This window comes from Rhizobium sullae (assembly GCF_900169785.1).
GTDB classification, from domain to species: Bacteria; Pseudomonadota; Alphaproteobacteria; order Rhizobiales; family Rhizobiaceae; genus Rhizobium; species Rhizobium sullae.
Genome location: NZ_FWER01000038.1, coordinates 1 through 52,074, shown reverse-complemented (window position 1 = coordinate 52,074; position 52,074 = coordinate 1). Strand labels below are relative to the sequence as shown.

At 60.5% G+C, this 52,074-nt stretch carries 56 protein-coding genes and 5 pseudogenes; 43 read left to right on the top strand and 18 right to left on the bottom strand.

The annotated features are described in order from the left end of the window. Positions 1 to 888 (bottom strand): Gfo/Idh/MocA family protein (locus BN1800_RS27150; protein ID WP_087001921.1); only part of this gene is annotated, 888 nt, incomplete at its 3' end. A gap of 275 nt (positions 889 to 1,163) precedes the next feature. Here BN1800_RS27150 and BN1800_RS27145 point away from each other — a divergent pair. Further along, on the top strand, positions 1,164 to 1,982 hold the full coding sequence (locus tag BN1800_RS27145; protein ID WP_087001920.1) for a sugar phosphate isomerase/epimerase family protein: 819 nt from the start codon (positions 1,164 to 1,166) through the stop codon (positions 1,980 to 1,982). An 82-nt stretch (positions 1,983 to 2,064) separates the two neighbouring features. Here the strand turns inward: BN1800_RS27145 and BN1800_RS27140 are convergent, their stop codons facing one another. After that, positions 2,065 to 2,826, bottom strand: a complete 762-nt coding sequence (locus tag BN1800_RS27140) for a DeoR/GlpR family DNA-binding transcription regulator (RefSeq protein ID WP_027509195.1) — start codon at positions 2,824 to 2,826, stop codon at positions 2,065 to 2,067. 230 nt (positions 2,827 to 3,056) lie between these two features. Between BN1800_RS27140 and BN1800_RS27135 the strand changes: the two genes are divergently transcribed. From BN1800_RS27135 to BN1800_RS27100, 8 genes are all read left to right on the top strand, one after another. Then, positions 3,057 to 3,857 (top strand): beta/alpha barrel domain-containing protein, encoded by an 801-nt coding sequence (locus BN1800_RS27135; RefSeq protein WP_027509196.1) that lies wholly within the window; start codon positions 3,057 to 3,059, stop codon positions 3,855 to 3,857. A gap of 3 nt (positions 3,858 to 3,860) precedes the next feature. Further along, on the top strand, positions 3,861 to 4,793 hold the full coding sequence (locus BN1800_RS27130) for a PfkB family carbohydrate kinase (protein ID WP_087001919.1): 933 nt from the start codon (positions 3,861 to 3,863) through the stop codon (positions 4,791 to 4,793). A 347-nt stretch (positions 4,794 to 5,140) separates the two neighbouring features. Beyond that, entirely contained in the window at positions 5,141 to 6,286 is a 1,146-nt protein-coding gene (locus BN1800_RS27125) for an ABC transporter ATP-binding protein (RefSeq protein WP_027509198.1), read from the top strand. A gap of 94 nt (positions 6,287 to 6,380) precedes the next feature. After that, entirely contained in the window at positions 6,381 to 7,457 is a 1,077-nt protein-coding gene (locus BN1800_RS27120; RefSeq protein ID WP_087001918.1) for a Gfo/Idh/MocA family protein, read from the top strand. Next, the gene (locus tag BN1800_RS27115; RefSeq protein WP_087001917.1) at positions 7,457 to 8,302 is read left to right on the top strand and encodes a sugar phosphate isomerase/epimerase family protein; all 846 of its coding nucleotides are present in this window, start codon (positions 7,457 to 7,459) and stop codon (positions 8,300 to 8,302) included. The genes BN1800_RS27120 and BN1800_RS27115 overlap by 1 nt, the downstream gene beginning before the upstream one ends. Then, entirely contained in the window at positions 8,299 to 9,108 is an 810-nt protein-coding gene (locus tag BN1800_RS27110; RefSeq protein ID WP_087001916.1) for an alpha/beta fold hydrolase, read from the top strand. The genes BN1800_RS27115 and BN1800_RS27110 overlap by 4 nt, the downstream gene beginning before the upstream one ends. 4 nt (positions 9,109 to 9,112) lie before the next feature. Further along, positions 9,113 to 9,814 carry a ribulose-phosphate 3-epimerase gene (locus BN1800_RS27105; RefSeq protein ID WP_087001915.1) on the top strand — a complete coding sequence of 234 codons (702 nt, stop codon included), beginning with the start codon at positions 9,113 to 9,115 and terminating at the stop codon, positions 9,812 to 9,814. Between the two features lie 15 nt (positions 9,815 to 9,829). Further along, positions 9,830 to 10,810 (top strand): ROK family protein, encoded by a 981-nt coding sequence (locus BN1800_RS27100; RefSeq protein ID WP_087001914.1) that lies wholly within the window; start codon positions 9,830 to 9,832, stop codon positions 10,808 to 10,810. 580 nt (positions 10,811 to 11,390) lie between these two features. Here the strand turns inward: BN1800_RS27100 and BN1800_RS27090 are convergent. Continuing rightward, positions 11,391 to 11,600 carry a cold-shock protein gene (locus BN1800_RS27090; RefSeq protein ID WP_027509204.1) on the bottom strand — a complete coding sequence of 70 codons (210 nt, stop codon included), beginning with the start codon at positions 11,598 to 11,600 and terminating at the stop codon, positions 11,391 to 11,393. 160 nt (positions 11,601 to 11,760) lie between these two features. Here BN1800_RS27090 and BN1800_RS27085 point away from each other — a divergent pair. From BN1800_RS27085 to BN1800_RS27065, 4 genes and pseudogenes are all read left to right on the top strand, one after another. Further along, positions 11,761 to 12,503: pseudogene (locus tag BN1800_RS27085) on the top strand (carbon-nitrogen hydrolase family protein). A 121-nt stretch (positions 12,504 to 12,624) separates the two neighbouring features. Then, positions 12,625 to 13,122 (top strand): P-loop nucleotide/nucleoside kinase family protein, encoded by a 498-nt coding sequence (locus tag BN1800_RS27080; protein WP_087001913.1) that lies wholly within the window; start codon positions 12,625 to 12,627, stop codon positions 13,120 to 13,122. 55 nt (positions 13,123 to 13,177) lie between these two features. After that, the gene (locus BN1800_RS27075) at positions 13,178 to 13,750 is read left to right on the top strand and encodes a histidine phosphatase family protein (RefSeq protein ID WP_087001912.1); all 573 of its coding nucleotides are present in this window, start codon (positions 13,178 to 13,180) and stop codon (positions 13,748 to 13,750) included. 284 nt (positions 13,751 to 14,034) lie between these two features. Then, entirely contained in the window at positions 14,035 to 14,280 is a 246-nt protein-coding gene (locus BN1800_RS27065) for a type II toxin-antitoxin system prevent-host-death family antitoxin (protein ID WP_087001911.1), read from the top strand. 91 nt (positions 14,281 to 14,371) lie between these two features. On the opposite strand, the gene BN1800_RS27060 is transcribed toward BN1800_RS27065, so the two are convergent. The 3 genes and pseudogenes from BN1800_RS27060 to BN1800_RS42830 all read right to left on the bottom strand — a co-directional run. After that, positions 14,372 to 14,908 (bottom strand): OmpA family protein, encoded by a 537-nt coding sequence (locus BN1800_RS27060; RefSeq protein WP_087001910.1) that lies wholly within the window; start codon positions 14,906 to 14,908, stop codon positions 14,372 to 14,374. Positions 14,909 to 14,921: 13 nt separating this feature from the next. Then, positions 14,922 to 15,596, bottom strand: coding sequence for a L,D-transpeptidase (locus tag BN1800_RS27055; protein WP_087001925.1), 675 nt, complete (start codon positions 15,594 to 15,596; stop codon positions 14,922 to 14,924). Positions 15,597 to 15,755: 159 nt separating this feature from the next. After that, positions 15,756 to 15,902 (bottom strand): annotated as a pseudogene (locus BN1800_RS42830) (DNA polymerase IV); the annotation flags it as partial. Positions 15,903 to 16,280: 378 nt separating this feature from the next. Here BN1800_RS42830 and BN1800_RS27045 point away from each other — a divergent pair. The 5 genes and pseudogenes from BN1800_RS27045 to BN1800_RS27025 form a co-directional block, all read left to right on the top strand. After that, complete coding sequence (locus tag BN1800_RS27045; protein ID WP_087001909.1) at positions 16,281 to 17,351, top strand: NAD(P)/FAD-dependent oxidoreductase; 1,071 nt, start codon at positions 16,281 to 16,283, stop codon at positions 17,349 to 17,351. Positions 17,352 to 17,630: 279 nt separating this feature from the next. Continuing rightward, positions 17,631 to 17,821: pseudogene (locus tag BN1800_RS42825) on the top strand (AAA family ATPase); the annotation flags it as partial. A gap of 74 nt (positions 17,822 to 17,895) precedes the next feature. Continuing rightward, positions 17,896 to 18,048 (top strand): hypothetical protein, encoded by a 153-nt coding sequence (locus BN1800_RS41580; RefSeq protein ID WP_179213898.1) that lies wholly within the window; start codon positions 17,896 to 17,898, stop codon positions 18,046 to 18,048. Continuing rightward, positions 18,045 to 18,554 carry an RES family NAD+ phosphorylase gene (locus tag BN1800_RS27035; RefSeq protein ID WP_244564658.1) on the top strand — a complete coding sequence of 170 codons (510 nt, stop codon included), beginning with the start codon at positions 18,045 to 18,047 and terminating at the stop codon, positions 18,552 to 18,554. The genes BN1800_RS41580 and BN1800_RS27035 overlap by 4 nt, the downstream gene beginning before the upstream one ends. A gap of 743 nt (positions 18,555 to 19,297) precedes the next feature. Beyond that, positions 19,298 to 19,513, top strand: a pseudogene (locus tag BN1800_RS27025) (transposase); the annotation flags it as partial. A gap of 401 nt (positions 19,514 to 19,914) precedes the next feature. On the opposite strand, the gene BN1800_RS27020 reads toward BN1800_RS27025, so the two are convergent. From BN1800_RS27020 to BN1800_RS26980, 9 genes are read right to left on the bottom strand one after another with little or no spacing between them, the layout of a single operon-like run. After that, positions 19,915 to 20,775, bottom strand: coding sequence for a Pnap_2097 family protein (locus BN1800_RS27020; protein WP_087001905.1), 861 nt, complete (start codon positions 20,773 to 20,775; stop codon positions 19,915 to 19,917). A gap of 2 nt (positions 20,776 to 20,777) precedes the next feature. Beyond that, positions 20,778 to 22,052, bottom strand: a complete 1,275-nt coding sequence (locus BN1800_RS27015) for an MSMEG_0569 family flavin-dependent oxidoreductase (RefSeq protein WP_087001904.1) — start codon at positions 22,050 to 22,052, stop codon at positions 20,778 to 20,780. 12 nt (positions 22,053 to 22,064) lie between these two features. Beyond that, the gene (locus BN1800_RS27010; RefSeq protein ID WP_087001903.1) at positions 22,065 to 22,352 is read right to left on the bottom strand and encodes an MSMEG_0570 family nitrogen starvation response protein; all 288 of its coding nucleotides are present in this window, start codon (positions 22,350 to 22,352) and stop codon (positions 22,065 to 22,067) included. Continuing rightward, positions 22,345 to 23,514, bottom strand: a complete 1,170-nt coding sequence (locus BN1800_RS27005; RefSeq protein WP_087001902.1) for an MSMEG_0565 family glycosyltransferase — start codon at positions 23,512 to 23,514, stop codon at positions 22,345 to 22,347. Before BN1800_RS27005 ends, BN1800_RS27010 begins: the two co-directional genes overlap by 8 nt. Then, positions 23,511 to 24,485 (bottom strand): sll0787 family AIR synthase-like protein, encoded by a 975-nt coding sequence (locus tag BN1800_RS27000; RefSeq protein ID WP_087001901.1) that lies wholly within the window; start codon positions 24,483 to 24,485, stop codon positions 23,511 to 23,513. Before BN1800_RS27000 ends, BN1800_RS27005 begins: the two co-directional genes overlap by 4 nt. A gap of 2 nt (positions 24,486 to 24,487) precedes the next feature. Continuing rightward, positions 24,488 to 25,030 carry an MSMEG_0567/Sll0786 family nitrogen starvation N-acetyltransferase gene (locus BN1800_RS26995; protein WP_087001900.1) on the bottom strand — a complete coding sequence of 181 codons (543 nt, stop codon included), beginning with the start codon at positions 25,028 to 25,030 and terminating at the stop codon, positions 24,488 to 24,490. Beyond that, positions 25,027 to 26,145, bottom strand: a complete 1,119-nt coding sequence (locus tag BN1800_RS26990; RefSeq protein WP_087001899.1) for an MSMEG_0568 family radical SAM protein — start codon at positions 26,143 to 26,145, stop codon at positions 25,027 to 25,029. The genes BN1800_RS26995 and BN1800_RS26990 overlap by 4 nt, the downstream gene beginning before the upstream one ends. After that, positions 26,072 to 27,118, bottom strand: coding sequence for a Nit6803 family nitrilase (locus tag BN1800_RS26985; RefSeq protein ID WP_087001924.1), 1,047 nt, complete (start codon positions 27,116 to 27,118; stop codon positions 26,072 to 26,074). The genes BN1800_RS26990 and BN1800_RS26985 overlap by 74 nt, the downstream gene beginning before the upstream one ends. A 58-nt stretch (positions 27,119 to 27,176) precedes the next feature. Further along, positions 27,177 to 27,659 (bottom strand): MSMEG_0572/Sll0783 family nitrogen starvation response protein, encoded by a 483-nt coding sequence (locus BN1800_RS26980; RefSeq protein ID WP_087001898.1) that lies wholly within the window; start codon positions 27,657 to 27,659, stop codon positions 27,177 to 27,179. Positions 27,660 to 28,027: 368 nt separating this feature from the next. Between BN1800_RS26980 and BN1800_RS26975 the strand changes: the two genes are divergently transcribed. Both BN1800_RS26975 and BN1800_RS26970 read left to right on the top strand, forming a co-directional pair. Next, on the top strand, positions 28,028 to 29,431 hold the full coding sequence (locus BN1800_RS26975; protein ID WP_087001897.1) for an aminotransferase-like domain-containing protein: 1,404 nt from the start codon (positions 28,028 to 28,030) through the stop codon (positions 29,429 to 29,431). 143 nt (positions 29,432 to 29,574) lie between these two features. Next, entirely contained in the window at positions 29,575 to 29,970 is a 396-nt protein-coding gene (locus BN1800_RS26970; protein WP_087001923.1) for a DUF983 domain-containing protein, read from the top strand. A 234-nt stretch (positions 29,971 to 30,204) separates the two neighbouring features. Here BN1800_RS26970 and BN1800_RS26965 read toward each other — a convergent pair whose 3' ends face one another. Next, on the bottom strand, positions 30,205 to 30,435 hold the full coding sequence (locus BN1800_RS26965) for a hypothetical protein (protein WP_087001896.1): 231 nt from the start codon (positions 30,433 to 30,435) through the stop codon (positions 30,205 to 30,207). A gap of 225 nt (positions 30,436 to 30,660) precedes the next feature. Here BN1800_RS26965 and ccoN point away from each other — a divergent pair, with 225 nt between their 5' ends. The 9 genes from ccoN to BN1800_RS43500 are packed head-to-tail and all read left to right on the top strand — an operon-like array spanning position 30,661 to position 37,776. Further along, a complete protein-coding gene (gene ccoN / locus BN1800_RS26960; protein ID WP_087001895.1) occupies positions 30,661 to 32,301 on the top strand; it encodes a cytochrome-c oxidase, cbb3-type subunit I in 1,641 nt (546 codons plus the stop codon). 4 nt (positions 32,302 to 32,305) lie between these two features. Next, positions 32,306 to 33,058 (top strand): cytochrome-c oxidase, cbb3-type subunit II, encoded by a 753-nt coding sequence (ccoO, locus tag BN1800_RS26955; RefSeq protein WP_087001894.1) that lies wholly within the window; start codon positions 32,306 to 32,308, stop codon positions 33,056 to 33,058. Between the two features lie 17 nt (positions 33,059 to 33,075). Beyond that, on the top strand, positions 33,076 to 33,246 hold the full coding sequence (locus BN1800_RS26950) for a cbb3-type cytochrome c oxidase subunit 3 (protein ID WP_087001893.1): 171 nt from the start codon (positions 33,076 to 33,078) through the stop codon (positions 33,244 to 33,246). Beyond that, on the top strand, positions 33,237 to 34,118 hold the full coding sequence (gene ccoP / locus BN1800_RS26945) for a cytochrome-c oxidase, cbb3-type subunit III (RefSeq protein ID WP_087001892.1): 882 nt from the start codon (positions 33,237 to 33,239) through the stop codon (positions 34,116 to 34,118). Before BN1800_RS26950 ends, ccoP begins: the two co-directional genes overlap by 10 nt. Before the next feature lie 8 nt (positions 34,119 to 34,126). Further along, positions 34,127 to 34,306, top strand: a complete 180-nt coding sequence (locus tag BN1800_RS26940) for a hypothetical protein (RefSeq protein WP_244564657.1) — start codon at positions 34,127 to 34,129, stop codon at positions 34,304 to 34,306. An 11-nt stretch (positions 34,307 to 34,317) separates the two neighbouring features. Then, positions 34,318 to 35,145 (top strand): DUF2189 domain-containing protein, encoded by an 828-nt coding sequence (locus tag BN1800_RS26935; RefSeq protein WP_087001890.1) that lies wholly within the window; start codon positions 34,318 to 34,320, stop codon positions 35,143 to 35,145. Then, entirely contained in the window at positions 35,142 to 37,397 is a 2,256-nt protein-coding gene (locus tag BN1800_RS26930) for a heavy metal translocating P-type ATPase (protein ID WP_087001889.1), read from the top strand. The genes BN1800_RS26935 and BN1800_RS26930 overlap by 4 nt, the downstream gene beginning before the upstream one ends. After that, the gene (ccoS, locus tag BN1800_RS26925) at positions 37,394 to 37,648 is read left to right on the top strand and encodes a cbb3-type cytochrome oxidase assembly protein CcoS (RefSeq protein WP_087001888.1); all 255 of its coding nucleotides are present in this window, start codon (positions 37,394 to 37,396) and stop codon (positions 37,646 to 37,648) included. The genes BN1800_RS26930 and ccoS overlap by 4 nt, the downstream gene beginning before the upstream one ends. After that, positions 37,645 to 37,776 (top strand): hypothetical protein, encoded by a 132-nt coding sequence (locus BN1800_RS43500; protein WP_260308507.1) that lies wholly within the window; start codon positions 37,645 to 37,647, stop codon positions 37,774 to 37,776. The genes ccoS and BN1800_RS43500 overlap by 4 nt, the downstream gene beginning before the upstream one ends. A 411-nt stretch (positions 37,777 to 38,187) precedes the next feature. Here the strand turns inward: BN1800_RS43500 and BN1800_RS26920 are convergent, their stop codons facing one another. Then, positions 38,188 to 38,784: a VOC family protein gene (locus BN1800_RS26920; protein WP_087001887.1), complete on the bottom strand. Its 597-nt coding sequence runs from the start codon at positions 38,782 to 38,784 to the stop codon at positions 38,188 to 38,190. Positions 38,785 to 38,980: 196 nt separating this feature from the next. Between BN1800_RS26920 and BN1800_RS26915 the strand changes: the two genes are divergently transcribed. The 10 genes from BN1800_RS26915 (at position 38,981) to BN1800_RS26865 (ending at position 47,431) form a co-directional block, all read left to right on the top strand. Continuing rightward, a complete protein-coding gene (locus BN1800_RS26915) occupies positions 38,981 to 39,274 on the top strand; it encodes a hypothetical protein (RefSeq protein WP_143534101.1) in 294 nt (97 codons plus the stop codon). Positions 39,275 to 39,335: 61 nt separating this feature from the next. Beyond that, entirely contained in the window at positions 39,336 to 40,574 is a 1,239-nt protein-coding gene (locus BN1800_RS26910; RefSeq protein ID WP_244564656.1) for an ABC transporter substrate-binding protein, read from the top strand. A 22-nt stretch (positions 40,575 to 40,596) separates the two neighbouring features. Further along, the gene (locus BN1800_RS26905; protein WP_087001885.1) at positions 40,597 to 41,574 is read left to right on the top strand and encodes a YVTN family beta-propeller repeat protein; all 978 of its coding nucleotides are present in this window, start codon (positions 40,597 to 40,599) and stop codon (positions 41,572 to 41,574) included. A gap of 41 nt (positions 41,575 to 41,615) precedes the next feature. Next, the gene (locus tag BN1800_RS26900) at positions 41,616 to 42,101 is read left to right on the top strand and encodes a cupredoxin domain-containing protein (protein WP_087001884.1); all 486 of its coding nucleotides are present in this window, start codon (positions 41,616 to 41,618) and stop codon (positions 42,099 to 42,101) included. A 42-nt stretch (positions 42,102 to 42,143) separates the two neighbouring features. Beyond that, positions 42,144 to 42,923, top strand: a complete 780-nt coding sequence (locus BN1800_RS26895) for an ATP-binding cassette domain-containing protein (RefSeq protein WP_087001883.1) — start codon at positions 42,144 to 42,146, stop codon at positions 42,921 to 42,923. Next, on the top strand, positions 42,923 to 43,795 hold the full coding sequence (locus BN1800_RS26890; RefSeq protein WP_087001882.1) for an ABC transporter permease: 873 nt from the start codon (positions 42,923 to 42,925) through the stop codon (positions 43,793 to 43,795). The genes BN1800_RS26895 and BN1800_RS26890 overlap by 1 nt, the downstream gene beginning before the upstream one ends. Beyond that, entirely contained in the window at positions 43,795 to 44,427 is a 633-nt protein-coding gene (locus BN1800_RS26885) for a hypothetical protein (RefSeq protein ID WP_087001881.1), read from the top strand. Before BN1800_RS26890 ends, BN1800_RS26885 begins: the two co-directional genes overlap by 1 nt. Positions 44,428 to 44,926: 499 nt before the next feature. Then, positions 44,927 to 45,916 (top strand): ABC transporter substrate-binding protein, encoded by a 990-nt coding sequence (locus BN1800_RS26875; protein ID WP_087001880.1) that lies wholly within the window; start codon positions 44,927 to 44,929, stop codon positions 45,914 to 45,916. After that, positions 45,913 to 46,731 (top strand): ABC transporter permease, encoded by an 819-nt coding sequence (locus tag BN1800_RS26870; protein ID WP_087001879.1) that lies wholly within the window; start codon positions 45,913 to 45,915, stop codon positions 46,729 to 46,731. Before BN1800_RS26875 ends, BN1800_RS26870 begins: the two co-directional genes overlap by 4 nt. After that, positions 46,691 to 47,431, top strand: coding sequence for an ABC transporter ATP-binding protein (locus BN1800_RS26865; RefSeq protein ID WP_087001878.1), 741 nt, complete (start codon positions 46,691 to 46,693; stop codon positions 47,429 to 47,431). The genes BN1800_RS26870 and BN1800_RS26865 overlap by 41 nt, the downstream gene beginning before the upstream one ends. A 68-nt stretch (positions 47,432 to 47,499) precedes the next feature. On the opposite strand, the gene BN1800_RS26860 is transcribed toward BN1800_RS26865, so the two are convergent. Next, complete coding sequence (locus BN1800_RS26860) at positions 47,500 to 47,844, bottom strand: hypothetical protein (protein WP_425299068.1); 345 nt, start codon at positions 47,842 to 47,844, stop codon at positions 47,500 to 47,502. A gap of 447 nt (positions 47,845 to 48,291) precedes the next feature. On the opposite strand from BN1800_RS26860, the gene BN1800_RS26855 reads away from it, so the two are divergent. From BN1800_RS26855 to BN1800_RS40605, 4 genes and pseudogenes are all read left to right on the top strand, one after another. Next, positions 48,292 to 50,193, top strand: coding sequence for a methanol/ethanol family PQQ-dependent dehydrogenase (locus tag BN1800_RS26855; RefSeq protein WP_087001877.1), 1,902 nt, complete (start codon positions 48,292 to 48,294; stop codon positions 50,191 to 50,193). A 173-nt stretch (positions 50,194 to 50,366) separates the two neighbouring features. Further along, entirely contained in the window at positions 50,367 to 50,894 is a 528-nt protein-coding gene (locus BN1800_RS26850; RefSeq protein ID WP_087001876.1) for a c-type cytochrome, methanol metabolism-related, read from the top strand. A 1-nt stretch (position 50,895) separates the two neighbouring features. After that, the gene (locus BN1800_RS26845) at positions 50,896 to 51,762 is read left to right on the top strand and encodes a substrate-binding domain-containing protein (RefSeq protein WP_087001875.1); all 867 of its coding nucleotides are present in this window, start codon (positions 50,896 to 50,898) and stop codon (positions 51,760 to 51,762) included. A gap of 144 nt (positions 51,763 to 51,906) precedes the next feature. Then, positions 51,907 to 52,074, top strand: a pseudogene (locus tag BN1800_RS40605) (S-(hydroxymethyl)glutathione dehydrogenase); the annotation flags it as partial.

Below are 52,074 nucleotides of genomic sequence, written 5' to 3'. Positions count from 1 at the left end.
CGCCGTGTCCGTCTCCTGCCACGGCGCACCCTGGCTCGACAGGGCAACCACGCCGCCGAAATTATCCGGGTCTGGCAGGCGTAGGGAGCCTTCCGTGCCATGCAGTTCGATGGGGTGGTTGGAGTGACGGAACACGTCCCAGGATGCACCGAAGGTCATGGTGGCACCGCACTGGAATTCAAGGAGAGAGAGGACGCTGGTCGGCGTGCTGACCTTGAAGCGCGTGCCCTTCTTTGGCCCCTCGGCTGTGATGAGCCGTTCCTCGTGCCCGCTGGTGGCGACGGTCTGCACGCGGCGCACGGGGCCCATCAAGTTGACCATCATGGTGAGATAGTAAGGACCCATGTCCATTACCGGTCCGGCGCCGGCCTGATAGTAGAAACTCGGGTCGGGATGCCAGTGCTCCATGCCGCGCCCCATCATGAAGGCGGTGCCCGTCACCGGCTTGCCGATGGCGCCGGCGTCCATCAGGCGGCGCGCGTGGCGTCCGGCCGCGCCCAGAAACGTATCGGGGGCCGACCCCAGAGCCAATCCCTTCGCAGCGGCCGTATCGACAAGGCGGCGTCCCTCGTCGGCGGTCACGCCCAGAGGCTTTTCCGTGAAGACATGTTTTCCGGCCGACAGCGCGCGCATGGAGACGTCGAAATGCGCAGACGGAACGGTCAGGTTCAAGACGAGATCGATGCCATCGGCGGTGATCAGGGAATCGACATCGGTTGCGCGTAGGTTGAATTGGTCTGCACGGCGCCGCGCCGCTTGCCCGTCGAGGTCTGCGCAGGCCGTGATCTCGACCCCCGAAAACAGCGGAGCGTTGCGCATGTAGGCCATCGAAATGTTGCCGCATCCCACTACGCCGATCTTGAGTTTCGTGCCTTTGGCCTGTGTCATGTGAAGGGCCTGGTTCTTGTTGTTGCGTGAGGAGGAGAGGGTGGACGAGATCTTGTTATTGAACGCAAAGCAGAAAATTTATTGACGCACGATAACATTTTATCTTACGTGAAGACAAGGCATTCGGGAGGCGCCTTGGCTTCATGCACATACCGAGATAACGGTCTCCGCTTTGCCTGGCGCAGGCCCGGGCGATACGTTTACCCGTCGGATCTGTGTGCAAGCCGCCGTCTTCCGTATCGGACGCTGATCGATGAACGGGCCCAGGACCAAACATGAAGAATGCGGAACTGAAAATCGGCTGCCAGACCTTCACATGGGAAATGCTGGGCGAACGCTGGCGCGGTGACCCCGACGACCTTGTACGCGCCATTACCGATGGCGGATATTCGGGCATCGAAATCACCGACACGATGATCGGCCGGTACGCTGCGGCGCCCGACGCCTTCGCGCGCACGCTTCGAGAGGCGGGTCTGACGCTTGTCTCCTTCGCCTTCGGCTCGGGCAGCGGCTTCACGGTGCGGGAAAAGATTGACGTCGATCTCGATGCGGCCCGGCGTTGGATCGATTTCGCGGCGAACTTCTCCGGTGCGCTCGTCTCGATGGGATCGGCCACTATTGTCTCGGATGGTCCGCTTGCGGACAAATTCGCCATTGCGGCCGAATGCTACAACCGCGCGGCGGAGATAGGAAAAGCCGCAGGCGTCAGCGTTGCGGTTCATCCTTCGTCGCATCACAATACGCTCCTTTTCACGCGGGAGGACTATGACAGCCTGTTCGCCCTTCTGGACCCGCAGGTGGGCTGGGTACCGGACACGGGCCATATTCTGCGCGGCGGCCAGACGATGTTCGACACCCTGGCCGCGTTCCGGGACCGTATACGCTACGTGCACCTGAAGGATGTCGATGCGAACGGCGCCTGGGCCATGCTGGGCGAGGGCGCTTGCGACGTGCAGGCCGTGATCGCGGCAGTTTGCGGCGCGCCGGCGTTCACCGGCTGGGTGGTGGTCGAGGAGGAATCGGACCGCGCCGGCTCCGATCCTGCCGCAGCGGTGCGCGCAAACCGCGAGACACTTCATCGCTTCGGGTTCTGATGGGTGGCCGCTGGCAAGTATTGTCGGCACAACGCATGGCCGCGGTTCATCGCTCCCTTTCCTGCGGGAAGGCCCGTTTCTCTCACGCGTAGCGGACCTCCACGCCCAGCTTTTCCAAGCGGTTGCGAATGCTGTGCGGCATGTTGCTGTCGGTGATGATGAGGTCGACGCGTGATAGCGAGAACGCCTTGGATGAGGCGCCAATGTCCCATTTGCTCGAATCGGCGACCAGAACGACACGACGCGCCATGCGCACCAAGTTGCGCTTTGTGCGCGCGATATCTTCCGAGATATCCACGACGTCAAAGGCGGGATCGATCGCATGAGCGCTGACAAAGGCCTGATGTGCCACGAGGCCGCCGACCGCCTTGTCGGAATCCGAGACGATCGTGCTGACTGTGCCGGGAAATACGCGCCCGCCGATCATGTGGACGTCCAGTCCTGGCCGGTACATAAGGTGTTGGGCGATGTTCATGGCCGTCGTCGCAACCACGACGTTGCTGACTGGCGGCATCTGCATGGCGACTTGCAGGAGGGTGGAGCCGCTGTCGAATACGATCGACTGGTTGTCGATGATCTGGCGGGCGGCCATCTGGGCGATCCGCCGCTTGGCGTCGAAGTTGCGCTGCATGCGTTCTTCGAAGGCGGCCGCGGGCGAGTCCGCCGGCAGTGCGATCGCGCCGCCGTGCGTTTTGATCAGCTGCTTCTTCCCGTCCATGATTTCGAGGTCCGACCGGATCGTCACCTCGGAGACGCCGAAGAGTTCGGCGAGTTGGCGCGTGCGCGCCTGACCCACCCGCTGGAGCTCCAGCATGATCTGATGTCGTCTTTGTACTGCAAGCATGGACTGCTCCGGCATAGCCTCTGGACGGCAACTGTGACTTTCGAAATTCGAAAACATTTTGCTTCTTTCGATTGCTTTCGATCGAGAACGCGACGGCCATACGCCAAAATTTACATCAAAAATCGTACGCCAAGAATGAAATGAAAGAAATCGAAATATTGAGTTTTGCTTTATTTTCGAGCTAGGCTCCCTCAAACCTCGGCGGCACCAAACGTGAAGGAATTTTTGCCATGGGTCTCGGAACCAAAGTTCGCCTCTCTCGCCTGTTTTCCAATCCGTCGGGCAATCTGTTCGGGGGCGCGGTCGACCATTTCGTCGGCTATGGCAATGTGCGTGAAGGCGGCCTTGCGGACCTGCCGGGTGCGCTCAGGCGCGTCATGGCGGGCGGTCCCGATTACATCAGCATCCAGCCCGGCGCGGCACGCCACCTCTGGTCGGAATATGCGGGCAAGGCTGCACTCGTCGTCCAGGCTGGCTGCTTTACTGCCGACGACCGTATCCGCCAGCTCATCGCGACGCCCGAGGACGCCGTCCGCTACGGTGCGGACGCGCTGGCCGTTGCCATTCCGGTGCGCGGCAACACTGAAGGGGAGTATATCCGCTGGCTGACCGATACGGTGAACGCCGCCGCCCGGTTCGAAATGCCGGTGATCGCTCATATTTATCCGCGCGACTTTTCCAACGGCGGCAAGATCGTCTTTACGCCAGATGAAATCGCCTATGCCGTCCGCATTGGCTACGAAGCCGGCGTGGACGTCGTCAAGGTCGGCTATACCGGCGATTTTGCGTCGTTTCGCGACACGGTCGCGACCTGCCCCATTCCCGTCGTCATTGCCGGCGGCCCAAAAATGGAAACGCTGCTCGGCGCGCTTGTCCAGACGTCGGACGCGCTACGCGCAGGCGCCAGGGGCGCCGTGGTGGGCCGTAATCTCTGGGGGCACGGCGACACGACCAGGGCGGCCCGTGCCTTCAAGGCGGTCATTCACGACGGCACGGCGCCTGAAGAGGCGCTGGCGGCTGCCGGCGCTTGAGCCGTGTCCTGGCCTTTCCACGTTATGGGCTTCGGCGCCCTGGCAATTGACGACATCGTGTATGTCGATCGAGCACTGACGGCCGGCAAGGGAAAGGTCACAAAGCGCGTCACGGACCACGGCGGTAACGTCGCCACGGCGCTCGTCGCGGTCGTCCGTCTGGGCGGGCGTGCCGCCTTCGTCGGATGGCTCGGCGAACAGCCTCTGACGGATTTTGGCGGCAGCGAACTAGAAAGGGATGGCGTCGACATCTCCTTCGCGCCACGCCACGCCGATGCAGCGCCGATCCGGTCCGTCATCACGGTCGGTCCTGATGGCGACCGGTTCATCGCTTATGACGACGACGTCTTGCATGGCACATCGCAGGCGCTGCCGGACGAGGTTCTGACCCAGGCGCCGGTGCTGCTGATCGACGGCTATGCCACGCATTCCGAAGCAGTGGTTGCGCGTGCGCGGGCGCTCGGACTCATCGTGGTGGCAGATATCGAATGGACGGCCGGGCCGGCGACGGACGGGATCATCGCGCTTTCCGATCATCTCGTGCTGCCGCTCTCCTTCGGACGGACCTATGCCGGCGAAAACGATCCGGCGGCGATCCTGGACAAGCTCTGGTCGACCGAGCGCTCTGCGGTGGTGCTTACCGATGGCGATCACGGGTCCTATCTCCGGCAGAAGGACGATGCGGCTGTTTGGCATGTTCCGGCTTACAGGGTGGAGGCCGTCGATACCACCGGTGCCGGGGACTGTTTTCACGGAGCCTATGCGCTTGCGCTTGCGCGCGGTGAAGTGCCGCTTGACTGCGTCGTCTACCCCACGACCGCCGCGGCGATTTCCGTCACGGCGCGGGGCGGCCGCAAGGGCCTGCCCGACGATGCTGCATGCCGCGCCTGGATGGCGCGGGACGATGCGCCCGTGCCTGCTTCGATTGCGGGCTGATGGCAGCGACCGGGCCATTGCGCGTCCGCCGATCCCCAAAAAGACCCCTCTGCGGTCGCCCGTGCAACCCAAAACGAGATAAAGCGCTTCGCGCAGGCCCAGTTCCGGGTCTTTCCTGACCAGAAAAAATTACGCGCGTTAAAAAATAAAATGTCACGCATATAATTTTTTTATCTGTAATTAATTAACATTTACAAGGATATAGCGTACACAAGATCTCCTTTTAAATTTTCAGCGTGCGTTTTTGTGTTGACTTTGACGAGCGGCACTGCCCCTTTTATTTGAAAACCGGCAGATGGCGGAGAGGGCCGTTTGCGGCGTCGCGGCATATGGCGGGAGGAAACGACATGGCTGTAGTTGTGCTGGACAAGATCTGTAAGACCTATGGGAACAACTATCATGCGATCAAAGATTTGGACTTGACCATCAATGATGGCGAGTTCCTCATCCTAGTCGGTCCGTCCGGTTGTGGAAAATCGACGGCGCTGCGCATGATTGCCGGGCTGGAGGAGATTACCAGCGGAACATTGAGCATCGGCGGGCAGGATGTCGAGGATCTTCCTCCGAAGGATCGCGATATCGCCATGGTATTCCAGAGCTACGCGCTTTATCCGCACATGACCGTGTTCGACAATATCGCATTCTCGATGAGGCTCGCGGGCAAGAGCAAGGCAGAGCGCACCAGGCGCGTCCATGAAATCGCGAAGGTCCTGCAGCTGGAAATGCTACTCGACAGCAAGCCGGCGCAGCTTTCGGGCGGCCAGCGCCAGCGCGTGGCGATGGGGCGCGCCATGGTGCGTGAACCGGCCGCCTTTCTCATGGATGAACCGCTCTCCAACCTCGATGCGAAGCTGCGCGTCCAGATGCGGGCAGAAATCGCGAACCTCCAGCGCCAGCTTGGCGTCACGACGATCTATGTCACGCACGACCAGACCGAAGCGCTGACGATGGGCGACCGCGTGGCTGTCCTGAAGGGCGGCGTGCTTCAGCAGGTCGACACGCCCAAGGCGCTCTACAACCGGCCGGTCAACGCCTTTGTCGCGGGCTTCATCGGTTCGCCCTCCATGAACCTTTTCGAAGGGCGGGTGGAGGGCGGCAGCATCCAGTTGCCGAGCTTCTCGATCCCGCTGCCGGCCAATGTGCTCGAACGGGCGCCCGGTCTACCCGCCTTCGAAGGCAAGACGGTGGTCTTCGGCATCCGTCCGGAAGACCTCTATGACAGCCGCCCGCCGTCGGGCGGTATCTATCCCACCATTCCAGCCCTCGTGAAGTCGATCGAGGAATTGGGATCCGAGCTGATCGTGCATCTGAACCTCGATGCCGTTCGCGTCGATTCCGGCGATCCCGATGCCGTCGAAGATCTGACTGGTGCCGCCAACGCCGTCGGGCGGTTCGAAGCGGCCAGCACGGTCCGGGCGGGCGAGCGGATCGACCTGGCCGTCGATCCGGCGAAGCTGCATTTTTTCGACCCGCAGACGCATATCGCGCTGTGAGGCCAAGGTCCGGCGCGATGGTGCCGTTCCTGTACGCAAATTCCTTCGGTGCCGTGACCGGTGCCGTTCCGCAACGATGAGACCAGGGTTACCGATGCCAGCAAAACAGGAACGACGTCTTCGCGTGGGCGTGCTTGGTGCGGGCCAGATTGCCCAGGCCGCCCATTTCGAAAGCTGCACCAAGGCGGCGAATGCCGACCTCTATGCGATCTGCGACGTCGCCGACGATCTTCGCGAGCGTATGGCGATCACGCACGGGGCGCAAAAATCCTACGACGACTATGACAGGATGCTTGCCGATCCGGACCTGGATGCGGTGATCATCGCGACCGCCGATGCCTTTCACGTCCCGGCGTCCATTAGAGCCCTCGAGGCTAGCAAGCATGTGCTTTGCGAAAAGCCGGTCGGCGTCACGGTAGAGGAATGCCTTGAGCTGAAGGCCGCGGTCGAAAAATCCGGAAAAGTCCTTCAGGTCGGCCACATGAAGCGTTTCGATGCCGGCCTCCAGGCGGCGAAGTCGTTTATCCAGGATGAAATGGGCGAGATGGTAGCCCTCAAGGCTTGGTACTGCGACAGCACCCATCGCTATCCGATGACCGATGCGGTGCAGCCGCTGATCGTCAGCAGCGCCAATGCCCGCAAGCCCTCCGCCGATCCGAAGGCCGATCTCCGGCGCTACTACATGCTGGCACATGGTTGCCACCTGATCGACACGGCCCGCTATTTTGCCGGCGACATCGTGTCCGTCAATGCACGCCTCTCCGAACGGGCGGGCATCTGGTGCTGGTTCGTGGACGTGGAGTTTGGCTCCGGCGCGCTCGGTCATCTCGACCTGACGGTACAGGTCCGTATGGACTGGCACGAAGGCTTCCAGATCTACGGCAAGAACGGCAGCATTCTCGGCAAGACCTATAACCCCTGGTACTACAAGACGAGCGAGGTGGACATTTTCCGCGAGGCCGATGGTGCGACGCACCGTGTGCTCGGCGCGGACGGTCATTTCTATCGCCGGCAGGTCGAAGGCTTCGCCCGCACCGTTCTTGACGGCGCGCCGATGGAGGGAGCCGACATCGACGACGGCCTCGCCTGCGTGCAGGCCATGGTCGCCATCGCCCGCTCCGCCGAAAGCGGCAAGGCCGTTGCACTGTCCGATGTGGCAGGTGGTGTTTGATGAAGCTCGGGATATTCGCCAAGACTTTTGGGGGGACGGAGCCGGGGTCGGTTCTCAAGACCGTCGCCGATGCGGGTTTCGCCTGCGCGCAGTACAACATGGCCTGCTCAGGCTTGCCCTCCATGCCGGATGTAATTTCCGAGGCGGAGGCGCGCGAGGTCGCGGATGCGGTCAAAAACACCGGCATAGAGATCGCCGCCGTGTCCGGCACCTATAATATGATTCATCCCGATCAGGCGGTGCGCCAGGCCGGTCATCGCCGGCTGTCGACGCTGGCGGAACGGTGCGGTGCCTTGTCGACGGGCCTCATCACACTTTGTACCGGCACGCGCGATCCCTTAGACCAGTGGAAGGCGCATCCCGATAACAACACACCGGAAGCCTGGCGGGACATGCTCGAAGCCATGGAAACGGCAGTGGAGATCGCCGAACGCTACGATGTCGATCTCGGCATCGAGCCCGAACTCGCCAATGTCGTCAACTCGGCCGAAAAAGCGCAGCGGCTGATCAATGAGCTGCAGAGCCCGCGAATCAAGATCGTCTTCGATCCGGCCAACCTCTTCGAGATCGCGCCGCTCGGCGCGCAGAGATCCATCGTCTCGTCCGCCATCGACCTTCTGGCCGACCGCATCGTCATGGCGCATGCGAAGGATCGCAACCCGGACGGTAGCTTCACGACGGCCGGCAAGGGCGTTCTCGACTACGCGCATTATCTCGACGAGCTGAAGGCAAGCGGCTTTACGGGCAGCCTGATCGCGCACGGGCTCTCTGCCGTCGAAGCCAAAGGGGTCGCCGCCTTTCTCACCGAAAAACTCGCGCAGATCCCTGCCGGAGCAGGGCGATGAGCGGGGCAGGTTTCTTCGAAACAAGCGACCGCACGCGCCTGAACGTCGACGTGGCGGGAGAGGGGCCGCCGATGATCTTCCTGCACGGATTGTGCGGGGATGCAGGCCAGACCGCGGAGGCCTTCCCGGCGGAATCCGGGTTTCGCCGCATCACGATCGAGGCGCGCGGCCACGGCCACTCTGAGCCTGGCACATTGCAGCGACTGTCGATTGCCACCTTCACTAACGACGTCGTCGCCTACATCGAAAAAAACCTCGACGCACCGGTCGCCATCGGCGGGATTTCCATGGGCGCTGCGATTTCGCTTCGCCTGGCGGTCAAACGACCCGATCTCGTCAGGGCTCTGGCCATCGCAAGGCCGGCATGGCTGACCGCACCGGCGCCGGATAATATGATCCCCAATGCGGAGGTTGGACGTCTGCTGACGCAATTGCCCCTGGAAGAGGCAAAGGCAGCATTCCTGGCAGGGCCCGTCGGCGAACGCCTGGCCGTCGACGCCCCCGACAATCTGGCATCGCTTGTCGGCTTCTTCTTGCGAGAACCCATCGCGGTAACGGCTGCTCTTCTCACCGCGATTTCTAACGACGGGCCGGATGTCACAGACGCCGACGTGGCGCGCATCGCCGTCCCGACGCTCGTGATTGGCCACGAGCAAGACATCATCCATCCGATCGCCTACGCGCGCGCTCTCGCGAACTGGATCCCGGCGGCGCGCTTCGTGCAAATCACCCCGAAAGCTGAAAGCCGCACGCAATATGTTGCCGACTTCCGGCATGCCATGGGCACGTTTATGAAGGAGCTTTGAGACTATGAACGTCCATTCCAAGACCTGGATTGCCGATCTTCCCACGAATCGGCTGATCGCGGAGTTTTCCGTCTGGTCGGCCGACCTCGTGCGGCTGGCGGATGATCTCGCCCGCGTCGATGCGCATGCGGACCTCCTGCATATCGACGTCGCCGACGGGCATTTCGCGCCAGCAATGCTGTTCTTCCCCGATCTCGTCGCTGCTGTCCGCAGTATTTCCGCGCGTCCGATCCACGTCCACCTCATGGTGGCCGACAGCATCGTGCTTTCGCAGATCGAACAGTTTGCCGAGGCCGGCAGCAACCTGATCAGCCTGCACGTGGAAAATGAAAGCGTTGCCGAGGCCGCCCTCGACCTTATCGCGCGCCGGGGCGTCGCGGCCGGCATGGTCCTGAAGGTGGAGACACCTGTAGAGCGCTTGCGCAAATATGCCGCCCGCCTGGATTTCGTGACGCTGCTTGGTACGGCGATCGGCGTCAAGGGTCAGGGCTTGAACGAAAAGGCCGGAGAACGCCTGCAAGAAGCGCAAAAGATCATCGCAGAATGCGGGGCGGCGCACCGGATCGTGCTGGCCGCCGACGGGGGCATTCGCGAGTATACCGTGCCTCTGCTTCGTCAGTCCGGGGCGGAGACCGTCGTCCTCGGTTCGCTCGCGTTCAACGCGCCGTCGCTCGAGGAGCGCATGGCGTGGCTGCACGCCCTCTAGTGGTCCGGTCGCGAGATGAAGCAGATCGCCATTGGAATAGACCTGGGTGGAACGCAGGTTCGGGCCGCACTCGTCGACGAGCAGGGCAATATTCTTGCCCGCGCAGAGGACAGGACAGACGCGGCGGCCGGTCCTGAACGCGTGCTGTCTCAAATTCATGGCTTGGCCGAGGGCTTGCTTGCCGCATCTCCAACGGTGTCGGTGGTTGGTGTCGGCGTTTCCGCACCGGGCCCGATCGACACAGTCGCAGGTGTGGCAAGCGACGTGCCGACGCTTGCCGGCTTTGCCGGCTTTCCGCTAAAGGCAAAGTTGCAGGCACGCTTCCCGTTCCCCGTCAGCCTCGAAAACGATGGCATCGCGGCTGCGATCGGAGAATGGCGCTTTGGGGCGGGCAGGGCGCTCGACAATCTGGTCTATCTGACGGTCAGCACCGGCATCGGCGGCGGAATTGTCGCAGACGGCCGGGTGCTTCGCGGGCGCAAGGGCATGGCGGGCCATATCGGGCATATGTCAGTCATGCCCGACGGCGCACTTTGTCCCTGCGGCAACAGGGGATGCTTCGAAGCCTGCGGGTCGGGAACCGCCTTTACATCGCGCGCGCGCATGCGGGCTATCGAATTCGGCGAGACCGTCCTGGGACGTGACGGCGCCACGATCGACAGCCAGCATGTCTTTGCTGCCGCAAGACAGGGCGACCGCGTTGCGAACCAGTTGGTCGACGAGGAGGCGGAAATTCTGGGGCGGGGCATCATGAGCCTGATCCATATCTTCAGCCCGGACATCGTTGTAATGGGCGGGGGCCTCTCGTATGAATTCGACCGGCTTCATCCGGGAATCGAGGCCTATGTTGCCAGATGGGCCATGCCGGCCTTTAGGGACGTGAAGATCGTCCGGGCGGCAATGGGCCAGAACTCGGGCCTGGCAGGCGCGGCGGCGCTTGTTTTCCTGGCGGAGAAGTCGCCGCGGGATTATTCCCGTCAACCTCGCAAAACTTAGAGAACAAAGGACGTCGAGGACCAGCACCATCATCGCACAGGACAAGGCCTGTGGGGCCGCCGGACCCAAGCGCACCACCGAGCGCTATGGCGATGTGGATGTGAGCCAGTCAGGCAAACCGTCTTACGGGATCAACACCAGCATTGTCGGACGCCTGCTCGTCGTTGCCGGCGGCATCCCCGTCGAGAGGTGGTCGGCGCCATCGGCCTCAGTACGGGAACGCCCGTTCAGGATAGCGAATGTGCACAGGCAGGCTCGACATGTTCCTGAGCTCGCACCAGTTCGAGGATCAGCGGCAGACTAGCAACAGCGGCTGATATCTGCCCACCCCCAGGGGCGCACTCCATTTCAGTCGAAAAGTGTGCCCACCGTGAGCACAAAGAGGAAGAGCAGAGCCGCGAGTGCAGCAAGCAGTGCGATCTGACGATTTGCCTTGACGAGCACGCCGCGGCGCACACCTCGTTTCGGCCGTAAGCGATGCTTGCGAGCAGGAACAACGTTGGCGCTTGCAGCTTTCTTCTTTCCTGACGTGCCTGCCTCCCTGAGCGTTACCGGCAAATCGCCGATAACAATTTGAAATCTACAGGACCTTCAGGTTCTCGGCGGACGATTTGCCTGACCGGCGATCCTGAACGATCTCGTAGCTGACCTTCTGACCTTCGCTCAAGCTGGCAAGCCCCGAGCGCTCGACGGCGGAGATATGAACGAACGTGTCGGTCGATCCGTCGTCCGGCTGAATAAAGCCAAAGCCCTTGGCTTGGTTGAAGAACTTCACGGTTCCCGTTGGCATTTTGATCCTCGTCTATGGAAGCCTCGTGCAAATACATTGAAAGAAGGGTCGTGCGTTGGCAAGGGGCCACATCAGTGCCATCGTGTCATTTGCGTGAATATCCGCGATCGGAATGTTGATGGGCCATTTGGGTACCGGAGGTGGAGCGAGGCCTGTCATCATGAAGACTGTACGGATTGCTGCGGCCCAGACGCCTGAGTTCCGAGACCAGATTGAAGCTGCGACCCAACATGCGATTGATGCTGTGGGTCAGGCCGAGGAGAACAACACGTCTCTGATCTGCTTCCCGGAGTGCTTTCTTCAGGGCTATCTGACCGACGAACTCTCAGCCCGACGGGTCGCCGTCGATCTTCGATCAGACGTCTTCGGTTCCGTATTGCGACGGCTCTCCAACGCGCGGCCGATGATCGTGTTCGGCTTAATCGAAATAGAGGATGGGCGAATATTCAATACCGCCGTCGTTGTGAAACGCGGGTCATTGTCGGCCGCTGTCGCAAGCAGCATCTTCTGGATGACGAGCGGGCGGTGTTCGACGCAGGAGATGACACGCCTGTCTTCGAAGTCGATGGCCTGCGTTTCGGGATTAACGTCTGTCACGACACTAACTTTCCCGAGGCGGCGCGGAAGGTCGCCGAACTTGGAGTATCGCTGATTGTCTGCTGCGCAAACAACATGATGCCACGGCAAAAGGCGGAAACTTTCAAGGATTTGCACAGTGCCGTGCGAGGTGATCGCTGCCGAGAGACGGGGTTGTGGCTCGTGTCCTCAGATGTGACCGGCGAGCGTGACGGGCGTATTGCCTGGGGACCAACGGCGATCCTGAACCCGGAAGGCCAAGTTGTGGCGCAGCTTTCTCTTGGCGAACCGGGACTGCTGTTTTTCGATATCCCTTGTGGCGAGTGACGGCTCGCTAAGTCGATGAATGGCCGTCCTCATCACGTGAATTCGGTCGTTGATCGTGCGCTGGAAGTCGGTAAGCTGAGTTTTGACGGGAATTTACGGCAACCTATTCCACGGTCACCTCATGCTCATTATCTTCGGCGGTCTGCCTGGCAGTGGAAAGACGACGATTGCCCGCGCTTTGGCGCAGCGGCTGAGTGCTATCCATGTGCGCGTCGATACCATCGAGCAAGCAATCCGCGCTTCCGGAGTGGCAGATGACGTCGGACCTGCAGGCTACATCGTTGCTTACGGCATTGCTGGAGATAATCTGGCCCTCGGCAGAACGGTCATCGCGGACTCCGTCAATCCCCTCCAAATAACCCGAGTATCTTGGCTTGCAGTCGCGCAAGCTGCTGGCGTGACGGCGGTCGAGGTCGAGGTGGTATGCTCAGATGAAGCGGAGCACCGCAAGCGTGTTGAAACACGCGTCACCGACGTCGAAGGTTTCGTGAAGCCGACATGGCAAGAAGTTTCCGAAAGAGCGTATGACGAATGGCACGGCCCGATTGTCATCGATAGCGCGTCGAAAACCGTGGAGGCTGCCGTTGACGAACTGGTCGTGCGACTGAATGGCGGATGACGCGATGCGGCTAGCCTGAAAGCCAACCAAAGACGGGTCGGTATTGGAATTGCGATTGTCTCGGATTGTTCTCATTCGTCATAGCATCCCCTTCATTGAAGAGAATACGCCATCGATAGATTGGAAGCTCAGTGCAGCCGGTGAGGCAGCCGCGATTAAGCTCGCAAAATACCTCTCCGGCTTCAGCGTCAAGAAAATACTCAGCAGTCCTGAAAAGAAAGCGCATCAAACTGCGACCTTGATTGCTGATCGTTTGGGTCTCCCGATCCTTATTGATCCCGACTTGCGGGAACACGGCCGATCCAAGGTGGGATATATTGCGCGAGCTGATTTTGATGCAGGCATCACCAGGCTCTTGGAGAATCCTCACCAACTCATATTTGGTGACGAAAGCGCAGATGCCGTTTTCAATAGAATGGACCAGGCGGTCGCTCGAGCCAGAATGCCCCAAGCTGGTAGTGGCGACCTCATGGTCGTATCGCATGGCACTGCCATATCGATCTACGCTGCGCGGGTTCTCAGGGTCGATCCGCCGGCGTTCTGGCGAAGCTTATCTATGCCAACCGCCATTGTGCTGAACGGCAACGAGATGACGGCTATAAATGTGCAGGACGCGCCGGCAGAATAAAAGAATTGACACTCGCGCTTTTGGGACCGTAGCCGAATGTGGCCTCCGCAGCCACAACGAAACGGAAAGCTCTTATGCCCTTTATCAAACGCGTCTGAATCTGGAAGGGACGGACGGCGCCGCTATCATCCTTCGGACCTCATTTGACGAGCGGCTTCCGTGGTTAGCGGGCTTTCATACGCCTGCCGAAGATCTTTGATTTAGGTGGCAAACGACGGGCACCATCGCCACTCCGACTGCATAGAATACGTAGTATAGGTAATTCAATAGAGAGACGTAGGGCCATGAAGCAATTCACCTTCTCAGATATGAACCGCGCTTCGGGGGAAATCCTCGAGGCGGCTTTGGTCGAACCTGTCACCCTGACGAAGCGCGGTAAGGACAAGCTCGTCATCCTTACCGCTGAACAATACCGTAAGCTCATCGGTCGTTCCCATACCGTTGCATACGGCCTGATGGATGCTCCCGAAGACATCCACGAGGAACTTATGACCGGTCTTGAGGAAATTATTCAGGGCGACGATGCTTGAGCCTGGGCAGATCGTCCGTTTTTTTCTACCTGTGGAAACGCCAAGCGGCCGCGGGTGAAGAGTCCGGCCGCAAGGCGAGACCCGTTTGCGATCAGACTCCCTCACGCTGGCTGCGCAGATTGGAAACGACGCGCCGGTTCTGCACCTTGCACGAGCGCTCCGTGCAGTCGCGGACGTCGCGGTCTTTGCCGTAACCCTTGGCCCACATTCGCCTGGCGTCCACGCCCTTCGAGGCGAGATAGGCCATCGCCGCATCGGCGCGCTGCTGCGACAGCACCTCCATTTTAGATGCGGAACCGGAATCGTCGGCAAATCCCTGCAGCTTGAGCAGCCAAGTCGGGTTCTTGTTGAGCCAAGTGGCTTGGTTATCCAACGTTGCCATGGCGACGGAATCGAGCGCAGCAGAGTCCTGCGTGAAGTAGATCCGTCGGCCGATATTGAGGATAAAATCCTCTTCGCTGCCAGCCGTGATGTTCTCGAAACCGGGCGCTGGATCGTTGGTTTGACCGGTCATTGGTGCCGCAGCAGGTTCTTCCACGGAGGCGATATCGGTGGTGGTGCAGGCGGCGAGCGCCAGGAGCATGGCCGCGGCCACAAGGCGTCCCGCGTATCCGGTCGTAGGAGACATCAGGTGGTATTCCTCATTCGACCGGGGTTGTTACGCTGACCTGAGCGGCATTTTCAGCCTGGTCGGCAATATGCGGCAAGACTTGCACGGCGGTGCCGACGGGGCAACGCTGGTAAAGATCGATGGCGTCTTCGTTGAACATGCGGATACAGCCGCTGGAGGCATCCTTACCTATGCTTCCCGGCTCAAGCGTGCCATGGAAGCGATAGCCGGTGTCGGCGCCGTCGCGAAGCAGGTACATGGCGCGGGGGCCGAGTGGATTCTTCGGCGAGCCTCCCGCCACGAATTCGGGCAGTTCGGGATGGCGCTTGCGCATCTCCGGTGGCGGCGTCCAGCGCGGCCAAAGCGATTTACGGTCGATCGTGGCGCGGCCAAACCATTTGAAGCCCTCGCGGCCGACGCCGACGCCGTAGCGGATGGCTGTCTTGTTCTCCATGATGACGTAGAGAAAATGGTGCCTTGTATCGACAACAACGGTGCCGACCGGCTCACTGCTGAAATATTTGACAACCTGGCGGTGCCATTGCTTGTCGATCTCGGCGAAGTTGGTCTTTCGGAACGTCACCCCATTGTCGACGGCGGTGCCGGCAAAATAGGAAGAGGCCAGGGCGAGCGCCGGTTTCTGCACCGCGCCGGTGCCAAGTAACGCCAAACCACCAAGCAAAATATCCCTGCGCGTCCGCACCATCGGCAATATCCCCCTGAGAGCCAAGCAGCGAAGTGTCAGTAAATCAGATTTTTCATTTGCCACAACCGAAAATTTGTCTCCTTCCGAAAGACCGAGATCGAGTTGCAGCTGTCTTGGATCTGCATCACTCTGGTTGTTACTCAGGGAGGATATCATTACACCCAACAAACGCATGGATCGCTTGAACGGATAGACAGTTGGCAGCATTCCTGACGTTGCGTCGAACATATCTGCCGTGTTTGCGAAGGCCACCGTGCCTGTTCGATTGCGCGCCGCCTGAACAAGATCCGAGCACCTAATTTTCACGGTCACCGTCTTGCCGCTGACCCCTGCACCTCGCAGGCGCCTCAACCTTCTCTGTAAGGGGCTTCATCTCCCCCGTCGCAACGGCGATGTCGTCAATGTCCTCGACGAAGGTATCCTCGGCGCTGACTGAGTTCCACCTCCGGTTCAGTATGCCGAGCGCTTCGAATTAGGGGTCGAGGATCTATCTCCCTCAAAGACTGGCGGTCAATCGGCCATAGGGCCCGAAGCGGACGTGAGACCCGCCCAAGTTGGTGATTTTGCGCAACGATAGGTGGCGCGCGCTATTGGTTCTGCGCATCTCGCGCTCCTTGTCATGTCATCGTCACGCACGATGCGTACCAGTCCCACGGCCACTTCCGCTCACTTTGAGGTCGTTCCATGGTGTTGCACCAACCACGTATTGTCGTCATTGGTGCAGGTATACTCGGTTCCGCCATCACCTATAACCTTGCCATCCGGGGTGCGGATGTGCTGCTTCTGGATGAGGGTCCGAAGCCGGCTTCTGGCGTGACAGGTCGCGCCTTTGGTTGGATCAACGTTATCAATGGTACACCCGGCGATACCAGCTACGCTCTCTGGCGAGAGGCAATTGCCGAGTATCAGCATCTGAAAGCTGCCTTGCCGGAAGCCGTGGCCCTCGCCCGCGCTGGCTCGCTGTTATGGAGAGCGACGTCACAACAGACCGAGCAACTTGCCGATCTCCACCACCGTGCAGGTGAGGATGTCGAACTTTTGAAAGGTAGTGTCGTCGCCGAATGGGAGCCGAGACTGCGTCGGGCGCCGGAATATGCCGTCTTCTCCCGCAACGACCTCGCTCTCGACCCAGCCCAGCTGGCTGGAACCTTTGTCACCACCGCTGTTGCGGCCGGTGCCTCGGTCCGGTTTGACGGGAAGGTCGCCGCTATCGAAACCACAAACGGTCGGGTAGCCGGGATAAGGGTTTCGGATGACACCCTCAAGGCCGACGTCGTTGTAGTGGCTGCCGGAAGCGGCATCAATGTACTTGCGGGTGGGCTCGGCATTGACACCAGCGTTGCGACCTCTCCGGCGTTGCTCCTCCGCTATGCCTGTAGGGTGCCCGTCATCAACCATATCCTACGTGGCCCGCGCCTAGAAGTTCGCCAAGCCAGCGACAACACGCTCTTAGTCGCAAAATCCTTTGTCGCCGATGGCGCCGAGAATGGCCCTCATGTGATTGGAGAGCGCACCTTGGAAGTGATGAGAGACGAGCTGAATTTACCTGACGAGGTAATGCTTACAAGCGCTGAAGTCGGTGACCGTCCGATTTTCGCTGACGGCTTGCCACGCCTTGGCTTTTTGCCACAAGTTGACGGCCTCTATGTCGCGGCGGGCCATCCCGGCATCATTCTAGCCCCGCTAATCGGTCGCCTCACCGCTGAGGAAATACTCGACGGACGGAGGACTGCGCTTATACCCTGTCCGAGATGAATGAGCTGCTTTGTGAGAAGGTGCCGCGCATACTTGCGCTATTGGCGTATCTGCGACGGTGCCGCGGTTTGTCCAAGGCGAGGGGCCGCGGTTCGATTCCCGTCAATGCGGGCACCATCAATTTCGGCGCAAGGGTTGCCGCAGATTCGATGACGGCAGAGGTGGTTCGGTTGTCTGAACACTTTCGCGCGTTTTGGTAAGTGGATTTCCGCCTCGACTCTGCTGCGGCCTTCATTGGCGTCAGCGCGTTGAAGTAAACCTGATCCGGCGTTTGCCGGGCGGGGCGCGGTGCTGCCCGGCATCGTGGCGGAAAATCTCGAAAGCGGATCGGGTATTGCGTCACGCACCATCCCAGCATGGAGCATGGGTGGAGACAGGGCCGCGACATGCTCACACGCGATGTGCTGGTCATCGATAAGGCGGGCATAGTGGGCACGCGGCAGTTGGAACGCGTGCTGCCTCATGCGGCGAGGCGCCGGAATATAATCCATTGGATCATCTGTTTGATTGCGTCGACTGACTCGTTGGAGTAGTGCGCTCAGCCATGGTGAAAATGGTTCCCGTCAGCGTCGTGGAAACGCCGGAGTTTCTGTCAGCGACCCGCAAGCTCATGAGTGATGACGAGCGCGCCTTGCTGGTGGACTATCTGGCTTACAATCCCACGGCGGACAGCTTCTTCATCGCATCCACCGTTTGACGTTCTCCCCGATCTTCTTCGGACCGGGGAAAGGCATCGCTCCAACCAACCGCTTCGACAGCGTGAGCGGCCGTTTCGGGGTTCTCTATGTCGGAATGACCCGAAGCGGCGCACTGGCAGAGACGATCCTGCGCAATCCACAGCGCCTGATGGTGGCTGCAACGGAGATCACAGATCGGGCTGCAACTGAACTCAGCTCCCAAAGGGAACTTCGCATCGTGCGCATGCACGGGACGGGATTGCAGGCGCTCGGCACGGATAATGCGATTTCGACGGGTCCGTATGAGCCACGCGGGCTATGGGCCGATGCACTTTGGGATCATCCGGACAGTCCGGATGGCATCGCCTACCAATCGAGGCACGATCCCGGCGAGATCTGCATTGCCCTGTTCGAGCGTGCGGACCTCGCGATTGCGATCAGCGGAACAAAGCTACTGACGGCCATGCTCAAGGACGTCGCAGATCTGCTCGACGGCTATGGTAAGTCGATATTGCCCGGCGCATGACAAGACGGCCAAAAGCCGCGTTTGAAAAGAGGACTGAGCTTGTACCCCTGTCCGAGATGAAATGAGGTGCTTCTGGGAATTTCTCCGCAGCCTGGAAGCCGGGCGTGCCATATTCATACCGCATCAGGCTCACGGATTGAGGCGGCTCGCCGGGAGGCCTGCCTTCGCGGCGTCCTCATGCGCATCGCCGATCATCCGATCAATTGCGTCGATGTGACCTGCCATGGAATATGGCCTAGGCTGTCAAATAGACTCGGCCGGACGTGGCAGACGAGTTGGTTCAGTTGCACTTATTGCGGGCAACCAGCCGTCCGGTTGCAGGCTTGCCACATTTCGAATGCAGGCCGCTACAGCTATTTGTCAGCATCATCGCGGTTCCGGAAGGCGCGCCAGGCCGAGATCATAGCGAGCAACAAGAACAACCCTGCGAAACCAGCCCACAGAGAACCGGCTTGCGTTAGATTATCACCATCGGGAGTGAGGCAACTGGATAATGCTTGAGATATGCAATCTCGAAACGTCCAGTACCTTTCAAAGAATAACCATCCAAAGAAAATCGACATAAACGTTAAAACTATGACTGAAACGTATTTCATTTTGTTCCTGCTATCACCTTGTCTCGCCGACGAGGGAAAGGTCACCCGGTTGAATTTACTAATGTTTATGGGTGCGACCAATTTGACCTGCCACAGCGAATTTCCTCCAGAATGAATTAGCGTTCCGGCCTATTAAAGGAAGGACGAATGAAGAAGCAGATATTTACGGAAGAGCAGAGTATCGCGATGCTGAAGGAGCAGGAAGCTGGCGTGAAGGTGGCCGACCTTCGCCGGAAGCACGGATTTTCAGAAGCGACGTTTTATAATTGGAAAGCCAGATACGGCGGCATGCAAGTCTCTGAGGTGAAGCTGCTAAAGGCGCTTGAGGACGGGAACACGAGGCTGAAGAACCTGCTCGCCGAATAGATGCTTAATGCCGCCGCACTCCGCAAGCTTCGGCGGAGAGAACCGTCCGGCGGCCAAGTCCCGGCATAGCCTGCCGGGGCGGGTATCCGAGCGAGTGTGGACGGAAATTGCTATGAGGTCTTTACCGCATCGCTGATCGTCCCATCAACAGGATCGGCAACTATTGCCGTGGAATGTCCAAACCCGCGCTCAAATGGCTTGGCCGGACGGTTACGAATGAGCGGATCGTAGCTGCAATCAGCATCCGGCTTTCCTCAGGCAAGAATCGCCCAAAAACGAGGTGAGGAGGAACACCTGAAGCACGCCTCGTAGCTGCCGCCGCCAAAAACTCCAATCGACTTTCTCCCAACACGCCATCTGCCTGGCGGGAACAATGCGCTTTGGAAGCATGGAGGAAATCAGCACAAAATGTTCCACATACTGAAAATTTTGGCGATCACTTTCCCATTTTCGCGTCTTAGTTGCCCATAGGCAGCATTCTGCTTGCCAAAACAAGCAATGAGGTCAAAAAAAACGCTTTCATGTTTCTCGATATTGCCGAGGAAGAAGACCTCTCTTCGAATGACGGGACCTGAGGAGGGAAACCAATTCTCCAAGGCGCGATCGGCTACTGCTTGAAAGTCAGCAAAGTAAAATAGTCCTGCGCCATTGAACTCCTGCGAGGTGCTGGGATCAAACTTAAAGGTTTGGAGCGCTTTGTTGGCAAGGACAGGAAACCCGAAATGCGTCCCGAGCCGCCCATTCCGGATATCTGCAGCATTCTGCGCCAGAGGGCTGAACTCGAACCGCTGCGCCTGCGCCTCACGCAACGCCACTCGTGCTATCGAGTGATTGTTGCCTTTGATTCTCCTGTGAACGAAGGTTGAGATTAATTCGACCGTGCCGACGCTTCTGCCGTAAACAGATAACTCGTGTCGTGTCGACGTCTGGGTCCTCGATACTGCGGACAGTCTCGAATGGATGGTCAGAATGTCGTTTGCACACACCGTATCGAAGCGCGCAGCCGCAAGCGAGGTTGCGCAGATTGCGGCGTAGGCTTCTTCTCCTTCAGCCGTTCTGAAGTCTGCATTGTCGATCCCGAGGTGACGCGCAAGCATCAGCCAGTGGCGATGGCCGAGTTCCTTCATCAGCCAGGTTTCCGACAGCCCGTTGCCATTCAAATGGGGCATGCCGAGGAGTATATGGGGATCAAGGGCACGCTCCATCAGGTCGCGTGGCAAAGGACCTGCAGGAGGGAAATCGAGAAGGGCTGCGTTCATGATCAGGCGTTTACCGCTTGCTTGAGAGATGATGTCTGTGCCGAAAGTCGAGCCGTGAGGTGCCCAACCACATGTTCGGCATCCTTGCCGACGCTGAGAAACCGGCCCGAGCCCCAGGTCCACAGCCAGGGAAGCCCGAGCACATAGACACCGTCGACGGCGGTGACGCCGCGGCGATGCACCGGATAGGCGTTGCCGTCGAAGATCGGCAGGCCGACGAAGGACCAGTCGGGGCTGAAGCCGGTGGCCCAAATAACGGACGTGACGCCCGCTGCCTTCAAATCGAGATCGGTTATCTCGGTTTCGGGCTCCCATACAGGTTCATAGACGGAACCGTCGGGTGCCTTGATGTTCTTCTCTGCGATATGCCGGTCGATCAGGGCATTGATGCCGTTGTAGACACGGTCGGCGCCGTCGAGATTGGCCTTCAAGTTCGGCTCGAACAGCATCTTTCCACCGGCGACACCGGACATGCGGCCATAGAGTGCCATGCCCTCCAGTGCGAATTTGCGCAGGTCGATGTCGCGGCCGCCGTCACGGCCAGTCAGGTAATGGTTGGTATCGTGCTTTTTCTTCGTCATGCCATCGTGTTCGACCGTGATGTCATATTGGCCGATATCGGCGAGCCAATCGACAACATCGCGACCGCGATAAAAACGGGCGCAGCGTGGCGCATTGCCGGTGACCAGGTGCACCTTTCGGCCGGCCAGATGCAGATCCTCGGCAATTTGGCAGCCGGACTGACCAGAGCCGACGACTATGACGCCGCCCTCCGGCAGGTGATTGGGATTGCGATAGGCGGCGGTGTGAAGCTGGACGATCTCGTCCGGCAGGCGTTCGGCGGCACGCGGAATGGCCGGATCGGCATAGAGGCTAGTGGCGATCACGACGGCATCGGCGGTCATCGCGCCAGCCGAGGTCTCGAGCAGGAAGAGGTCACCATGCTTTTGGAGCGACGTCACGCTGGTTTGCTCGAAGACCGGGGCGTCGACCTTCTTCACGAAGCGATCGACATAGGCAAGGATCTCGTCCTTGACCATGAAGCCATGTGGGTCAGCGCCGTCATAGGGATGGTCGGGAAGCTGGCACTGCCAATTGGGCGTTACCAGGCAGAAGGCATCCCAACGCTCGTTCTTCCATTTATGTGCAACGGTCTTCTTCTCAAAGACCACGTGATCAATGCCGTGCCTCTTCAGATAGTGGGAGGCTGAGAGTCCCGCCTGGCCACCGCCGATGACGACCGCGCTGTAGTGGCTCTTGAGGGATGGTATGGTCATGGTGGGGTCCTTTCACAGGATGAAGCTTTCGCAGTGGACTTCGGCCGCTGCGTCGGTGAGATAGGGAGTGGCGGCCTGTTCGATGCGCGACAATTGGCCGAGCGCCAGTGAACAGGGATAGCCGTATTTCGCCTTGACCCTGTCGCTGGCGATCGTGAGTGCGATGCGGCTGCGATCGAGAAAGTCGGACAGCGGATAGTTTTGGCCCTCGGCGAAATAGTCCTTGATCACCAGGGAGGGCGAGTAGCAGGTCTCCTTGCGGCCATCGGGCCAAGCAATGACGAAGCGCATTTCAGGCATGGGCGGCCTCCATCATTGTCGCGTATGTTGACAGATGCTGCGTGGCGGTCTGTGGCCAGCTAAACCGGGTGGCAACCTCGAGCCCGCGCGGGATCAGCCGGTCGCGCAGTTCCGGGATCAGGCCAAGAGCCATGGCCTCGGCAACGGAGGCCGGATGGTGCGGGTCGCACCAGATCGCCTCATCAGTCCCGAGATATTCGGTGAAGGGCGCGATGGACGGGACGATCACGGGAATACCGCTTGCCATCGCCTCCAGCACCACCAAGCCAAAGCCTTCCTTCAAGGACGGAAAGACCAGCGCATCGGCTAGTCGGTAGAGGTTGGGCATGTCCGCGTCCGGCACGGGGCCGATGATGTGGACGGCCTGGGCGTGATCGCGCAGTGCTGCAAGGGCGGAGCGGCATTCCTCATGATAGTCGCGGTGATCCAGCAGCGAGGCACCGCCGGCGACGATCAGCTGGGCGTCCGGCCGCACCGCGCGCAATTGGCGGAAGGCTTCCAGGATGCCGAGCGTGTTCTTGCGCGCTTCGATGCCGCCGATCGAAAGAAAGACCGGTCCAGCATGCAATTTCAGCCGGTCGCGAAGGGCGGTCTGCTCGCCGTTCCAGGTGGGTGCGTAACGCTCCATGTCGACGCCGTTGCCAACAACTGTCGAGGGGATGCCGCGCCTGTCTTGCAGGATCTTCTGCCAATGGGCGCTGACGGTGAAGAACACATCTGCTTTGTCGATAGATCGGTCCTGCAGCGCCATCAGTCGCGGATCGGCGAACTGATCGATATGGTGGACGGTGCGGGCAAAGCGGGTGACCAGGCCTTCCGCCTTGAGGGTCGCCAGCGCGTTGCCGGAAATCCCGTCATGGGCATGGAAGAGATCGAAGCCGCCGGTTCCAGTTCTGCGGAAATAGTCGACGTAGTCCGCGATCCGCTGTTCGACCATGGCCGTCATCTCTGTGAGCGCTGGCGGCACGGCAATGCAGGCCACGCCGCAAGACGGTGTGCGGAAAAAGCCCGTTCCCTTGGCGTCCGGCGCATGCAGGACCACGTCATGGCCCAAGGCCGTTAGCGCTTCGGAGAGCTGCATGGCATGCACCACGCCGCCACGCGGATTGGTGGAATGGGTCAGCATGGCAACGCGCAGGGTTCGGTGCGAGGGGAGGCTCATGCGGCGACCTCCTGTCGGCCAAGCTGCAGCAGTGGTGTTTCGGCATGATTGCGCACAACTGCGCGGCTCTTGCCATCGACCAGTGCGACTTCGGCGCCAGCCACAACGGCGCCGATAACCGCAGCGCTGATCCCGCGCGCGGTGAAGCGGGTGGCGACATCGGCCACATGTTCAGGTGCGACGGCGAGCAGGTAGCCGAAGCTCGGAAAGGTGGCGAGCCAGCGATCGAGGCTAACACCGGCGGGCAGTGGGATGGCGGAGACGTCGATATCGATGCCAACACGCGAACATTCGGCCAGCATGATGGCCGTGCCGACGATGCCGCCCTGGCTGATGTCCTTGGCGGAAAGCGCCAGCCCCGCCTCGGCTATCTCGGGCAGTAACTCGAGGTCGCCGCGCAGGCGGACGGGCGGGGTATCGGTGACCGCTTCCCAGTTGTTGAAGGGTTCACGGTAGCGGCCGCGATGGTCGATGGCCGCGACGAGCACATCGCCCGGCCGTGCATCGAAACTCGTGAGCAGCTTATGGGCACGGCCGAGAATGGCGACCGACAATTGGCCGCGATCGGTGCGGATATTGGTGTGGCCGCCGACGATCGGCACGCCGAAGGTGGCCGATGCCGCCCGCATGCCTTCCAGAACGGGGACCGCGCCCTCCTCGCCATCGGCCCAGACGGCATCGACCACGGCGATCGGCCGCCCGCCCATAGCGACGATGTCGGAAATATTGACCATGATGCCGCACCAGCCGGCAAACCACGGATCGGCGGCGACAAACTCGTTCATGAACCCTTCGATGGCAAAGAGCAGGTAGCCGTCGCCGTCGGGCAGCGCGGCGCAATCATCGCCGACAGCATCCTGCTGCCCCTGCAGGCCGAGCCTTGCCGCGATCGTGCCGATATCCTGCTTGGCAGCAATGCCGCTGCTTGCCGAGAGTCTTTCCGCCAGTGTCCTGATGTCGATCGCGCCCATGCTCACGCTGCCTTCCTGGGAAGGGCGACGAAGCCGGCTTCGGGTGTGATGCACGGCGGATAACAGGCAAGATCGGCCTTCATCCTGAGATGCGGTTTGCCATAGATCTCGAATTCCTCGATGACGTGCCAGTGTAACCGTCGGAACAGCAGGCCGTTCTGCAACTGCACATTGGCAAGGAACGTGTGGCATCCCATGGCATTGGCGGACGACACGGCGAGCTTGATCAGGGTCGCCCCCAAGGCGCCGATCTTGCGAAAATCCTGATGCACCGCCAGCCGCGAGCCCCACCAGAGGCCGGGTTCGGCCTGGTGAATACGCACCGTGCCGACCAGCTGGTCGGCGGCAATGCCCAGCATGGAGAGGGCAACGATTGGGATAGCGTGATCGTCGATCGCGTCGCGGTCGTCGCCTTCGAAAATCTGCTGTTCCTCGCAGAACACGGCGCGGCGCAGCGCATGCGCTTCGCTGCGCTCCCAACTGGATGTCGCGAACTTCACCTGGAATTCGCTGGAGCGATACGGGGCAAAGGGTTCGAGCATCATTTGGACAGCATCCTTTCATAGGTGGAAAGGGCCGAGCATGCGCCGCATTTGCCGCAGCCGGCCTTGATGTCGACGGCCTTCAGACCGCTGTCGACCAGCATCCGGGACAGCGGGCCGAGGATCGAATGCATGACGTCGGGCTTGGGGGTAGGGTGGCTTTCGAGCGGCGTGCCTGAGATCGGCACGAAGGGCACGACGAAGGGATAAACGCCGATCGCGACCAGCTTTTCGCAGATATCCAGAATAGCCTCGCGGCTGTCGCCGAGGCCGGCCAGGATATAGGTCGAGACCTGGCCGCGTCCGAAGACCTCCACGGCAGCCTTGAACGAAGCCATGTATCTGGTGATCGACACCTGCGCCTTGCCAGGCATGATGCGAGCACGGACCTCCGGGGTGACGGCTTCCAGGTGCATGCCCAGCGCATCGACGCCGGCCTCCTTCATGCGGGTGAACCAGATGTCGTCTTCCGGCGGCTCGCATTGCGCCTGGATGGGAATGTTGACGGCCGCCTTGATGGCGCGGGCGCTGTCGGCCAGGATGGCAGCACCGCGGTCGTCGCCCTTCGGCGTACCGGTGGTCATCACCATGTGCTTGACGCCATCCAGTTCGACGGCGGCCCTGGCGACTTCCGCCAACTGTTCGGGCGTCTTGTAGGCGATGGTGCGGCCGGCCGCCAACGACTGGCCGATGGCGCAGAACTGACAGGTCTTGGTGCGGCTCTGATAGCGGATGCAGGTCTGTAGCACGGTCGTGGCCAGCACGTCCTTACCGTGCAGCACGGCGATCTGCGAATAGGGGATGCCGTCGGCGGTCGAGCGGTCGTAGAAGCGCGGCCGCAGCGGAAAGGAAACCTCGCCCAGCACCGTGCCATCCCGGCTGATGCGGCTGCGGCCCATATCATCCGGCTTCTCCACCAGATAAGGGCTCTCAAACGCGGGTGCGGTGTGCACCGGCACCATCACCGTCATGCCGTCGATGGTCAGCGCCTTGTGGTCGGACGGTCCGGCGCCACCGCGGCGGCTTTCGTGGCCTACCTTGGGATCAACGAGCCGGGCTCCGTAGGACTGCAATTCGTTGATCAGAATCTCGGTCGGAAGACGTGTCATATTCTCCATCGGAAAGGGTCCTTGCTTCGGCTGAGGTGAAGGATGGTTGGGAGGTGGCGACCATCGGCGCCGTGGCGCGGCCATCCATGACGAGATGCAGCAGTTCGGGGCGGGCATAATGGCCGACCGAATCCATCATCCGCTTGCGTTTGACGATCAGGCTCATATCGAGATCTGCAATCAGCAGCCCTTCGCCTTCTGTCAGCGGCGGCACGACATGCTTGCCTTCGGGCGAGACGATTGCGGTCATGCAGCCGCCGCGCAGGGCCTTCTGCAGGCCTGCATCCGGCGTGATGGAAGTGATCTGCTCGTCGGTCAGCCAACCCGTGGCATTGACCACGAAGCAGCCGCTTTCCAGCGCGTGGTGGCGAATGGTGACTTCCATTTGGTCGGCGAAGATCGGTCCGACCATGGAGCCCGGAAACTGCGCGATATGGATGTCCTCGTGCTGCGCCATCAGGGCGTAGCGGGCCAGAGGATTGTAATGCTCCCAGCAGGCCAGCGCCCCGAGACGTCCGACGGCGCTGTCGACCACCTTCAGGCCGGAGGCGTCTCCCTGGCCCCAGATCATCCGCTCGTGAAAGGTCGGGGTGATTTTGCGGCGCTTGAGGATGAGCGTGCCATCAGCATCGAACAACAGCTGGGCATTGTAGAGCGATCCATGGTCTCGTTCGTTGACGCCAAGCACCACGACGATGCCGTGCTCTCGGGCGGCTGCCGAGACTGCATTGGTGGCAGCACTCGGAACGATGACGGCTTCCTCGTAAAGCCGGACATGCTCCTTGCCGGAGAGAACAGGCGGCAGCACGAAGGAAAAATAGGGATACCAGGGGACAAAAGTTTCCGGAAAGACGATCAGCTCGGCGCCCTTGGCAGCCGCATCGCGGATCGTTTCTAGTACGCGGGCGAGCGTTTTCTCGCGCGAGGTCAGATCCGGCGCGATCTGTGCGGCGGCAACCCGGACGCTCTTTTTTTTCTCCATAACAAAATCCTCGGTCAGTGAATTGAGAGGGCGGAGCATGGTGCTCCGCCCCAGCGGATCAAAGGGTCCAGGTATCAAGGATGAAGGCGCCGTCGCGGCGATGGATGAGGACTAGGTCGAGAACGTCGAGCGGACTGATCGGCGTGATGCCCGGGATCAGCGCACCTTCGCCATGGCCGTAAAGCGCCTGGAGGGCAAAACGGCAGGCGTAGACCTTGCCACCTTCTTCCATGAACTTGACGATCTGGTTGTTGAAATTCAGATGGCCGGGAAAGGCCTCCGCGCCGAGGGTCGGAAAACCGCGCTGGACGCCGAGCGTCACGCCCGGGCCATAGAGAAGGATCGAGGTCTCGAAACCTTTCCGCCTCAGGCGCGTCGCCTGCAGCAGGTTGACGAATCCGATCGATCCTTCGAAGGCCACGGTATGGAAAGTGACGAGGGCTTTTTCACCGTCGCCGGCCTGTACGTCCTCAAAAACCTTTTCCTCGTAATCGACAAGAAAGTCGCCTTTCTGATTGGCTGGCTTGGTCACTTCGGGCATGGATGGCTCCTTGGTTGAAATCCGATCCCCATCCGGGGAGCATCCATCCAATTGCAAGCTGTGTGCCAGATTGATTTGGCACAAATGGCAGTCAAACAATGCAAAAATACATTCAATTATGCGATCAATTATGAGGAGGAAATTCTATCGGCTGATTTTCTGGGCGATCAGACGCAAAAATAGAATGCACGAAAGCTCAAAATGAATGCATTCAATTGACCATCAATCATTCATGGAAAGGCAAAGTATGTGTATAACGTTGAGCCTCTGTCGCCATTGGCACTGGAATTTGTGTCATTTTACGTGACAGAGGGCGATTGCAACAATATGCAGTCAATGTAGATGAAGAAGGACATGGCGATATCACGATGAAAGACTGGCGACCCGACCTTACCCGCAGCAGCAGCCCCCGCTATATGGCTATTGCCGACCTTATCGAGATGGATTTGCGCAGCGGTCATCTGGCCATCGGTGATCGTCTGCCGCCGCAGCGCGAACTGGCGAAACATCTGGATATCGATTTCACGACTGTTGCGCGGGGCTATGCCGAAGCGCAGAAGCGCGGACTGGTGGATTCGCACGTCGGCCGTGGCACGTTCGTCACCGGCGGGGCCGACAAGGAGCGCCGGGGCTTTGCGTCCGGCACCGCCCCCGATCCGCGCCGTATGTCGGCGATCGACCTTTCGATGAATATGCCGCCGGAGCCGACCGATCCGGAATTGATCACGCGGATGCGCGAGGGTATCTCGGCGGTGGCTTCCAGCCTTATCCCGCTTCTGCGTTATCAGGGATTTGGCGGCTCGGGCATGGACAAGGAGGCCGCCGCCGCCTGGCTCAGCCGTCGCGGCCTTGTCCCTTCCCAGGAGCGTATTTTCGTGACGCCCGGCGCTCACCCGGCGCTGCTGGCGATTTGCGGCATGCTGGCAAAGCCCGGTGAAACCATCCTGTCGGAAAGCATCACCTATCCGGGCATCCGCTCGATTGCGGCGCAGCTGCGTCTCAATCTTTCGGGATTGCCGATGGACGTTGACGGCATTCTGCCGGACGCCTTTGCCGAAGCCTGCGAGAGATTGAGACCCAAGGGGCTTTATCTCAACCCCACCCTGCAGAACCCGCTGACCCTGACTATCCCGGAGCGGCGGCGCGAAGAGATCTGCGCAGTGGCGCGCAAATATCACGTCCCGATCATCGAGGATGACGCCTATGGCTTCATTCCGCTGCATGCGCCGCCGCCGCTTGCGGCAATGGCTCCGGACCTCACCTGGCATATCGGTGGCTTGGCGAAATGCATCGGCGCCGGTCTCCGGCTGGCCTATGTCGTTGCACCAGATACCAAGGCGATCTGGCCCTTCGTGAGTGCCATGCGTGCCAACAATGTCATGGCGTCACCGCTCAACATGGCGCTTGCCACGCGTTGGATCGAGGATGGCACAGCCGATACCATCCTTCGATTCATCCGCAAGGAGGCAACAGCACGCCAGGAAATGGTTGCAACCATCCTTCCGGCCGGTAGCTATCGCGGCGATCCCATCAGCTTCAACATCTGGCTGCCACTGACGAATGGCTGGACGCGGTCGACCTTCGGCAGCCATATGCGCGCCTCGGGCATTGGCGTCGTTGCCAGCGACGCCTTCACGGTCGAAGGCCAGGCGCCAGAAGCGGTGCGCGTCTGCCTAGGCGGCCCGATCGACCGCGAAAAGCTCGGGGGTGCTCTGGAATTCATGGGGCACGCACTCGAAGGCCCGCCCGAACTCGCGGCGTCCTTCTTCTAGTTTCGACTTCGCATCAGCGAATTTGCTCTCGTTCACGGGCGATGGGCTCTGCGGCACTATGTCGTATCGCATCAATCAAGTAAATGTATCTATATTGAATGCAGTCAATAATGATATTGATCGTAGACATGGGAGCATTCATCATGCAAACGGAGTGGCCGCCAATTCCCCCAACGACAACGGGGCCGAGAGGCCGATGCCCACGTTGCGGCCAGGGGCATATTTTCAACGGCTTCCTAAAGATCCGGCCCGAATGTGAAGTCTGTGGCCTCGACTACGGTTTCGCCGATCCGGCAGATGGTCCCGCATTTTTTGTCATATGCTTCGCTTGTGTGCCCAGTGTCCTGCTCGGCGTATGGCTCGAGGTCCAGTACAGCGCACCCCTGTGGGTCCATCTGCTGGTCACCGGTCCATTTATGCTGGCCACCTGTATCCCGCCCTTGCGGCCTCTCAAGGGATGGCTGATTGCCAGCCAATATTTCTACAAGGCGGAAGAAGGGAAGCTTGCCCGCACCTATCCCGCGCCGAAAAAGGTTTAAGTTGCGTTCACATCGCCCACGGGTCGTGTAGCTCTTTCTCGGAAAACAGGAAGTGGCATGAAAGAGGCCGCGCCCGCTGAGAGAACGGATCACCGAGATGCAGGTGATGATCGAGGGACAGCCCGGTTCAGGCCCGGCAGAGCGCCAGGAAGCAAATAAGGCTTGGTGGGAGCGCAGGTGCCCCACATCTGCCGGTGGAGCAGCCTGACGGGTCATTCGGGGTCGCTCGCCTGTTCAGTTCGGCATTTCATCGCCCTTGACGGGCGGATTCCCCTTGCCAGCCAGCTTGAGAATGTCGAGCGCTCTGGGGATGTCGGCGCGGGCCGCGCGTTCCTGAAAATAGCTTTCCGTGCGCAGCGCCGAGCGCTTTTCGGCCACTGCGACATTGATTAGCTGATTGAGCGCCACGCCTTCCGTCTCGGCGACCTTGGGGGCTTCGTCGAGAAGCGAGGGTTGCAGCCTCAATGCGAAATTGCTCTTTCACGTCTCGCCGGGCGCACAGGATCGCACGCTGCAAGGTAAACGCGCATTCCTCCCACCTCACCGGCCGACAGGGTGTGCCAAAGTCTTCGACGGCTACACCTTGCCGATCTCGTATACACACACACTTTACTTGTGCGGGAGCCGCTTCAACGTCCGCGGCGGTTGCGAGAGGTCGCGTGGTGAATTGCACGGCGCGGGGGATAAAGAATGATCACGCAGCTTACGATCTCGGAGCGCCAGAGCGCCTTCGCCATCGCGATTGCTGTCGCGATAGCAGGCGCAACGATGGCAGCGGCCGGCCGGTCGGACGTCCTCGGGGTCCACGGCGTGATCGTCATGCTGTTTTCCGGCGTCCTCCTCTACCTCGTCATGTCGTCGCTCTTCGAGCCTGAAGCAGTTGAGGACCGAGAGGCGTCATATTACGACGATCCCATCAAGGTCGGCATCGTGCTTTCCATGGCCTGGGCTGTGTTCGGGATGTTCATGGGAGTCTGGGTGGCGGCGCAGCTCGCCTGGCCGGATCTCGCATTCGACGCCGGATGGTCCAGTTTCGGTCGCCTAAGGCCGACGCACACCACAGGCGTCATCTTCGGTTTCGGCGGCAACGCATTGATCGCTACCTCCTTCCACGTCGTCCAGCGAACCTCGCGGACGCGGCTGGCGGGCCAGCTCAGTCCCTGGTTCGTGCTCTTCGGCTACAACCTGTTTTGCGTGCTGGCCGTGTCAGGCTACCTGATGGGTATCACCCAGTCCAAGGAATACGCGGAAGCCGAATGGTACGCCGACATCTGGCTTGTCGTCGTCTGGGTCACCTACCTCGTGCTCTACATCAGAACGATCGCCCGCCGGAAGGAGCCGCACATCTATGTCGCCAACTGGTACTTCATGGCGTTCATCCTGGTCGTCGCGATCCTCCACATCGTCAACAATCTCGCCCTCCCGGTTTCCTTGGGACACGCCAAGAGCTACACCATATGGCCGGGCGTCCAGGACGCGATGGTGCAGTGGTGGTACGGACACAACGCCGTCGCCTTCTTCCTGACGGCCGGCTTCCTCGGAATGCTCTACTACTACCTGCCGGTCCGGGCGCAGCGGCCGATCTTCTCCTACCGGCTGTCGATCCTGAGCTTCTGGGGCATCACCTTCTTTTACATGTGGGCCGGTTCCCACCACCTGCACTACACGGCACTTCCCCACTGGGTGCAGACGCTCGGCATGACCTTTTCGGTCATGCTGCTGGTGCCGTCCTGGGCGTCGGCCGGCAACGCGCTGCTGACGCTCAACGGTGCCTGGCACCGGGTTCGAGACGACGCGACGCTGCGCTTCATGATGGCGGCCGCGGTATTTTACGGGCTTTCCACCTTCGAGGGATCGTTCCTCGCCATCAGGCCGGTGAACTCGCTGTCGCACTACACGGACTGGACGGTCGGTCACGTCCATGCCGGAGCGCTCGGATGGGTCGCGCTGATCACCTTCGGCTCGCTCTACACACTGGTGCCTAGCCTGTGGAAGCGCGAGCGCATGTATTCGGCGGCGCTCGTCGAGGTGCATTTCTGGCTGGCGATCGCCGGAACGCTGATCTACGTCTTCGCGATGTGGAACTCCGGCCTCATCCAGGGCCTGATGTGGCGGACCTATACCGGGGAGGGGACGCTTGCCTATTCGTTCGTCGATTCCTTGGTGGCGATGTATCCGTACTACATCGCCCGCGCTTTCGGAGGCCTGCTTTTTCTTCTCGGCGCCATCGTCGGCTGCTGGAACATCTGGATGACCGCTCGGTCCGCGCAGCTTGCCGTGGCGCATGAAGGGGATACGCCCGTCGTCCCCACCGCCGTACCGGGGGAGTGACGACATGCCAGAACTCTTCCACCGCAAGCTCGAGCGTTCCGCGATCGGCTTCGTGATCGCAATTATTGCGGCTGCGAGCGTCGGCGGCATCGTCGAGATCGCCCCTCTCTTCACCATCGACGAGACGGTCGAAGAGGCGCCGGACATGCGGATGTATACGCCTCTGGAGCTCGCCGGGCGCAACATCTACATCCGCGAGGGATGCTATGCTTGTCACAGCCAGATGATCCGCACACTCCGTGACGAAGTGGAGCGATACGGCCCTTATTCGCTGGCCGTCGAATCCCGGTATGACCGCCCGATGCTCTGGGGCTCGAAGCGGACAGGCCCGGATCTTGCCCGCGTCGGCGGAAAGTATTCCGACTTCTGGCACGTTGCCCATCTCACCAACCCGCGGGACGTCGTCCCAGAATCGAACATGCCCGCCTATCGCTGGCTGGCGCGGAACCCGCTGAAGATGGATGATTTGCCACAGCACCTCGCGGCGCAGCAGGCCCTTGGCGTTCGATACACCGACGAGATGGTGGAAAACGCAGCGCGGGACGCCTACGGCCAGGCCACTCCCGACACGGACTTTGCCGCGGGAGCTACCGAGCGCTACGGCGAGGAGACGCAGGTGAGCGCATTCGACGGCGTCACGACGCACGTCACCGAGATGGACGCGCTCGTCGCGTATCTCCAGGTGCTGGGACGGCTGACCAATGCCGCGTACGAACATACCGCGGCTCCCGAGAAGAAGCCGGATCCCGGAAACTGAAGGCGGAGGACTGTCACATGGACCTGGACCACGACACCGTCGTCGCATTCTCCAAGAGCTGGGGACTGCTCTACTTGATGGCCCTTGCAGTCGGCGTGCTCGTCTACACCTTCTGGCCGTCGAACCGGACGCGCTTCGACCGGGCCAAGCACAGCATCCTCGAGCGGGATGACACGCCATGGAAGTGACTGAGCGCGATCCTGTCACCGGCCGCGAGACGACCGGCCACGAGTGGAACGGCATCACGGAACTGGACACGCCCGTTCCGCGCGGCGTTCTCATCTTCCTGATCGTGACCCACATCTGGGCCATTGCCTGGTGGTTCTTCGTGCCGGCCTGGCCGCTCGGAACGACCTACACCAAGGGGCTCTTTGGCATCGACCAGAAGACCACGGTCGAGGCTCAGGTCGTCGAGGCCGAGCGCAGCCGGTCCGGCTGGATGAGCCGCATCGCGACAGAGCCCTACGACACCATTCTCTCCGACGAAGCGCTGATGCAGACCGTGCGCGATACCGGACGGCAGCTCTTCGGCGACAATTGCGCGGCCTGCCACGGCAGGGACGGGAAGGGGCGGGCGAACTACCCCGACCTCACAGACGACGACTGGCTCTGGGGCGGAGGTCCACAGCTTATCGAGCAGACGATGCGTGTCGGCATCAACACCCGGCATGCGGAAAGCCGGATCGGGCAGATGCCGGCCTTCGGGCGCGATCAGATGCTCGACCGCGAGCAGGTCCGAAGCGTCGCCGCCTATGTCTATTCGCTGTCCCACTCGGACTACTCGACGCCGGCAAACGTCGACCGCCTGGAGGCTGGGCGCGAAGTGTTCGTCACCACCTGCGCCGCCTGCCACGGCGAAGACGCCAAGGGAAAAAGCGACGTGGGCGCTCCGAACCTCACCGACTCCACGTGGATCTACGGCGGTGACCTGGACACGATCATCGCCTCCGTGCACGGTGGGCGCCAGGGCCACATGCCGACCTGGGACGAGAGGCTGACGACCGCCGAGATCCGGACGCTGGCGCTCTACGTCCACGACCTGGGGACGCAACAGCCATGACCGGACACATGAAGAGATCCCGAACGAAGTGGCTCCTCTGGGCGCTGATCCCCGCAGGGCTGCTTCTGGTGGCCGCGGCCAATGCGCACCTGGTCTACGTGGCCGTCCAGTCGCAGCCTGAATGCGTCGAGCATTTGAAATCAGTGGGCGATGGTCACGGCTATCGTGCTGCCAAGCCGGCATGCTGAGGAGGCACGAGATGGGCGAGAGCGACAAGTCGTACTGGCTGCTGAGCGAGACGTCGGGCATTGGCGAAACGCGGGATCCCCGCCTTCAGCGAGGGCTGCCCGTCCTTGAGGGGCTCCGTTGGCTGTCAGCGGGCTGGCGGGACTTCTGGACGCGGCCGGCTTCGAGCCTGGCGTACGGAATAGGCGTCTTCCTTCTTTCCGTCGCGTTCGTCTGGATGCTCGTCGCCTTTGGGCTCGACTACATTCTATTTCCTGCGCTAGCGGCCTTCATGATCGTTGCCCCGTTTCTGGCAATCGGCCTCTACGAGAAGAGCCGGTCGATCGAAGAGGGCCGGCAGATCGGCTTCGGCTCGATGTTGCTTGTACGGCCCCGTGCCGGTGCGCAGGTGTTCTTCGCCGGCCTGCTCCTCTTTATGCTCGTGCTTTTGTGGACGCGGGCCGCCGTGCTCCTCTACGCCCTGTTTTTCGGGGTGACAGCATTCCCCGGCCTCGACCACATTGCCGGCATGCTGTTCGGTACGGCCTACGGCTGGACGATGCTGGTGGTCGGGACGGCAATTGGCGGCCTTTTTGCGGCCTTCGCCTTTGCCGTCAGTGTCTTTTCGGTGCCGATGCTGCTTGATCAGCGTGTCGATGCGCTGACCGCTATGGGTTCGAGCATGAAGCTGGTGTGGAATAACCTCACGCCGATGGTCGCCTGGGGGGCGATGCTGCTCGTGCTCTTTGCAGCCTGCGTCGCAACGGGCCTCATCGGGATGATCGTTCTCTTTCCTCTGCTGGGCCACGCCACCTGGCATGCCTACAGGGCCGTGGCACGTTCCGAGGACCCGGGACAATGAGCTGCTGTGCGATGGGAACCGAAGCCGACTTGCTGCTCGTGCCGCCGCGAGAAATTTCCGCGCGCGAAATCGTACTCGCGAGCCGCGACCTCGGCGATGGCATGTTCCAGACGGACCTCTCGGTGCCGCAGGCGCGTTGCGCCGCCTGCATTGCCGCGATCGAGGGCGCGCTGCAGCGCCTCGACGGCGTCGTGGCGGCACGATTGAACCTGACGTCCCGGCGCGTCGCCGTCAGGTGGAGGGCCGAGGACCAAGTGCCTCCGATGATCGAGGCATTGCGGGACCTCGGATACGACGCTTGCCTTGCAGAGACGGGGGACCGTGGACGCGATCCAGAAATGTCCCGGCTGCTGCGAGCGACGGCGGTCGCGGGCTTCGCCGCCATGAACATCATGTTGCTGTCCGTGTCCATCTGGTCGGGCGCCGACGCTGGGACACGGAATGCCTTCCACCTGATCTCTGCGCTGCTGGCCATACCCGCTGTTGCTTATTCCGGACGGGTGTTCTTCGTTTCGGCGTGGAATGCGGTGAGGAAGCGGATGGCCAGCATGGATCTGCCGATCTCCGTCGGTATCCTGCTCGCACTGGGACTGAGCCTCTACGACACCATTGCCAGAGGACCGCACGCCTACTTCGACGCGGTCACGTCGCTGATCTTCTTTCTCCTGGCAGGACGCACGCTGGACCACGCGATGCGGCAGAAGGCGCGGACTGCCGTCACCGGACTTGCCCGCCTGCTGCCGCGGGGCGCGACGGTGATTGGGGCGGACGGAAGCCGCGAGTTCCAAGAATTGACGAAGATCGAACCGGGAGACATCGTCTTCGTGGGGCCGGGCGACCGTATGCCTGTCGACGGAACCGTCGTTTCGGGCACGGGGAACCTGGACGTTTCGGTGGCAAGCGGCGAGTCCGCGCCTGAAAGCGCGCACCCCGGGAGCATCGTTCTTTCCGGAACGATGAGCGTCGATGGCGCGCTGACAGTCCGGGTCGACAGGAGGGAACAGGATTCCTTCCTTGCCGACATGGTGAGACTGATGGAGGCGGCGGAGGACAGCCGTGCCCGCTACCGCCGCATCGCCGACCGCGCGGCAGCGCTTTACTCCCCCATCGTCCATCTGCTCGCACTGGCGACCTTCTCCGCCTGGATGCTGCAGACGGGCGACTGGCATCGGTCGATCACAGTGGCGATTTCGGTCCTCATCATCACCTGCCCATGTGCGCTGGGCCTGGCAGTGCCCATGGTCCAGGTCATGGCCGCCCGCCGGCTGTTCGACCTCGGCATCACGCTCAAAGATGGCAGCGCGCTGGAGCGGCTCGCCGAGGTCGACACCGTGGTTTTCGACAAGACGGGGACGCTCACGACCGGAGTCGCCCGCGTCATCGAGCACACGGTCGCGCCGTGGGATCTGGCCGCCGCGGCCGGGCTTGCCGCGCTGTCGAGGCATCCGGCAGCGCGGGCCGTCACCGCGCTACAGCCAGCCGAGGCCGAGGTCGAGGATTTCCGCGAGATTCCGGGTTACGGAATCGAAGGCCGTATCGGCGGAACCGTCTATAGGTTGGGACGCAAGGAATGGGTCTCCAAGGGCACATTCGAGGATTCGAAGCAGGCAGACGTATGGCTTTTGCGCGACGGACAGCCGGCGGGCTGGTTCGCAATCGCCGACGAAACGCGCCCCGGGGCCGGGACCGCGGTCCAAAGGCTGGCAGCCGACGGACTGGCAACCGAGGTTCTCTCCGGCGACCGTCCCGCGGAGGTCGGCAAGGTTGCCGCTGTGCTGGGCATCACCGAACATCGCCACGGCGCCGTCCCCGAAGATAAGGTCAAGCGGCTGACGGAGTTGGCAGCGGCCGGCCACCACGTCCTGATGGTCGGCGACGGGTTGAATGATGCCCCGGCGCTCGCTGCCGCGCATGTCTCGATGGCGCCCTCGTCGGCTGCGGATATCGGGCGGAACGCCGCCGATCTTGTCTTCCTGGGCAGGAGCCTGGAAGCTGTCCCGCAAGCGATAGGCGTTGCGCGTGCCGCCGCCGGACTGGTACGGCAGAACCTCGCCCTTGCCGTCGCCTACAACGTTCTGGTCGTGCCTGTTGCTATCACGGGCCATGTCACGCCTCTCATGGCGGCGGTCGCGATGTCCACGTCATCGATCCTCGTTGTCGGCAATGCCTTGCGCCTTTCGGGCGACAAGGTTTCGTCCCGGCGGCGGCCCAAGGCTATTCGTGGGCTTGATCTCAAAGAGGCTGCCCGATGAACTATCTCGTGTGTCTTGTGCCAATCGCCTTGGGAATGGGTGTCGTCGGCCTGATGGCGTTCCTGTGGTCGATACGCAGCGGCCAGTACGACGATCTCGACGGTGCGGCGGAAAGGGTGCTGCTTCCCAATGCCGCGGACGCTCCCCTTCGTGACAAGAAGCGGAAAGGCGAGGGGGCTGCAGAGGACATGGAACATACGTCTGATCGACATCGTTCGTTTAAAGGACAGAAAGAAGGGAAGCTGTCATGATCAGGTCTGTTGACAGGCCGTTCGATTGGGTAGCCGCGCTGGCGTTGGTTTCCGGCGTCGCCGTCATGATCCCCAGTCTTGCTGCGCTAGCAGTGAGCCTTCTCGCGATTGCTTCCGCATTATTTTAACTGCCGGCGATCGCTTTTGGTTTCGACTGCCTGATGCCCGTCGCGCCCGCCTCATCAATAACGCGTTATGATAAAAAGCAACACATGGAAACTCCGAAACGTCCCCACGGGCGACCGTGCAAGTCCGACGCGATGACACCGGGATGTTCGCCAGCCTGCCGGTCGGCTCGACGCCGGGCAAGATCCACGCCATCTCGCTGTCGTGAATGAAAGAGAACAGAAATTCGTCGACGATGCGTTCTTCTCCCACGGTCCGTGAGATGAGATCGACCATATGGGACTGCCAGACGTCCGTCATGTCGTCGCCGGGCACAGCAGGGCGCGCGCGATAGCGATAGCGGTTTCGTTATTGCTATTTCCTCTTCAGGCGTGAATTGAATGGCAGGGATGAACGGGGAGAGCCGCTCCGCGCTATGACGCTGATGTGGATGGCGCAGATAGAGAACCGGGCGCATTTGCCTGCCGCGCCACGCGCTCGATATCCTGCCGCAAAGCCTCTTCGGGCAGCGTCAAATCGAGCGGATCCCCATAAGGCTGGCCGAGCGCGATGCCGGTTGCCCAGTAGACCTCGACGAGGTTCCCCTCAAGGTCTTCGAAATAGAACGCAAGCGATACGCCGTGATTGAAGGCCATCTTGATCGCCAGCCCCATGTCGACGATGCGATGGTAGGCGGCACGCAGGTCGGCCAATGTAGCGACCTTGAATGCGACGTGGCGCAAGGCAGGATCGGTGAAGATAGCGATCTGATGAGAATCTTCGGCTGGATCGCTGCTCAGGAAGGCGCTGGCGCCGAACGGGTTTTCTTCGCCACTGCCGCCGACCAGCTGAAGCCCCAGGGTATCCTGATAGAATCGTCCAAGCGCAGCCGGGTTTTCGGCGACCATGCCGACGTGACGGAGACCGACGATCTGTGGCCCGCTCGGCCCATTTGTTTTCTTCGCCGGCACGATGGCGGGATCGGATCGATCGACCACGATCACCCCGGTTTTGACGTGCTTCCCAGTCATGGTGACAACCTCCGTGTTTGTTCAATTCCGTCGTCGATCAGATACGAACGACGGCGGCGGCGAGAATTCGGGAGGGAGGTTGCATTCGGATTTCAGGAGGGCAGGAATCTGCTTTCAGTTGAAACACAATACGCGACCGCCTGTCTCATATGCACCACCACCCGTTTGCCCAACCCCCAACCGAAACGACGAGCGCTTGGACCTTGACCGCCTCAAGTATTGGGAGCTCTGCATTTGTCGCGACTTCGGGATGGCGGACGTGGCGTCGCATCCGGCCTTGAAGGATGGGCTCATTCACCGCCGCGACGAAACCAAGATCGAATCCAACGAGAACGTCTCGTCTCGCTCCTGCACACACGTGGAGCCGATCGGGCGCGGATACAGACCAGGCCACGCAGGTTCTGGTCCGAAGCAGGGCGGCGCGGTGACGCCGTTAAATTTTCAGTTTGAAATCGAAAGTATGTCGTTTAAGCTGACGGCGGCACCTTAGAATTGCACAGATCCGGTTTTCGTCGGAACTGAAGCATTCTGCTAATCGTGTGGGATGTGCGGTGCCTAATGTCCTCATATTGTTTGTCGTGGCTTTTCTTGCGCTTTTCGGCCCGTCTAGCGCCGTTGCGGATGAACCCGCTTCCGCTCCGGTCAACAAGCCGGCCAAATCCCAGCAGCAGGTTTCGCAGATCCGGCTGGGCTATCTTCGCGCCTATGCACCCCGGCTGGCGCTTTCCGTCCTAGATGTGCCGCCGCGCGACGAAGGCGTTGCGGGCGCGAAGGTGGCGATCGGCGACAACAACACCACCGGGTCCTTTCTTGGACAAACGTTTTCGCTCGACGTGGCCGAGGTCAGGCCCGATGCTGACATCGTTCCGGCTTTTAACGAGATGATATCGAAAGGTGTTCTCTATGTTCTCGCGGACCTGTCAGCCGGCCAGCTTCTGTCGATCGCCGATCTGGCTCGCGAACGGGGCGTTTTGATCTTCAATGTCGGCGCCACCGACGACAGTCTGCGTGAGGAGGAGTGCCGGGTGAACGTGTTTCACACTGCGCCTACCCGCACCATGCTCGCCGACGGGCTGGCGCAGTATCTGATTTGGAAACAGTGGCGTCGATGGGTGCTGGTTTTCGGCTCCCATGCGCCGGACAAGCTTTTTGCCGACGCGCTGCGGCGCGCCGCCATGCGCTTCGGCGGCGAGATCGTCGCGGAAAAGGAGTTTATCGACACCGGCACGGCGCGGCGGACGGATACCGGCGTGGTCCAGATTCAGCGGCAAATGCCGGTCTTCACGCAGGATTTTCCCGACTACGACGTGTTGCTCGTGGCCGACGAAAGCGAGGTCTTCGGCACCTACGTACCATTCCGCACATGGATCCCGCGCCCCGTTGCCGGAACGGCCGGCCTCATGCCATCCGCCTGGCATCCGGCCAGCGAGCAATGGGGCGGCACCCAGATCCAGAACCGCTTCGCCAAGACGAATGGCAGGCGCATGCTGTCGAAGGACATGGCCGCGTGGACTGCGGCGAGAATTATCGGCGAGGCTGCGACGCGCACGCAAGGTACTGACCCCGGGAAGATTTCCGCCTTCATCCGCGCCGATGATTTTTCGATTGCGGCTTTCAAGGGACAGAAGCTGACCTTCCGGAACTGGAACTGGCAATTGCGCCAGCCGATCTTCCTCGGAGACGGGCGTTCCGTGGTGTCGACGTCACCGCAGGAGGGGTTTCTGCACCAGGTTTCCGAACTCGACACGCTCGGTGTCGATCAGCCGGAAACCCGATGTACGCTGAAATAGCTTCGGAGAGGGAGAGAGCCAGATGCACCGAAGACTGACTTTTCTGACCTTGGGATTTGTCGTGGCGGCCGGCCTGCAGGCACCCGCTTGTGCCTACATGGTGTATGTCTCCAACGAGAAGGACAACACGGTGAGCGTGGTGGACTCGGAGACGAAGGAAGTGCTGCGCACGATTGATGTCGGCCAGCGGCCGCGCGGCATCACCATTTCACGCGATGGCAAGTTCATCTACCTCTGCGCAAGCGACGACGACACGATCGAGATCATCGATACGACGACTTACGAGATTGTCGGATCGCTGCCGTCCGGGCCTGATCCGGAGTTGTTCGTCCTCTCGCCTGATGGAAAGACGCTCTATGTCGCCAACGAGGACGACAATCTCGTCACGGTCATCGATCTTGAAAGCAAAGAGGTGCGGGCCGAAGTGCCGGTCGGCGTCGAACCCGAGGGCATGGGCATCAGCCCGGACGGAAAGTCCATGGTCAACACCTCCGAAACGACCAACATGGCGCACTTCATCGATACGGAAACCAACGAAATCACCCACAATGTTCTCGTCGATTCCAGGCCACGGTTCGCCGAGTTCAAGCCGGACAATTCGGAGGTCTGGGTCAGCGCCGAAATCGGCGGTACCGTCTCCGTCATCGACAACACCAGCCGGGAAGTGAAGCACAAGATCACCTTCGAGATACCCGGCCTGCGATCGGAAGCGATTCAGCCGGTGGGCGTGCGCATCACCGCCGATGGCAAGAAGGCCTATGTCGCGCTCGGCCCCGCGAATCGTGTCGCAGTGGTCGATGCGCAGACCTACGAGGTCGAAAAATATGTGCTGGTCGGGCAGCGGGTCTGGCAACTGGCCTTCACCCCCGACCAAAAGGCGATCATCAGCACAAACGGGGTATCCAACGACATCACTTTCATCGATGTCGCGACCGATGAGCCGGTTCAATCCGTGACCGTCGGGGCGCTGCCCTGGGGTGTGGTCGTGTCCCCGAACTGACTGGTTGCGCAGGCATTTCTGATAATCAAAGGGAGGAAAATATGCAGAAATATCAGGCCATCGCGCTGACGGTGCTCGTTGGAACAGCCTTGTTGGTGGTTCCAGGCTTTGCACAAGATGCAGATGGCAACCATGATGACGATGCCGCAGCCGTTCCGGCCGCCGCTCAGAAGGTGACCCGTGCCAGCAAGGATGTGCCTGAACTAATCCTCGGATCGGCCGCCGACAGTTTCACCGTCAATCAGAAGGATTTCGAACTGATCGCCGGGCAGGGATACCGCTGGAAAATTACGTCGGCAGCGGGGCTCGAATACAAGTTTGCCACGGATTTTTTCCGCAATGTCTGGATGAACCAGATCGTCATCAACGATCTGGAGGTTCACATGAACGGTGCGCCTGCGTGGCTGGAATTCGATAAGGAAGGCACGATGCAGGTGCAATTTACGACCATCCGGCCGGGCACCTACATGTGGTCTGTTCCCGATCTGGCCGACAAGGGCATGAAAGGAACGATCACCATCAAATAGGGCAGGGAGGATTAGGGTTTCCAGGTGGGAGGATACGGCGCCATGCAGCATGTGAAGGCGAAGGATGGGGTGAGCCTGCCCGCCGCGCTTGACGTTTCGAAGGTCAGCTTTTTCTATGGACAGCAGCAGGCTCTGTCCGGCGTCTCCTTCTCAATCGCGACAGGCCATTTCACCGTGCTGCTCGGCCTCAACGGGGCCGGCAAGACCACGCTGCTTTCGTTGATCAGCCATCTCTACAACACCCGCCACGGCTCGATCCGCATCTTCGGCCACGATATCAGCCGGGAACCTGGCGAAGCGCTGCGCCGCCTCGGTATCGTCTTCCAGGCGCGGACGCTCGATCTCGACCTCAGCGTCTACCAGAACCTTTCCTACCACGCCTCGCTGCATGGAATCGGCCACGAACAGGCTATGGAGCGGATTAAAACACTGCTTGCCCAGGTGAACATGAGCGACAGGCTCTACGACAAGGCGCGTGGCCTTTCCGGCGGGCAGATGCGGCGCATCGAGATTGTACGCGCACTCTTGCACCGGCCGCCATTGCTGCTGCTCGACGAGGCAACCGTTGGGCTCGACATACAGTCGCGCGCAGAGATCCTTTCGACCATCCGGGCGCTTGTGGCGGCCGATGGCATCAGCGTGTTCTGGGCCACCCACTTGATCGATGAGGTTGACGAGGGCGACCATGTCGTCATCCTCCACAAGGGGAAGGTGCTGGCGGATGGTACCGTGAATGACGTCGTCCGTTCGGCTGGTACAGACGGCATTCGCCAGGCATTTGTCGCCTTAACCGGGCTCGCTCCGGCGGAAGGAGCACCGTGATGGCATTCCAAGGTGATCCACGCACAATTCCTGCTGGTCCTGCCTCAACTCCCGGCTTCAGCTTGCGTCAGCATCTCATTTGTCTGAAGGGAATTCTATATCGCGAAGGCCTTCGTTTCCTCAACCAGCGTGAGCGCTTCATCTCCTCGCTGGTTCGCCCGCTGCTTTGGCTTTTCGTGTTCGCCGCAGGATTTCGCCAGGTGCTCGGTGTTTCGATCATCCCACCCTACAAGACCTACGTGCTCTACGAGGTCTACATCACACCTGGCCTGTGCGGCATGATCCTGTTATTCAGCGGCATGCAGTCATCGCTCTCCATGGTCTATGACCGGGAGATGGGCAACATGCGGACCCTGCTTGTCAGCCCGTTTCCACGCTGGTTCCTGCTGGTCTCCAAGCTGCTTGCAGGTGTTGCGGTATCGATCATGCAGGTCTATGCCTTCCTGGCCATTGCATGGTTCTGGGGTGTCAAACCGCCGCCGGTCGGCTACCTGCTGGTTCTGCCCGCGCTGTTCCTGTCAGGCATGATGCTCTGCTCGCTCGGCATGCTCCTGTCGTCGATGATCAAGCAGCTCGAGAATTTTGCGGGCGTCATGAACTTCGTGATCTTCCCGATGTATTTTGCCTCGCCCGCGCTTTATCCGCTCTGGCGTATCCAGGAATCGAGCCCGCTCCTTCACAAGATCTGCCTCGCAAATCCGTTCACCTATGCGGTCGAGCTGGTTCGCTTCGCGATTTATGGACAGATCGATTGGGGATCGCTTGCCGTCGTGATCGGATGTACGGCGCTGTTTCTCGGGGGCGCAATTCTTGCCTATGATCCATCGAATGGCTTGCTCAGCCGCAGGCAGGACACGGGAGGAAATACCTAATGGGATGGCGATCTCCGACATACATTCTCACCGCCGTCGCACTTGGCGCAATCGTCTCGTGGCCCGCCTTATCCGTGCAGGGTAACGATCCGGACTGGCCGTGTATCCAGCGCAAGGTGCCAGTGCTTTCGCTCGGTCAGATCTGGAATGGCCCCGAACTGCCGCAGACGGCCGCCGATTGGTCCAAAGATGCGGCCATCGCTGCGCTGGTGCAGGAGCTTTCGGCACGCCGCGTTTCGTTGCAGGAAGCGCAGCAAAAGATCAGCGCTTTTGAGGAAAGCCTGTCGGAGGGCGAGAGGAAGAACCGCATGGCCATGCTTGTGCGGGGGCTTTTCGATCATATGAACCGGGAGCGATCTGACGTCATCTCCGGCATTGCGCGGTATGCCCACCGGCAGAGGGACATGGCAACACTCTTGCGTCAGGAGGCCTCCGCGGTCGACGCCCTTCGGGCAAAGCCCGATGCTGATCCGAACGAGGTCGCGCTGCGCAATGACCGGCTCATGTTTCAGACACGTGTTTTTCAGGAGCGTGCGCAGTCGCTGACCTTCGTCTGCGAGGTCCCGACGCTGATCGAACAGCGTTTGTATGCGCTTACCAAGACGATCGAGGAAGCGCTCGAGGCGAAATGACAGCTGGTGGCCGGGTCCCTGTTTCTAGAATTGCTTCAGGCAGGATATGACACTGGGGGCATGTCAACATGGCCGCGGCACTCTCCAGAGGTGGCGCGGTTCCTCGCGGAATGATTGACGCGTCTTTGTGACCCGCGTATCCTCACTGCCGGCTTCCCATCGGGCACCTTGTGAAAGCCACCAAGCGGGCGGCATGCCAAGTACGCAAGTCCGTAGTTCTTCGCATGCGCATGCCGTGCAGTGAAAGGTGCTTCATTGAACCTCGTCGATCTCGTCCTGACCGTCTGCTTGTTGGCCAACCCGACCAGTTGCCGCACCGAGCATCTCTATTTTGAAAGCCGCGGATCGCTTGGCCAATGCATGATCCTGGCGCCGGCGGAGATCGCAAAGTGGTCCGGGAGCCATCCGTCGCTGAAGGTCATCCGTTGGACATGTGTCTTTCCGGGCAGGAGGCGGGACATATGACGTCGCTGCAAACATTTTGCCGGGAGGTGGCATCATGAACATATCGAGGCGCGGGATTTGCGGAGCAGCCTTGCTGGCTGCGGTGAGCCCCCTGAGCTTCCATGCCTTGGCCAAGCCGTCAGCGCCGAAGATCCGGGTCGGTGTCTTGAGGTTCGGGACGGTGAACTGGGAACTCGACACCATCAAGCACAACAAGTTCGATGCCGCCAACGGGATCGACGTGGAGATCGTTTACTTTGCGGGCGAAGACGCCACCAACGTCGCCATGTTGGCCGGCGACCTCGACATGATCGTTTCCGATTGGCTGTGGGTGTCGCGCCAGCGTTCGCAGGGCACGGATCTCACTCTCGCACCTTACTCGACTGCGGTTGGCGCCATCATGGTCAAGCAGGATGCGCCCATTCGTGCCATCCCTGATCTCGTCGGAAAAAAAATCGGTGTGACCGGCGGTTCGCTCGACAAGAGCTGGCTTCTGATCCAGGGCCTTGCCCGGCGTGATCACAAGATTGACCTGACCACTAAAAGCGACATCGTTTTCGGCGCACCGCCCCTTCTGTCGGAAAAGGCCATCTCCGGCGAACTCGATGCAGTGCTGAATTTCTGGCATTTCTGCGCCCGGCTGGAGGCAAACGGTTTTCGTCGCCTCATCGGTGCCGACGATGCCGCCAGGGCGCTCGGGGCATCGGGGCCGGTTTCGGCGCTCGGATATGTTTTTCATGAAAAATGGGCGAACGAAAACTCGGACGTGGCCTTGAACTTTCTCCGGTCAAGCGGGGAGGCGAAGAAGCTTCTGGCCCGGTCGGATGCTGAATGGCAGCGGCTGGCACCGATCGTGCGGGCCGAAGGCCGGGAACTCGAGGTGCTGCGCGATCGCTACCGCGAAGGCATCCCGAACAGGCCGCTCGCAGAGGAGGAGAGAGATGCCGCCAAGCTATACGCAATCCTGGCCGAATTGGGTGGGGAGAAGCTTGTCGGTGAGGCGCGGCAGATGGCTCCGGGAACGTTCTGGGCCTTAAAGACATGACAGCAGGACCCGGGCTGGAAAATGGGGTGGCTGCAGGCCGGCGAGCACACGCCATCTCCCGTGGTCTTCTGCCGGCAGCAACGGCCTTGGCATCCCTGCTCGGACTGTGCCTGCTTTGGAACCTTGCGGCCGGGATCTGGCCAAGCCGGGTGTTTCCGCCGCCGATCGAAGTCTGGCGCGTGCTGGTCAAGGAGGCGGCAAGCGGCGATCTCGCCTATCATCTCGCCATGACGCTCTTCCGGGTTGCCGCCGCCTATGTTGTTGCGATGCTGGCCGGGTCGGTCATCGGCGTCCTGCTCGGTACCCACCGGCGGGCGGATTCTTTCTTCAATCCGTGGCTTATCCTTTTTCTCAACCTCCCGGCACTGGTCGTCATCGTTCTTGCCTACATCTGGTTCGGCCTGACTGAAGCGGCTGCGATCAGCGCGGTGGCGATCAACAAGATACCCAACGTCGTGGTCACCATGCGCGAGGGCGCACGTGCACTCGACCCCCGTTACGCCGAAATGGCGAAAGTCTACCGCCTCAGTCCGCTCGACAGAATCCGCCATATCCTGATGCCGCAACTGCAGCCTTATTTTGCGGCCGCTTCGCGGTCCGGAATTGCGCTGATCTGGAAGATCGTGCTCGTTGTCGAACTACTCGGCCGGTCAAACGGGGTGGGTTTTCAGATCTATCTTCACTTCCAGATATTCGACGTCGCCGCCATCCTCGCCTATTCGCTTGCCTTCGTTGCCATTATGCTGTTGATCGAACTCTTTCTGGTGCAGCCATTTGAACGACACGCAACACGCTGGCGCCGCCGCCCCGCTTAAGGTCGAAATCGCCGAGAAGACGTTCCGGTCGGCTGAGGACGTGACCATTGCGGCCCTCCGCGGACTGTCATTCGAGGTGAGGCAGGGAGAGTTTGCCTGTTTGCTCGGGCCGTCGGGCTGCGGCAAGACCACGACCTTGCGCATCCTTTTGGGGCTGGACCGGGAGTTTTCCGGCAGCTACCAGTTGCCCGAAGGCGGTTCCAATCGCATTGCCGCGGTATTCCAGGAGCCGGTGCTTCTCCCCTGGCGAACGGTGGAGCAGAATGTCCGCCTTGCGCTGTCTCGAGATGCACGGGACATGGACCTGGACGGGCTGTTCGACATTCTGGGTCTGTCGGCCATGCGGTCGCTCTATCCCTCGGAGCTTTCGCTCGGCCTTGCACGCCGCGCTGCCCTGGCGCGTGCCTTTGCCACAGAACCCGCAGTGCTCTTGCTGGACGAGCCCTTCGCCTCGCTCGATGAACGGACGGCCGATAGATTGCGGCGCCTTCTGATGACGGTCTGGTCGGCGAGGCCTACCACCGCCCTGATGGTGACACACAATCTGCGGGAGGCACTTCTGTTGGCAGATCGCGTTATAGTGCTGTCATCACGGCCAGCCCATGTGCTCGGCATCTTCGAAGTGGAGATGGCGCGCCAGGCGCGCGACACGAAGGCGCTGGACGACCTGGTTTCGGATTTCCGGACGAGGTTTCCCTGACTTGCGTCCGCAACAGGAGAAGTCTTATCCTGCCGCAAGACCGGTCGCCCGTGGCCCCGCGGGCCCCGTCAGAAGCAGCGGACGTCTGCCTCGGCCTGGGCGCGCCTCAGCTCAGCGGCTGCAGACTTCGCCGGCGCACTCTGCCGGAACAGCACACCCCTCTCGCCGGTCTGGAGTCCAAGGCTCCTGAAGGTCTCAGCCGCCTCGTAGCGTTCGTACGGGACGATCGAGGCGATGACGTCGATCGAGCAAGAACAATTTTCGAGCGCAGCGCGTGTTTCTCCATTGGCCTTCATGCAGGCATAGACGTAGTCCACGACTGCGATCGTAGGATAGGTGGCGGCCCGTGAAGCTGTGATCGCACCCGTGAGCGCAGTGAGAAAGACGATGGCTCGTAGGACTTCGGTAAGCACCGCAACCTCCGCCGACGTTGATCTGAAGCCTGACTAATCTATTCTCGCCTAATAGTGTTATATGCGCAAATAATTACTATGGGCACTCTGGTGCTGGATTGCGTCGTTTGCATTATGAGGAATATTGCTAAGCAGCATTAGTATATTGCAGAGCAGCATTAATATATTGCCCTGCACAAGGCGATATATTTATTATTGCTTACGCCCTTTGAAAGGATTATTCTTTTTCATGGTTTCCGGCTTCAAGGCTTTGCTGCATGGGAGCGGCAGAGTCTCGTAGGTACGAGGATGGGCAATAACGGTGCCCCTGCCCACCCTGCCGAATCGTGACACGCTGACGGAAGCGCATCTCCCATAGACAAGCTGAACGCTTGGGCCGGCCCTTGTGGTCTCCCGAGGTTGGTAATGACGATCCTCGGGTGAAAAACAACATCGGGAGGACTTCGCATGCGCACACTCAAAAAAAGCATATACGTACCGCTGGCCGCCGCTGGACTTCTGACCGCGGCCGCTGTTGGGAACGCGTTGGCCAATGACGAGCTGACGAAACTTGCGTCCGACCCGAAGAATTGGGCGATGCCGACTGGCGATTATGCCAATCAGCGTTATTCCAAGCTCAACCAGATCACGAAGGAGAATGTGAAGGACCTGCAGGTCAAGTGGACCTTCTCGACCGGCGTCCTGCGTGGTCATGAGGGCGGACCGCTGGTGGTCGGCGACGTCATGTACGTCCACGCGCCGTTCCCCAACACAGTCTATGCCCTGGATCTTAACAACGACGGCAAGATCCTCTGGAAATACGAGCCCAAACAGGATCCCAACGTCATTGCGATCATGTGCTGCGACACTGTGAATCGCGGCGTCGCCTATGGCGATGGCAAGATAATCCTTAACCAGGCTGACACGACGGTCGTTGCGCTCGACGCCAAGACCGGCAAGGTCGTGTGGTCGGTGAAGAACGCCGAAACTGACGGCAGCAAGGGTGAATCCGGCACAGCCGCACCGATGGTCTACAAGGACAAGGTGCTGATTGGTGTGTCGGGCGCGGAATATGGCGTGCGCGGCTGGATCGCCGCCTACAACCTCAAGGACGGTTCGCTCGCGTGGAAAGGTTATTCTACTGGACCCGATTCCGAGACGCTCATGGACCCGGAAAAAACCACCCATCTCGGCAAGCCTGTCGGCAAGGATTCCGGCATCAACACCTGGGAAGGCGAGCAGTGGAAGACCGGCGGTGGAACCACTTGGGGATGGTTTTCCTATGACCCGAAGCTCAACCTGGTTTACTACGGAACAGGAAATCCCTCGACCTGGAACCCCGTTCAGCGTCCAGGCGACAACCGTTGGTCAATGACGATATTCGCACGTGATGCCGATACGGGCATGGCCAAGTGGGTCTACCAGATGACCCCACACGACGAATGGGACTTTGACGGCGTCAACGAGATGATTCTTGTCGATGGCATGGACATCAACGGCCAGAAACGCGACGTCCTGGTTCACTTCGACCGCAACGGTTTTGCCTACACAATGGACCGTGCAAACGGCGAGCTCCTCGTCGCCAAGAAGTACGATCCCAAGGTGAACTGGGCGACGGAAGTGGTCATGGATCCCAAAAGCAAAGAGTATGGCCGTCCGCAGGTGGTTGCCCAATACTCGACCCAGCAGAACGGCGAGGACGTGAATTCGACGGGCATCTGCCCGGCCGCTCTAGGAACAAAAGACCAGCAGCCGGCGGCCTATTCGCCAAAGACCGGTCTCTTCTACGTGCCGACCAACCATGTCTGCATGGATTATGAGCCCTACCAGGTCAGCTACACCGCCGGTCAACCCTATGTCGGCGCCACGGTCGCGATGTATCCTGCGCCCGGCAGCCATGGCGGCATGGGCAACTTCATTGCCTGGGATGCAGCCAAGGGCGAGATCGTCTGGTCCAAACCCGAGCAGTTCTCGGTCTGGTCCGGCGCGCTTGCCACCGACGGCGACGTCGTCTTCTACGGCACGCTGGAAGGCTACATCAAGGCAATCGATAACGAAGGCAAGGAACTCTACAAGTTCAAGACGCCGTCGGGCATCATCGGCAACATCAACACCTTCGAGCACAAGGGCAAGCAGTACGTGGCTGTTCTGTCGGGTGTCGGCGGATGGGCTGGCATCGGTCTTGCGGGTGGTCTCTTAGGGGCCGAAGGCGCTGCAGCCTGGCAGCAGGCGGTGGCGGGCAAGAACGCTCCTACCGACCAAGAAAAGGCCATTTCTACGGCAGGTCTGGGCGCTGTCGGTGGCTATGCCGCACTTGCCGAGTATACGACGCTGGGCGGCCAACTCACCGTCTTCGGTCTCCCGGACTGACTTCCTGGAAACCGCATCATGCCAACGCCTTGTCCGACGAAAGGCCTGACACATGAGAGCCCGGCGCCGATACCGACCCGGGCTCTCGAATTCGCCGCGCAATCACAACGCATTTTCAACGCCGCATCGCGACAGCAAACGGGTGTCCGTGGCGAAACGAAAAAGAGGTACGGATGTTTTTTCGCAACGCAATTTCGGTACTCGCAATGATCTTTCTCCCACTGACGATTTCAGGCCACGCCCAGGCACAAGACACTAAAGAAAAGGCCGCTGCCGTGAAGGACGAGGATGGCAAATATTTCGATGCGGAAGGCAATCCGACATTTAAGTTCCAGGACGACGGAACGGTCGACTGGTACACGTTCAGCGGCTACCGGCGCTACCATGCCGACTGTCATGTCTGCCATGGACCGGACGGCGTCGGCTCGAGCTATGCGCCCCCATTGATCAACAGCATGAAAGGCATGGACTACGGAACGTTCTTGTCGATCGTCGCGGAAGGCCGCAAGAATGTCGGCGGCGGCAAGGAAAACGTCATGCCCGCATTCGGCGAAAACAAGAACGTATATTGCTACCTTGACGACATCTACGTCTATTTGCGTGCCCGAGCCGTCGGTGACGCGCCACGCGGTCGTCCGCCCAAGAAGGCAGACAAGCCGCAAGCGGCGAAGGACCACGAAGCCTCTTGTATGGGTGGATGACATGGCGCGGTGCGACGGACAGGCAAGTTACAAGGCGGCCCTGGTCATCACGGCCGTCGTAGCATTGGCCCCGTTGCCCGCATATGCACAGAGCGCCGGGCTTGGGGCGGCCGGCGAACTGGTCGATCCCGACGTCCTGCGCGTCTGCGCTGATCCGTCCAACATGCCATTTTCCGACCAAAGCGGCGAAGGATTCGAGGATAAGCTTGCCAAGCTGGTCGCGGCCAGCACAGGCCGTCGCTCTGTCGCCTATACGTGGTTTCCCTCGATTACCGGCTTCGTGCGCAACACGCTCGCTGCCAATCGCTGTGATATCATCATGGGATATGCCCAAGGCGACGAGCTCGTCCAGAATACCAATGCCTATTATCGCTCTTCCTATGTACTGCTTTACAAGAAGGATGGCGATCTTCGGGGTGTGGAAACGCTGACCGACGAGAAGCTTGTTGGCAAGAGGATTGGCGTCGTCGAGGGGACGCCGCCATCGGCGAATATGGCGGCAGCAAAACTCATGCGCACGGCCAAGGTCTATCCGCTCTTGGTCGACACCCGCGTCACGCCGTCGGTGGCGGAAGTCATGATAAACGACATGCTGGAAGGCGTGATCGATGCTGCCGTCGTCTGGGGGCCGATGGCAGGCTACTATGCCCGCAAGTCGGCTGCCGATCTGGCGATCGTACCGTTGATCAAAGAGAAGGGTGGCCAGCGCATGACGTATCGGATCACCATGGGCGTCCGCCCCTCCGACCAGCAATGGAAACGCACGCTGAACACGTTCATCAGGGACAACCAGACCGAGATCAACAAATTGCTGATCGAGTATGGCGTGCCGCTCCTTGATGAACACGATCAGAGGATCACGCAATGACGACCGGACGCTTGAAAAGCAGCACACGTCAATCATCTCGATCCGTTGTTCGCCGGTTGCCGCAAAGGGAGTGGCCGCCGCCTGTCCAGGCTATCTCCCGGAGCCGGATCGATGAGGGAATGACCATTAAAGGGGGATAAGGATATGAAAACCCGCGCTGCGATTGCCGTTCAGGCAGGAAAACCGCTGGAGATCAAGGAGGTCAATCTGGAGGGTCCGCGCGCAGGCGAGGTGTTGGTCGAGGTCAAGGCGACGGGCATCTGCCATACCGATGATTTCACCCTGTCGGGCGCCGATCCGGAAGGTCTCTTT

Bases quoted from the DNA above. Each gene is read 5' to 3' on its own strand.
- BN1800_RS26890 (WP_087001882.1), top strand. From the start codon at position 42,923: ATGGCATTCCAAGGTGATCCACGCACAATTCCTGCTGGTCCTGCCTCA.
- BN1800_RS26895 (WP_087001883.1), top strand. From the start codon at position 42,144: ATGCAGCATGTGAAGGCGAAGGATGGGGTGAGCCTGCCCGCCGCGCTT.
- BN1800_RS27015 (WP_087001904.1), bottom strand. From the start codon at position 22,052: ATGACCATACCATCCCTCAAGAGCCACTACAGCGCGGTCGTCATCGGC.
- BN1800_RS26920 (WP_087001887.1), bottom strand. From the start codon at position 38,784: ATGACTGGGAAGCACGTCAAAACCGGGGTGATCGTGGTCGATCGATCC.
- BN1800_RS26845 (WP_087001875.1), top strand. From the start codon at position 50,896: ATGGCGCGGTGCGACGGACAGGCAAGTTACAAGGCGGCCCTGGTCATC.
- BN1800_RS27060 (WP_087001910.1), bottom strand. From the start codon at position 14,908: ATGTCTCCTACGACCGGATACGCGGGACGCCTTGTGGCCGCGGCCATG.
- BN1800_RS27055 (WP_087001925.1), bottom strand. From the start codon at position 15,596: ATGGTGCGGACGCGCAGGGATATTTTGCTTGGTGGTTTGGCGTTACTT.
- BN1800_RS41580 (WP_179213898.1), top strand. From the start codon at position 17,896: ATGGTGAAAATGGTTCCCGTCAGCGTCGTGGAAACGCCGGAGTTTCTG.
- BN1800_RS27110 (WP_087001916.1), top strand. From the start codon at position 8,299: ATGAGCGGGGCAGGTTTCTTCGAAACAAGCGACCGCACGCGCCTGAAC.
- BN1800_RS27000 (WP_087001901.1), bottom strand. From the start codon at position 24,485: ATGGGCGCGATCGACATCAGGACACTGGCGGAAAGACTCTCGGCAAGC.
- BN1800_RS26985 (WP_087001924.1), bottom strand. From the start codon at position 27,118: ATGGAGAAAAAAAAGAGCGTCCGGGTTGCCGCCGCACAGATCGCGCCG.
- BN1800_RS26875 (WP_087001880.1), top strand. From the start codon at position 44,927: ATGAACATATCGAGGCGCGGGATTTGCGGAGCAGCCTTGCTGGCTGCG.
- BN1800_RS27005 (WP_087001902.1), bottom strand. From the start codon at position 23,514: ATGAGCCTCCCCTCGCACCGAACCCTGCGCGTTGCCATGCTGACCCAT.
- BN1800_RS26870 (WP_087001879.1), top strand. From the start codon at position 45,913: ATGACAGCAGGACCCGGGCTGGAAAATGGGGTGGCTGCAGGCCGGCGA.
- BN1800_RS27145 (WP_087001920.1), top strand. From the start codon at position 1,164: ATGAAGAATGCGGAACTGAAAATCGGCTGCCAGACCTTCACATGGGAA.
- BN1800_RS27120 (WP_087001918.1), top strand. From the start codon at position 6,381: ATGCCAGCAAAACAGGAACGACGTCTTCGCGTGGGCGTGCTTGGTGCG.
- BN1800_RS26935 (WP_087001890.1), top strand. From the start codon at position 34,318: ATGGGCGAGAGCGACAAGTCGTACTGGCTGCTGAGCGAGACGTCGGGC.
- ccoO (WP_087001894.1), top strand. From the start codon at position 32,306: ATGCCAGAACTCTTCCACCGCAAGCTCGAGCGTTCCGCGATCGGCTTC.
- BN1800_RS27100 (WP_087001914.1), top strand. From the start codon at position 9,830: ATGAAGCAGATCGCCATTGGAATAGACCTGGGTGGAACGCAGGTTCGG.
- BN1800_RS26995 (WP_087001900.1), bottom strand. From the start codon at position 25,030: ATGATGCTCGAACCCTTTGCCCCGTATCGCTCCAGCGAATTCCAGGTG.
- BN1800_RS26850 (WP_087001876.1), top strand. From the start codon at position 50,367: ATGTTTTTTCGCAACGCAATTTCGGTACTCGCAATGATCTTTCTCCCA.
- BN1800_RS26930 (WP_087001889.1), top strand. From the start codon at position 35,142: ATGAGCTGCTGTGCGATGGGAACCGAAGCCGACTTGCTGCTCGTGCCG.
- BN1800_RS27105 (WP_087001915.1), top strand. From the start codon at position 9,113: ATGAACGTCCATTCCAAGACCTGGATTGCCGATCTTCCCACGAATCGG.
- BN1800_RS27140 (WP_027509195.1), bottom strand. From the start codon at position 2,826: ATGCTTGCAGTACAAAGACGACATCAGATCATGCTGGAGCTCCAGCGG.
- BN1800_RS26970 (WP_087001923.1), top strand. From the start codon at position 29,575: ATGCAAACGGAGTGGCCGCCAATTCCCCCAACGACAACGGGGCCGAGA.
- BN1800_RS26975 (WP_087001897.1), top strand. From the start codon at position 28,028: ATGAAAGACTGGCGACCCGACCTTACCCGCAGCAGCAGCCCCCGCTAT.
- BN1800_RS43500 (WP_260308507.1), top strand. From the start codon at position 37,645: ATGATCAGGTCTGTTGACAGGCCGTTCGATTGGGTAGCCGCGCTGGCG.
- BN1800_RS27065 (WP_087001911.1), top strand. From the start codon at position 14,035: ATGAAGCAATTCACCTTCTCAGATATGAACCGCGCTTCGGGGGAAATC.
- ccoN (WP_087001895.1), top strand. From the start codon at position 30,661: ATGATCACGCAGCTTACGATCTCGGAGCGCCAGAGCGCCTTCGCCATC.
- BN1800_RS26940 (WP_244564657.1), top strand. From the start codon at position 34,127: ATGAAGAGATCCCGAACGAAGTGGCTCCTCTGGGCGCTGATCCCCGCA.
- BN1800_RS26885 (WP_087001881.1), top strand. From the start codon at position 43,795: ATGGGATGGCGATCTCCGACATACATTCTCACCGCCGTCGCACTTGGC.
- BN1800_RS27045 (WP_087001909.1), top strand. From the start codon at position 16,281: ATGGTGTTGCACCAACCACGTATTGTCGTCATTGGTGCAGGTATACTC.
- BN1800_RS27115 (WP_087001917.1), top strand. From the start codon at position 7,457: ATGAAGCTCGGGATATTCGCCAAGACTTTTGGGGGGACGGAGCCGGGG.
- BN1800_RS26950 (WP_087001893.1), top strand. From the start codon at position 33,076: ATGGACCTGGACCACGACACCGTCGTCGCATTCTCCAAGAGCTGGGGA.
- BN1800_RS27135 (WP_027509196.1), top strand. From the start codon at position 3,057: ATGGGTCTCGGAACCAAAGTTCGCCTCTCTCGCCTGTTTTCCAATCCG.
- BN1800_RS27080 (WP_087001913.1), top strand. From the start codon at position 12,625: ATGCTCATTATCTTCGGCGGTCTGCCTGGCAGTGGAAAGACGACGATT.
- BN1800_RS26980 (WP_087001898.1), bottom strand. From the start codon at position 27,659: ATGCCCGAAGTGACCAAGCCAGCCAATCAGAAAGGCGACTTTCTTGTC.
- BN1800_RS27020 (WP_087001905.1), bottom strand. From the start codon at position 20,775: ATGAACGCAGCCCTTCTCGATTTCCCTCCTGCAGGTCCTTTGCCACGC.
- BN1800_RS26855 (WP_087001877.1), top strand. From the start codon at position 48,292: ATGCGCACACTCAAAAAAAGCATATACGTACCGCTGGCCGCCGCTGGA.
- BN1800_RS27090 (WP_027509204.1), bottom strand. From the start codon at position 11,600: ATGCCAACGGGAACCGTGAAGTTCTTCAACCAAGCCAAGGGCTTTGGC.
- BN1800_RS26990 (WP_087001899.1), bottom strand. From the start codon at position 26,145: ATGGAGAATATGACACGTCTTCCGACCGAGATTCTGATCAACGAATTG.
- BN1800_RS26900 (WP_087001884.1), top strand. From the start codon at position 41,616: ATGCAGAAATATCAGGCCATCGCGCTGACGGTGCTCGTTGGAACAGCC.
- ccoP (WP_087001892.1), top strand. From the start codon at position 33,237: ATGGAAGTGACTGAGCGCGATCCTGTCACCGGCCGCGAGACGACCGGC.
- BN1800_RS26905 (WP_087001885.1), top strand. From the start codon at position 40,597: ATGCACCGAAGACTGACTTTTCTGACCTTGGGATTTGTCGTGGCGGCC.
- BN1800_RS27010 (WP_087001903.1), bottom strand. From the start codon at position 22,352: ATGCCTGAAATGCGCTTCGTCATTGCTTGGCCCGATGGCCGCAAGGAG.
- ccoS (WP_087001888.1), top strand. From the start codon at position 37,394: ATGAACTATCTCGTGTGTCTTGTGCCAATCGCCTTGGGAATGGGTGTC.
- BN1800_RS27125 (WP_027509198.1), top strand. From the start codon at position 5,141: ATGGCTGTAGTTGTGCTGGACAAGATCTGTAAGACCTATGGGAACAAC.